General features: G+C 43.7%; 40 protein-coding genes (1 of these 40 cut by a window edge). 20 read left to right on the top strand and 20 right to left on the bottom strand.

The features are described from left to right. Positions 1-138 precede the first annotated feature (138 nt). The gene (locus tag H6F42_RS11510; protein ID WP_190399489.1) at positions 139-324 is read right to left on the bottom strand and encodes a hypothetical protein; all 186 of its coding nucleotides are present in this window, start codon (positions 322-324) and stop codon (positions 139-141) included. Between the two features lie 280 nt (positions 325-604). Between H6F42_RS11510 and rpsP the strand changes: the two genes are divergently transcribed. The 3 genes from rpsP to H6F42_RS11495 all read left to right on the top strand — a co-directional run bounded on the left by rpsP (position 605) and on the right by H6F42_RS11495 (position 2,675). Beyond that, positions 605-853, top strand: a complete 249-nt coding sequence (gene rpsP, locus H6F42_RS11505; RefSeq protein ID WP_190399488.1) for a 30S ribosomal protein S16 — start codon at positions 605-607, stop codon at positions 851-853. An 80-nt stretch (positions 854-933) separates the two neighbouring features. Beyond that, positions 934-1,305 carry a KH domain-containing protein gene (locus H6F42_RS11500; protein WP_190399487.1) on the top strand — a complete coding sequence of 124 codons (372 nt, stop codon included), beginning with the start codon at positions 934-936 and terminating at the stop codon, positions 1,303-1,305. A 110-nt stretch (positions 1,306-1,415) separates the two neighbouring features. Then, positions 1,416-2,675, top strand: coding sequence for a competence/damage-inducible protein A (locus H6F42_RS11495; RefSeq protein ID WP_190399486.1), 1,260 nt, complete (start codon positions 1,416-1,418; stop codon positions 2,673-2,675). A gap of 294 nt (positions 2,676-2,969) precedes the next feature. Here the strand turns inward: H6F42_RS11495 and H6F42_RS11490 are convergent, their stop codons facing one another. Together H6F42_RS11490 and H6F42_RS11485 are read right to left on the bottom strand one after the other, a co-directional pair. Beyond that, positions 2,970-3,464, bottom strand: a complete 495-nt coding sequence (locus tag H6F42_RS11490; protein ID WP_190399485.1) for an HNH endonuclease — start codon at positions 3,462-3,464, stop codon at positions 2,970-2,972. A 104-nt stretch (positions 3,465-3,568) separates the two neighbouring features. Continuing rightward, on the bottom strand, positions 3,569-4,357 hold the full coding sequence (locus H6F42_RS11485; protein WP_190399484.1) for a metal ABC transporter permease: 789 nt from the start codon (positions 4,355-4,357) through the stop codon (positions 3,569-3,571). A gap of 454 nt (positions 4,358-4,811) precedes the next feature. Between H6F42_RS11485 and H6F42_RS11480 the strand changes: the two genes are divergently transcribed. After that, positions 4,812-6,161 carry an amino acid ABC transporter substrate-binding protein gene (locus H6F42_RS11480; RefSeq protein ID WP_190399483.1) on the top strand — a complete coding sequence of 450 codons (1,350 nt, stop codon included), beginning with the start codon at positions 4,812-4,814 and terminating at the stop codon, positions 6,159-6,161. A 127-nt stretch (positions 6,162-6,288) separates the two neighbouring features. After that, entirely contained in the window at positions 6,289-7,200 is a 912-nt protein-coding gene (locus tag H6F42_RS11475) for a prohibitin family protein (RefSeq protein WP_190399482.1), read from the top strand. Between the two features lie 69 nt (positions 7,201-7,269). On the opposite strand, the gene H6F42_RS11470 is transcribed toward H6F42_RS11475, so the two are convergent. From H6F42_RS11470 to H6F42_RS11450, 5 genes are all read right to left on the bottom strand, one after another. Further along, on the bottom strand, positions 7,270-8,238 hold the full coding sequence (locus H6F42_RS11470) for an aspartate carbamoyltransferase catalytic subunit (protein WP_190399481.1): 969 nt from the start codon (positions 8,236-8,238) through the stop codon (positions 7,270-7,272). 276 nt (positions 8,239-8,514) lie between these two features. Then, positions 8,515-10,287 carry an ABC transporter ATP-binding protein gene (locus H6F42_RS11465; protein ID WP_190399480.1) on the bottom strand — a complete coding sequence of 591 codons (1,773 nt, stop codon included), beginning with the start codon at positions 10,285-10,287 and terminating at the stop codon, positions 8,515-8,517. 94 nt (positions 10,288-10,381) lie between these two features. Continuing rightward, on the bottom strand, positions 10,382-12,010 hold the full coding sequence (locus tag H6F42_RS11460) for an NAD(P)/FAD-dependent oxidoreductase (protein ID WP_190399479.1): 1,629 nt from the start codon (positions 12,008-12,010) through the stop codon (positions 10,382-10,384). 210 nt (positions 12,011-12,220) lie between these two features. Then, positions 12,221-14,971: a type I DNA topoisomerase gene (gene topA / locus H6F42_RS11455; RefSeq protein WP_190399478.1), complete on the bottom strand. Its 2,751-nt coding sequence runs from the start codon at positions 14,969-14,971 to the stop codon at positions 12,221-12,223. Positions 14,972-15,163: 192 nt separating this feature from the next. Then, on the bottom strand, positions 15,164-15,622 hold the full coding sequence (locus H6F42_RS11450; RefSeq protein WP_190399477.1) for a hypothetical protein: 459 nt from the start codon (positions 15,620-15,622) through the stop codon (positions 15,164-15,166). Positions 15,623-15,692: 70 nt separating this feature from the next. Between H6F42_RS11450 and H6F42_RS11445 the strand changes: the two genes are divergently transcribed. Next, positions 15,693-16,829, top strand: coding sequence for a glycosyltransferase family 4 protein (locus H6F42_RS11445; protein WP_190399476.1), 1,137 nt, complete (start codon positions 15,693-15,695; stop codon positions 16,827-16,829). 128 nt (positions 16,830-16,957) lie between these two features. Continuing rightward, on the top strand, positions 16,958-17,398 hold the full coding sequence (locus tag H6F42_RS11440) for a SufE family protein (RefSeq protein WP_190399475.1): 441 nt from the start codon (positions 16,958-16,960) through the stop codon (positions 17,396-17,398). 35 nt (positions 17,399-17,433) lie between these two features. Here the strand turns inward: H6F42_RS11440 and H6F42_RS11435 are convergent, their stop codons facing one another. The 11 genes from H6F42_RS11435 to H6F42_RS11385 all read right to left on the bottom strand — a co-directional run bounded on the left by H6F42_RS11435 (position 17,434) and on the right by H6F42_RS11385 (position 23,667). Further along, entirely contained in the window at positions 17,434-18,540 is a 1,107-nt protein-coding gene (locus H6F42_RS11435) for an iron-containing alcohol dehydrogenase family protein (protein ID WP_190399474.1), read from the bottom strand. Positions 18,541-18,727: 187 nt separating this feature from the next. Next, positions 18,728-18,991 carry a type II toxin-antitoxin system RelE/ParE family toxin gene (locus H6F42_RS11430; protein WP_190399473.1) on the bottom strand — a complete coding sequence of 88 codons (264 nt, stop codon included), beginning with the start codon at positions 18,989-18,991 and terminating at the stop codon, positions 18,728-18,730. After that, the gene (locus H6F42_RS11425) at positions 18,984-19,295 is read right to left on the bottom strand and encodes a hypothetical protein (protein WP_190399472.1); all 312 of its coding nucleotides are present in this window, start codon (positions 19,293-19,295) and stop codon (positions 18,984-18,986) included. Before H6F42_RS11425 ends, H6F42_RS11430 begins: the two co-directional genes overlap by 8 nt. Positions 19,296-19,435: 140 nt before the next feature. Continuing rightward, positions 19,436-19,705, bottom strand: coding sequence for a type II toxin-antitoxin system RelE/ParE family toxin (locus H6F42_RS11420; RefSeq protein ID WP_190399471.1), 270 nt, complete (start codon positions 19,703-19,705; stop codon positions 19,436-19,438). After that, positions 19,698-19,946: a type II toxin-antitoxin system Phd/YefM family antitoxin gene (locus H6F42_RS11415; RefSeq protein WP_190399470.1), complete on the bottom strand. Its 249-nt coding sequence runs from the start codon at positions 19,944-19,946 to the stop codon at positions 19,698-19,700. The genes H6F42_RS11420 and H6F42_RS11415 overlap by 8 nt, the downstream gene beginning before the upstream one ends. A 175-nt stretch (positions 19,947-20,121) precedes the next feature. Next, on the bottom strand, positions 20,122-20,376 hold the full coding sequence (locus H6F42_RS11410) for a hypothetical protein (protein WP_190399469.1): 255 nt from the start codon (positions 20,374-20,376) through the stop codon (positions 20,122-20,124). Further along, positions 20,373-20,573 (bottom strand): hypothetical protein, encoded by a 201-nt coding sequence (locus H6F42_RS11405; RefSeq protein ID WP_190399468.1) that lies wholly within the window; start codon positions 20,571-20,573, stop codon positions 20,373-20,375. The genes H6F42_RS11410 and H6F42_RS11405 overlap by 4 nt, the downstream gene beginning before the upstream one ends. Positions 20,574-20,673: 100 nt before the next feature. Next, complete coding sequence (locus H6F42_RS11400; protein WP_190399467.1) at positions 20,674-21,015, bottom strand: XisI protein; 342 nt, start codon at positions 21,013-21,015, stop codon at positions 20,674-20,676. After that, positions 21,003-21,422, bottom strand: a complete 420-nt coding sequence (locus H6F42_RS11395; protein WP_190399511.1) for a XisH family protein — start codon at positions 21,420-21,422, stop codon at positions 21,003-21,005. Before H6F42_RS11395 ends, H6F42_RS11400 begins: the two co-directional genes overlap by 13 nt. Positions 21,423-21,516: 94 nt before the next feature. After that, the gene (locus tag H6F42_RS11390) at positions 21,517-23,232 is read right to left on the bottom strand and encodes a DUF4268 domain-containing protein (RefSeq protein ID WP_190399466.1); all 1,716 of its coding nucleotides are present in this window, start codon (positions 23,230-23,232) and stop codon (positions 21,517-21,519) included. Between the two features lie 216 nt (positions 23,233-23,448). Next, positions 23,449-23,667 carry a DUF433 domain-containing protein gene (locus H6F42_RS11385; RefSeq protein WP_190399465.1) on the bottom strand — a complete coding sequence of 73 codons (219 nt, stop codon included), beginning with the start codon at positions 23,665-23,667 and terminating at the stop codon, positions 23,449-23,451. Positions 23,668-23,982: 315 nt separating this feature from the next. Here H6F42_RS11385 and H6F42_RS11380 point away from each other — a divergent pair, with 315 nt between their 5' ends. The 13 genes from H6F42_RS11380 to H6F42_RS11320 all read left to right on the top strand — a co-directional run bounded on the left by H6F42_RS11380 (position 23,983) and on the right by H6F42_RS11320 (position 48,136). Next, positions 23,983-24,486 (top strand): N-acetyltransferase, encoded by a 504-nt coding sequence (locus H6F42_RS11380; protein WP_190399464.1) that lies wholly within the window; start codon positions 23,983-23,985, stop codon positions 24,484-24,486. A 339-nt stretch (positions 24,487-24,825) separates the two neighbouring features. Beyond that, on the top strand, positions 24,826-25,530 hold the full coding sequence (locus tag H6F42_RS11375; protein ID WP_190399463.1) for a hypothetical protein: 705 nt from the start codon (positions 24,826-24,828) through the stop codon (positions 25,528-25,530). Between the two features lie 242 nt (positions 25,531-25,772). Next, on the top strand, positions 25,773-27,608 hold the full coding sequence (locus H6F42_RS11370) for an NAD(P)H-quinone oxidoreductase subunit F (RefSeq protein ID WP_190399462.1): 1,836 nt from the start codon (positions 25,773-25,775) through the stop codon (positions 27,606-27,608). 47 nt (positions 27,609-27,655) lie between these two features. Next, positions 27,656-29,194 carry an NADH-quinone oxidoreductase subunit M gene (locus H6F42_RS11365; RefSeq protein WP_190399461.1) on the top strand — a complete coding sequence of 513 codons (1,539 nt, stop codon included), beginning with the start codon at positions 27,656-27,658 and terminating at the stop codon, positions 29,192-29,194. Positions 29,195-29,280: 86 nt separating this feature from the next. Beyond that, positions 29,281-30,597, top strand: a complete 1,317-nt coding sequence (locus tag H6F42_RS11360; protein ID WP_190399460.1) for a CO2 hydration protein — start codon at positions 29,281-29,283, stop codon at positions 30,595-30,597. 86 nt (positions 30,598-30,683) lie between these two features. Then, entirely contained in the window at positions 30,684-31,139 is a 456-nt protein-coding gene (locus H6F42_RS11355; RefSeq protein ID WP_190399459.1) for a fasciclin domain-containing protein, read from the top strand. Positions 31,140-31,207: 68 nt separating this feature from the next. Continuing rightward, a complete protein-coding gene (locus H6F42_RS11350; protein WP_190399458.1) occupies positions 31,208-31,819 on the top strand; it encodes a hypothetical protein in 612 nt (203 codons plus the stop codon). Between the two features lie 141 nt (positions 31,820-31,960). Further along, positions 31,961-41,332, top strand: a complete 9,372-nt coding sequence (hpsA, locus tag H6F42_RS11345; protein ID WP_190399457.1) for a hormogonium polysaccharide biosynthesis protein HpsA — start codon at positions 31,961-31,963, stop codon at positions 41,330-41,332. 113 nt (positions 41,333-41,445) lie between these two features. Next, the gene (locus H6F42_RS11340) at positions 41,446-42,210 is read left to right on the top strand and encodes a hypothetical protein (RefSeq protein WP_190399456.1); all 765 of its coding nucleotides are present in this window, start codon (positions 41,446-41,448) and stop codon (positions 42,208-42,210) included. A 21-nt stretch (positions 42,211-42,231) separates the two neighbouring features. After that, positions 42,232-43,812 (top strand): hypothetical protein, encoded by a 1,581-nt coding sequence (locus H6F42_RS11335; protein ID WP_190399455.1) that lies wholly within the window; start codon positions 42,232-42,234, stop codon positions 43,810-43,812. A 106-nt stretch (positions 43,813-43,918) separates the two neighbouring features. Next, positions 43,919-44,521: a type II secretion system protein gene (locus tag H6F42_RS11330; RefSeq protein ID WP_190399454.1), complete on the top strand. Its 603-nt coding sequence runs from the start codon at positions 43,919-43,921 to the stop codon at positions 44,519-44,521. 339 nt (positions 44,522-44,860) lie between these two features. Next, positions 44,861-47,758: an isoleucine--tRNA ligase gene (gene ileS, locus H6F42_RS11325; protein ID WP_190399453.1), complete on the top strand. Its 2,898-nt coding sequence runs from the start codon at positions 44,861-44,863 to the stop codon at positions 47,756-47,758. Between the two features lie 168 nt (positions 47,759-47,926). Then, a complete protein-coding gene (locus H6F42_RS11320) occupies positions 47,927-48,136 on the top strand; it encodes a chlorophyll a/b-binding protein (RefSeq protein ID WP_169363248.1) in 210 nt (69 codons plus the stop codon). Positions 48,137-48,325: 189 nt separating this feature from the next. Here the strand turns inward: H6F42_RS11320 and H6F42_RS11315 are convergent, their stop codons facing one another. After that, positions 48,326-48,373: the 3' end of a MarR family transcriptional regulator gene (locus H6F42_RS11315; protein WP_190399452.1), read on the bottom strand. It continues 396 nt past the right edge of the window; only the last 48 of its 444 coding nucleotides appear in the window; its start codon lies off the right edge, out of view; the stop codon is at positions 48,326-48,328.

Raw genomic sequence — 48,373 nt, 5'->3', positions numbered from 1 at the left:
AATTTGGTAAAAAATTTTGGTCTTCGTTATCCACAGGCGTATCGTCAGAATCGGGTAATTCGTCACTGGTGGGCAGATGTTTGAGATCGATTTGTAGCATTAGCTAACCCCAAATGTGTCCTAGCTATCTGGTGGGTATTATAGGCGATCGCTTGTTGCCAACTGTGTAACCATATCTTCTCTAATTCCAGCTTCGATAAGTGTATTAACTAGGACACTGGTTTCTAAAGAAGTATAGGAGCCAAAATATTCAAAATTTCGACAGAGCTGATGCCATCGCGATCGCTCTTTGATTAGACAGTTAACAGAAGTACATTTACTCAAACACAGCTTGAGTATCCGAACGAATATTTCGATATCGCTTTGATAAAGTGCGTAAATTCTGCTTGTACTAAAGCGACAAATCAATTTGCCCTAAAGGAATATCATTCAGCATCGATTTCGCCCCACATTTTTTAAGTAATTATTTTAAGTAATTATACTTATTAGCGCTTTTGCCAAAAATCAAAAATCAAATACTTTTCAGACCGATTCTCATAATGCTATGCTAATAATTCTGCTAAAATATTGAACCGAATCACGCAGAAATTAGAGCCATAAACCCATGATGAAGTTGAGATTAAAGCGATTTGGCAAAAAGTTTGAAGCCAGCTATCGCATCGTTGCCGTAAATAGCACCAGCCGTCGCGATGGTCGTCCCCTCGCTGAACTCGGTTTCTATAACCCACGCACCAAAGAAACCCAATTAGATGTACCTGCGATCGTCGATCGCATCAAAAAAGGTGCTCAACCTACTGATACAGTACGTCGCATCCTCGAAAAAGCTAAGGTATTCGATCTCGTTAGTGCTTAATTTAGTAAAGTAAATCCAGCGTAATTCTCATAATTACCGCCACTAAAATTTGTGCCTAACCGCCGCAATGCCTGACTAAAATGCCTGACTACAACGCCCTAATTAGTTTTTTGCTGAAGCCATTACTGACTCATCCAGATGCCTTGCGGGTAGACTTTGAGTCAAATAGCAAAAGCGATCGCGTCTGGATCAGAGTTGCTTTCGATCCAGAAGATCGAGGGCGAATTTTTGGTAAAGGGGGACGGACGATTCAAGCAGTTCGGACAGTGGTTATGACTGCGGCTCAAGAAGCTGGTCATAGCGCTAGATTTGAAGTTTTTGATCCTACCCCGCATTTGAGTAATGATGATCACCATCATCACAGCTCTGAATATTCAGAGGATCAGCAATCACAGGTTGAGCGTCCTCGAATCAATGTTGAAAAGCCCAAGCGGCGAGAAGTTAATAACTAAAATAAAAGGGGTGCATAGCACCCCTTTTATTTTGTTTAAAACCAAAATACAGTTGCAATACTTTGCGCCGCAACTGTATTTTGGTTTTGGGTATTAGAGAGAATAAGTTTATGAAAGTTGGCACAGAAATTCTTTGCATTGGGACTGAGTTATTGCTGGGCGAGATTCTTAATAGCAATGCCCAATACTTAGCTCAGCAATTAGCCCTATTGGGAGTGCCGCATTTTTATCAAACCGTTGTCGGTGATAATCCCGATCGCATACACCAAGCGCTGGCGATCGCCGCTAGTCGCTCTAACTTAATTATTACTACGGGTGGACTGGGCCCCACCCCAGATGATCTCACCACTGAGGCGATCGCTAATTTCTTTGACGCACCCCTCGAAGAGCGTCCTGAAATCTGGGAACGGATTCAGCAGATGGCCGCGCAAACGGGGCGTACATTGACCGCCAACAACCGTAAGCAAGCATTACTACCTAAGGGGGCAGAGATTTTACATAATCCTATAGGCACGGCTCCGGGGATGATCTGGGAGCCACAGCCAAATTTATTGATTTTGACTTTTCCGGGTGTACCCAGTGAGCTTTATCCGATGTGGGAGCAAACTGCATCGCCTTTGCTACAGGCGCGAAATTACGGAAAAGGGACTTTTCATTCCAAAGTTTTATTGTATTGGGGCATAGCCGAGTCCACCCTTGCGACCAAAGTTAATCACCTATTTGATCTCCAAAATCCGACGGTCGCACCCTACGCCAACTATGGTCAGGCGCGTCTCAGGATCACCGCTAGAGCCAATAGTCAAGAGGAGGCGATCGCCTTAATTGCCCCCGTCGAAGCGGAGATCCGTGAGCTTACTGGCGAATTTTGCTACGGCACAGATGATGACACCCTCGCCTCGGTTGCAGGGCAACTTTTGCAAGAACGCGGACAAACCCTTGCGGTTGCCGAATCCTGCACGGGCGGATGGCTAGGTGAAACCCTCACCGAAATATCAGGTAGCTCTAGTTATTTCCTTGGTGGTGTGATTAGCTATAGCAATGAGGTCAAGATTGATTTACTAAATGTCGATCGCCCAGTCCTTGAACAACATGGCGCAGTTAGTGCGATCGTTGCCGAACAGATGGCTAGGGGGATCAAGACAAAACTTAAATCAGACTGGGCTATTAGCATTACAGGGATCGCGGGGCCCGCAGGTGGCACTGAAACAAAACCCGTCGGCTTAGTGTATGTGGGGATCGCCGATCCTGAAGGCAAAGTTGAGGCGATCGAGTTGCGTTTTAGTCCGTCTAGAGGAAGAAATTGGATTAGAAAGGCAACTGTAAGCTCAGCTTTAGATTTGTTTAGAAAAAGATTTGTTATGATTGGGTAAATAAACCTAGATGATGATAGGGAGCCAAGCATAGTGAAAGCGATCAAGAAAGCTCTGAAAGAGATCGGCGAAATTCTAAATCGCGTTTTGGAATCCCTTTTGGGACAAAGTCAGCCACAACCTGAGTTAATTCCTATACCAGTAAGAAATAACTCTCGTCGCAACCATCGCTATTAAGTTTATAAGACTCGCAATGCGAGTCTTATATTTTGAAGAGGGAATAGGCAATTACAAAACTCGGGCTACCCAGTTGCGTTAACTAAAAAGAATTGGCTCACTAAGAGCCAATTCTTTTTAGTTAATAATGTATTTTTGCCATTCATCGTGGTTGCCCGATCGCAGATATTTGGTTACTTCAAAATGCAAACCACTATGGGGGCGACGGGGTTGTTTGCGGAGAGGCATTCCTGCTTCTTTGGGAGTACGGTTGCCTTTTTTGACGTTGCATCGCACACAGGCGGTAATAATATTGTCCCAACTATCACCACCACCACGCGATCGCGGCAACACATGATCGAGGGTTAGGTCATCTCCCGTATGCCCACAGTACTGACAGGAATGGACATCTCGGTGCAGAATATTTCGGCGGGTGAGGGGAATCTCTTTGTAGGGAATACTTATATATTGCAGCATTCGGATGACGCTGGGTAATGGCATTCCCGGATAGATCATTTTGCCATTATGTTCGATTTGTTCGGCTTTACCTTTTAAGACCAACACAATAGCTCGCTGCCAATTTGTAATGTTCAGCGGCTCATACGATGCGTTTAGTACAAGGACTTTTGCCATTAATATCCAACGAACCTCAAACAGATGCTAGCACAGCTATCTAAAAATCATCCATAAAAAACCAAAAGAGTTGACATAAGTTACTAACTTTTTGGGTGAGCTTCTTATTTGCGAGTTAATAAGCCTTGACTAGGACTAAAGACAAGGGTTAGGAGAAATAAAAGGAGAACTGAAACCACGATCGCGGGCCCTGAGGGCAAATTTAAGTAGTAACTAGCATATAGCCCGATCGCACTGGCGAAAACGCCCAATCCTGCCCCTACGAAGATCATGTGATGTAGTTCCTTGACTAATAAATAGGCAGTAATTGCGGGTCCCACTAACAGAGATACCACTAAGACTACGCCCATCGTTTGCATACTGGCGATGATGGTCAGTGTCACACCTGCCATTAATCCTAAGTAAATTAAATTCACAGGTAGTCCTAACGCTTGTGCGCCTGTGCGATCAAAGGTGTAAAACAGGAGGTGTTTATAAAACATGGCGATCGCCGTTAAGACAATTCCTGTAATTACCGCCGCACGAATTGTATCGGTTGCCGAAACGCTGAGAATATCGCCAAATAAGAATCCATGCAGATCAATCTTGATTTTGAGTAGAGAAATTAATAAAATCCCGATCGCGAAGAAACTCGAAGAAGTAAGCGCCATCGCGGCATCCACTTTAACGCGAGTCTGCGATCGCAACCATGCGATTAAAAAGGCACTACCCAGCCCTGAAATAAAGGCTCCAATCCCAACATCAATTTTATAAAAAAAAGCGATCGCCATCCCTGGCATCACCGTATGGGTCATCACATCCCCTAGCAAAGCCATACGCTGCACGATCAAAAAGCAACCGATCGCGGGACAAACGATTCCTGCTAAACCACCTGCAATCAAGGCATTTCGCATAAATTCCAACGCGAGGGGTTCAGTAAGCCATTGCCAAAGGGGAATTTGGGCTAGCGGGGCTAAGAGTGGCGGTAGTACTTGGGTAGATATCAAAGCTAGTTATTAACTTAGTTATTAATTAAAGGTGTGGCATTATCAAAAAATGACTTCTACTATCGAAGATATCGCACTTTCCAATTTAACAAACCGATAAAACCTTTAAAAGTCTTGCAAAGCAAAGCTTTTAAAGGTTTTATCGGTTTGGATTTGAACGCAAAGCGCTGTAATACCCAATAAAGAAAGGGCTACGCCCCTTCTTTATTTAAAAAACCTTACTGGGTTTGATTTTTAAATCACAATTTTTAAATCACAAAAGTGTTGGCATACTTTCGTGATTTGGTATAACTTGATGGAATCAAGGTAAGCTGCAAACAACCTACTTATAATATCGATCGCGCTAGAAATTATTAAATACATGAGCTTAACGCCCAAGCATTTATTCTATTCATTCAAATCTGACCCAGAAATTTATCCTCGCAAGCTAGGCAAAAGGACACCCATGAGGCAATGGTGCTTTTTTCTTAGCCTGACTGTTGCGTTGTTATCGGGATGTCAGGACAAACCAGCACCCGCTCCTACGGTCACCGCACCCCCTACTCCTACCTCTGCGATCGCCCCAACCAAAGAACCTGAAAGTATTTTAGAGAGGGTGAAAGCTCGCGGAAAATTGATTTGCGGGGTTAATGGCAAGTTACTAGGATTTAGCTATGTAGACGAAAAAGGCACATGGAGTGGGCTGGATGTGGACTATTGCCGAGCGATCGCTGCCGCAGTCTTGGGGGATGCCAAGGCGATCGAGTTTAAGCCTTTGCTTGCCAAGGATCGCTTTACGGCTCTACAAACGGGGGAAGTTGATATTTTGCTACGCAATACTACCCGCACCTTGAGCCGTGATGTTACGCCGAATATCTCCTTTGCGCCTACTACTTTTTTTGATGGACAGGGAATCATGTTAAGGATTGGAGCTAAACCCACGGCTTCTCCTTCCCCCAATAGTTCTCCTAATAATTCACCCCCTAGTTCCCCCAGTTCTTCACCATCAGCTAGTCCTTCGCCATCGGCTTCTCCTCCTAACCCTACCAGCTCTAACGATCCATCCAAGTCCGACAGCAAAGACAAAGATGCGAAATCTGATAAGCAAGCCTCTAAATCCAATGACGAATTGGCGATCGCCCTAAAGGACTTAGCTAACAAAAAGATTTGTGTGGAAACAGGAATTAATGCCTCTAATTTGGAGGCAGCTTTTAAGGAAGCAAATGTAGAAATTGAGCCAATCATTCTGCTCGATCTTGATGGCGTTTTGAATGCCTATGCCAAGGGAGAATGTGAGGGCGTATCTTCGGAAAAATCACAGCTAGCCGCATGGCGCAGTAAACTCCCCCGTCCTGCTGATCACAAAATTTTAGATGTGAGTTTTTCTAAAGAACCCCTTAGCCCAGCGATCATTGGCAATGACGATCGCTGGCGGGATGTGATTTCTTGGGTGATTTATGCCACTTTTTATGCTGAAGAATTGGGAATTGGTACAGACAATTATGCAGTCTTTAAAGATACGAAAAATCCTGAAGTATCAAGATTTTTAGGTACATCAGATTCCTTGGGAATTGAGTTGGGGCTTGCGCCCGACTGGACTACGCAGATCCTCAAGCAAGTCGGTAATTACGGCGATATTTATAGTCGCAATCTAGCTCCCCTCGATATTCCTCGTGGCTTAAATCGTCCGTGGAAACAAGGTGGCTTGCTCTATGCAATGCCCTTTAGATAAAAATCAAGGTGTCGCAAAGCGACACCTTGATTTTGGTAGCTTATTGTAATTTCGGTTTAAACACAGCTTAACTTTTATGCAGTAAACTTTAGTAATAATTAAGGTTTAATTACAGGAAATACATAGAATGTCGTTTATCGTTTCGACGATCGCTTCATTAGTCTCGATATTGGTATTTTTTAACAGTAACCGCCTTGTTGATAATCGTATCGCTCAAATAACCATCAAAGCGATCGCAGGACTAATTGCCTTAGTTGCGTCCCTTAATGCAATTAGTCGCTTATTAGTAGTAATTCCTGCGGGGAGTGTGGGCGTAGAAGATTTTCAGGGTAAAGTCAGCGAGCGAACTTTACCTGCGGGAATTCATGGTATTAATCCATTTGCGGATGTAATCCAGTTCTCAACTCGACTACGTGATGTTAAAGAAGAAATTGCGGCTACATCTAAAGAAGGCTTAGCACTAGGCATAGATATTAGCGTTCAGTATCGCCTCGATCCTGCTAAGGCAGCGAGTGTCTATACCAATATCGGGCTAGAAGAAAGAGAAATCGTCATCTCTAGATTTCGCTCAATCTCACGGGAAATTGTGGCGGGCTATCCTGCGGAAGCTGTGTATGCCACCAAGCGCGAAGAGATTAGCCTCAAGCTTGCCGACAAGCTTCGATCGCAACTTGCGCCCCTTGGCTTTATTGTCGATGAAGCTCTGTTGCGGAATGTGAAAGTACCTGAGACTTTGCAGGCGGCAATTCAGCAAAGATTAAAGTCTGAGCAAGAAAATCTCCAAATGAAATTTGTGCTTGAGAAAGAAACTCAAGAAGCGGAGCGCAAGCGGATTGAGGCAAAAGGTGCGGCTGATGCCCAGAAGATATTAGCGGAGGGTTTAACTCCTGCGGTTTTACAATTACGGGCGATCGAGGCAACCGAGAAGTTATCTCTATCGCCTAATTCCAAAATCGTAATTTTGGGCAGTGGTCAAAATACCCCCTTGATTCTGCCGCTAGATCGCGATGCGGCTAAAGCAGTCGCGCCAGCTAACTAAAAACAAATCAAGAAATTTTTTAAATGAGTTGCTTTGCAACTCATTTAAAAAATTTCTTTGGTTTCAGACTTAAATTGCTGTTCCTAATAAATAAAGCAAACTCATCCTAATGGCAACCCCATTAGTTACCTGTTTGTCAATCAAGCTTAGCCGTGGATCATCCATTAAATCAGAGCTAATTTCGACACCACGATTAACGGGGCCGGGATGCAAAACTTGGACATTGGGCGCGCATTTAGCAAGGCGATCGCGCGTAATTCCATACTTGGCATGATATTCGCGCAAACTAGGGATTAAAAATTGTCCCATCCTTTCCATTTGCAAACGCAAGGTCATCACAAAATCGGCATCCTCAAGGGCGGGTTCGAGGGAATAATGGATTTTTGCACCATATTCAGCAAATTCTGGTGGTAGCAATGTGGGGGGAGCCGCAAGATGAACTTCTGCACCATTGGTTAATAAACTCCAAAGATTCGATCGCGCTACACGGGAATGCAAAATATCACCCACGATCGCAATTTTTTTGCCCTTCAGATCCTTCGCCGCAGGGGCTTTAGGATTGAGATGCATACAAAGCGTTAACAGGTCTAGCAGGGCTTGGGAGGGATGCTCATGCTTGCCATCGCCAGCATTGAGAATCGCGACTTTACCACTGAGGGCATCCATATCTTTGGCGATCGCCAGAGGCACACCTGCCGATTGATGGCGAATCACCATAATGTCTGTTCCCATTGCCAAAAAGGTTCTCGCCGTATCGAGAATGGTTTCGCCTTTGGAAAGAGAAGAAGTGCCGGGAGCAAAATTGAGCGTATCCGCCGATAAACGCTTGGCGGCAAGCTCAAAACTATTGCGAGTACGGGTCGAAGATTCAAAAAACAAATTAGCGACAACTTTGCTCTGCAAGGTTGGGACTTTTTTGTTGCGGCGAGATAGAACTTCTAAAAAGCTAACGGCAGTCTGGACGACCGTTTCATAATCGTTTGGCGTAAAGTCCGCAAGCGAGATGACATGCTTGCGCTGCCAAGTAATTTCAGTCATGGGGCTTTGGTGCTAGGAGATAAAAAATACACCAATCGGTGCAGGTGCAACCATATCGCTTGGCAGGAAAGCACGGGAGCTAACTAGAACAAGTGTGAATAAAAAGATTGCAAAAATGATAATTGGGGCGATGTACTGACGAAAGAAAGGCACGGCGTTAGGCGTGTAGATGACATTTTCATTATACAGCGCTTTGCGATGAGAATTAGAAACCTTGCTAAGCAAGCCCCCCAGAGATCTTCAAAAAGTGTTGCCTCGCAACACTTTTTGAAAATCCTAAGTCTCGTGAGTTTGACCTGTTTGCAGATTCCAGAGTCCTGTATAAATTCCGTTTAGGGCTACTAATTGATCATGGTTACCTGTCTCTACGACTTTGCCACTTTCCATGACATAAATGCGATCAGCATTGCGAATGGTGGAAAGTCGATGGGCGATCGCGATCGTGGTGCGATTTTTCGTAATGCGCTCGAGGGATTTTTGAATCGCGGCTTCTGTCTCATTATCCACTGCGGAAGTTGCCTCATCAAGAATCAAAATTGGCGGATTCCGCAACACCGCACGGGCGATCGCAATCCTTTGTCTTTGACCACCAGACAACTTTTGACCCCGCTCACCCACAATCGTATCGTAGCCATCAGGAAGAGATTGAATGAATTCATGGGCTTCGGCGATTTGGGCGGCTTCCACGATTTGCTCGGCAGTAGCATCAAAGGAGCCGTAGGCAATATTTTCTAATACGGAGCCATGAAATAGGAAAACATCCTGACTTACCCAACCAATTACCGAACGTAGCGATCGCAATTCTAAATCCCGAATCTCAATGCCATCTAGAAAAATATTTCCTGACTGAATTTCATACAATCGCAATAGAAGCTTAACTAAAGTGCTTTTTCCTGAACCCGTCGCGCCTACGATCGCCGTAGTCTTATTAGCAGCAATTTCTAAGGAAAGATTTTCGACAATCGGAAATTTAAGGTTATAACCAAAGGTTACGGCTTTTAGTTGGATTTCTCCCTGTGCCGATGCTGGCAGAACTTTGGAACCTGAATGAATAGCGATCGGGGTATCCAATAAATCGAGAATGCGATTAGTGGAAGCCATCGCCCTTTGGTATTGATCGAGGGTTTCTCCCAAGCGGGTCAGGGGCCAGAGCAAGCGCTGAATTAAATAGACCATGACGGAATAGTTGCCAACGGATAGCCTTTGGGCTTGCACTTCCAATCCTCCGTAATACAAAATCGCAATAAAACCGATAAAAATCAAAATCCGAATTAACGGAACGAAGGCAGCACTATAGGCGATCGCATGGCGATTACTTTGGCGATAGCGATTACTTTCTTTTTCAATGCGCTTTCTCTCATAATCTTCCGTCACAAAAGCCTTAATGGTGGTAATTCCGCCGATATTATTGGAGAGTTGACCATTGAGTAAACCCACTTTCTCGCGTACTTCCGCATAGCGAGGCGCGAGAAATTTTTGAAACCAAACAGAACCCCACAAAATAAAGGGCATCGGCGATAGGGCTAACCAAGCCACATTTGGCGTAATTGCAAAGAAAGCTCCACCGATTAATAGAACCGTTGCCGTTACCTGAATTACTTCATTGGCTCCCCCATCCAAAAAGCGTTCCAATTGATTAACATCATCACTCAAAATCGACATCAATCCGCCCGAACTGCGCTCTTCAAAAAAAGCAAGTTCTAATTCTTGCAAATGTTGATAGGTGTCAAGGCGCAAGTCATGCTGTACAGTCTGGGCGAGGTTGCGCCATTGCAGCGCATAGGCATATTCAAAAATGGATTCCAATCCCCAAATCACGCCACTGATCGCTGATAAAACAAATAACTGCGCTGGTAATCCCTGCACTCCCAAGGGATTAGCCCAAAAGTTCTCTTTTTGGAGTACAAGGTCGATCGCTGCACCGATCAGTACTGGCGGCGCAAGGTCAAAGAATTTATTGAGAATTGAGCAGGTAGTAGCCGTCCAAATCTGAGAGCGATAATTACGGGCATATCGAGTTAGGCGGATAAAGGGATGGACATTAGACATTAGTGACAATATTTTTTTTGTAAATTTTTAAGCTTCACGCGGCTATGCATCAGTTTATCTCAATCACCCTAATTTAGGGCTTACCCAATTTGGGCTAGCTAAGTAAACTCAAAGCAACTGCCTCTGCTACCTTAACTCCATCAATTCCTGCCGATAAAATGCCGCCAGCATAGCCCGCCCCCTCTCCCGCAGGGAATAAACCTTCGATGTTGAGACTTTGGTATTTATCATTGCGCTTAATTCTAATCGGCGAAGAAGTGCGCGTTTCCACGCCCGTTAGCATCGCCTCATCCATCGCAAAACCTTTGATCTGTCTATTAAAAGCAGGAATTGCTTCGCGAATAGCGGCGATCGCATAGTCAGGCAAACTAGAGCTAAGATCGCCCAAATGCACCCCCGGAGTATAAGAAGGATGGACTTTTCCTAAGTTTTGGGAAGGTCGATTCGCCAGAAAATCACCAACTAATTGGGCGGGAGCTTCGTAAGTACCTCCCCCCAATTCAAAGGCGCGAGATTCTAAACGACGCTGCAAATCAAGCCCTGCAAGGGGATGTTCTGGATAATCAATTTCAGGAGTAATCCCCACAACAATGCCGCTATTCGCATTCCTTTCATTGCGCGAATATTGACTCATGCCATTAGTTACCACCCTTCTTTCTTCAGAAGTCGCCGCCACCACTAATCCCCCCGGACACATACAGAAGCTATAAACGGAACGTCCATTTTGGCAATGGTGAACTAGCTTATAATCGGCGGCTCCCAATAACTTATGCCCTGCATAATCACCAAATCTAGCGCGATCGATTAATGTTTGAGGATGTTCAATCCTAAAGCCAATGGAAAAGGGCTTTGCTTCGATATAGACACCGCGATCGTAGAGCATTTGGAAGGTGTCACGGGCGCTATGTCCAACGGCGAGGACGATGTGATTGCTGGCAATATATTCGCCATTAGCAAGGGTTAATCCCCTGACTTTGCCTTCATGAATATCAATATCTTCTACGCGACTTTGAAAGCGAATTTCGCCACCAAGGGCTTCAATTCTTGCTCGAAAGTTCTGGACAATGCCCACTAGCTTAAATGTGCCAATATGCGGTTTATTAATATAAAAAATTTCAGGCGAGGCTCCCGCATTCACAAACTCCGTAAGCACTTTCCGCCCATAGTGTTGGGGATCTTTGACTTGGCTATACAGCTTTCCATCGGAAAAAGTACCAGCCCCACCTTCGCCAAATTGAGCGTTAGATTCTGGATTAAAGGCGGCTCTTTTTTTCCAGAAGTTGAAAGTGTCTACAGTGCGATCGCGCACTGGTTTACCGCGTTCCAAAATTAAGGGACGAAAGCCCATCTGCGCTAACATTAGCCCTGCAAACATCCCTGCGGGCCCCATGCCAATCACGATAGGACGCTGGGCGGAATTGTTGGCAAGGCGATCGCTAAAATCCTCGGGTGCTTTGGCAACATAGCGATAGCTCATGTCGGGTGTGAGCATGACATGGGGATCTTTGCTAAAGCGATCGCGTAGTTTCTGTTCTTGAGTAGTTTCGACATCGAGAATATAAACAAAGGCAATCTCTCCTTTTCTACGGGCATCGTGACTACGCTTAAAAATGGAATAGCTAATCAGTTCTGCGGGTTCAATTTGGAGTTTCTTGAGAATTGCCAATTTGAGAGCATCATCAGGATGATCAAGTGGAAGTTTAATTTCAGTTAGCCGTAACATACTCAGAACAACTCATTTTTATTTATTCGTCTTAGGTTTAAGCTTTGCCCATAATTACAGCGCTTTGCGCTTAAACCCAAACCAAGAGATTTTTTGAAAGTGTTGCTTCGCAACACTTTCAAAAAATCTCTTGTGGTTCGTTGAATCGGGAATTGCTGTAAGAGTTGTGCGGCAAGCCGCACAACTCTTAATTATTAGCTGAAATTGAGACTACTTTTGAGATGCTACGGTTTTGGAAGTGGTGGTCTTCTTCGTCGTGGCTTTAGCGGTTGTCGATTTCGCCGCCGTTTTAGTAGTCGTAGACTTGGTAGCAGCTTTAGTAGCAGTTTTTTTAGTCGTTGCCTTGGTCGTTGTCTTGGTGGTCTTGCTGTCGCTAGTCGATGATTTACCTCGCTTCGCGCCTGTCTTACTAGTCTTTGACTTAGCCGCTAGCATGGCGATCGCCTCGGCTACGGTCAAAGTATCAACGGATTGTTCCTTAGTGAGGGATACGTTTATTTTGCCATGCTTGACATAGGCTCCGTACTTGCCATCGAGGATTTCGATCGCCTCGTCATCGTCGGGATGCTTACCGAGAGATTTCAAAACTTTAGCGGCGGCGGCTCCGCGTAGGGTCTTGGGCTGAGCAAGGAGGTCTAAGGCTCGCTCAAAGGTAATCGTATAGGGATCATCCGTGGATTTTAGCGATCGGTTATCGTCCTTATCACCATTGCCCTTGGTATGGCAGACATAGGGACCAAAACGCCCCGTATTCACAAAGACGCGATTGCCAGTGTCGGGATGTGCGCCCAAGGTACGGGGCAGAGCCAAGAGCTTCACCGCCACATCGAGGGTGACTTGCTCAGGCTGCATTCCCTTGGGCAAAGAGGCGCGTTTGGGTTTGGGGACTGCCTCCGTTGCCTGACCTAACTGCACGTAGGGACCGTACTGCCCCATCATCATGAAGATTGGCTCCTTCGAGTCAGGATGAATTCCCACCTGATCGGGTCCCTCTAGCTTTTGTTTGAGCAGTTGTTCGATTTTTTCGGGGACGAGATCGGCGGGCGTAAGGTTTTGGGGTATCGAGGAATTAACCGTGCGATCGCCTTCACCGACTTGGATATAAGCGCCAAACTTGCCAATCTTTACCTTGACATCGTCATCTAGCCCTTCTAGATGGACGGTTCGGGCTGCTTCGCCATCAATGAGGCTATCGCGAGACTTGACCTGTCCACTCAGTCCCTTTTCGCCTGAATAGAAACTCTTGAGATAGGGTAACCATTGGACACTGCCCGTGGAAATGTCGTCAAGGGTTTGCTCCATTTTGGAAGTGAAGCTGGGATCAACCAAATTTGGAAAATGATCCTCTAATAAAGTGGTAACGGCAAAAGCGATAAAGCTGGGGATCAAGGCATTATTCACTAGTTCCACATAGCCGCGATCGCAAATAGTGCCGATGATACTGGCGTAGGTACTGGGGCGACCAATGCCTTCACTTTCCAACATTTTGACCAGAGCCGCCTCCGTATATCGCGCAGGGGGTTGGGTCTCATGTCCCACCGTATTTAACTCGCGGCAGACGGGATGATCCCCCAGCTTTAGGGGAGGTAAAGTAATTTCCTTTTCCTCTAGGGCTGCATCGGGATCATCGGAGCCTTCCACATAGGCGCGGAAAAACCCTGCAAAGTCAATACGCTTACCCGAAGCTCGGAATAGAGCCTCTTCGACCGTTAGCTGCACGCTGAGCATCGTTAATTGCGCGTCCGCCATTTGTGATGCAACGGTGCGCTTCCAAATCAGGTCATAAAGCGCTAATTCGCGACCCGACAAGCCAGTTTCCTGTGGCGTGCGGAAAGTTTCCCCCGCAGGACGGATCGCTTCGTGGGCTTCCTGTGCACCCTTGGACTTGGTGACGTACTGGCGCGGCTCTTTGCTGAGGAAGTTGCTGCCATACATCGTGGTGACACATTGACGCGCCGCCGAGATCGCCTGTTGGGACAGATGCACGGAATCAGTACGCATATAGGTAATATAGCCCTGCTCATAGAGAGCCTGAGCCACTCGCATCGAGTCCCTAGCCGACAGGCGCAATTTACGGTTAGCCTCCTGTTGCATCGTGGAGGTGGTAAAGGGTGGGGAGGGCTTGCGGGTGGTGGGGCGCTCATCAAGGTTGCTGACTGACCAAACTTTGCCATTTAACTTTTGTTGCAAAGCGATCGCCGCCGCCTCATCAAGCAGCAAAACCTTGCGACCTTTAGCAATTTTACCTGTCGCCTCATCAAAGTCCTTGCCCGTCGCCACATTCACGCCGCCGACGGAGACTAGCTGCACAGGAAATTCCTGCTTTGGTGCATAGAGATTGGCTTTCAAATCCCAATAGCTACCTGATTTAAAGGCGCGGCGCTCCCGTTCGCGATTGACGATTAGACGCACGGCTACAGATTGCACCCGTCCCGCCGATAGACCCCAAGCAATTTTTTTCCACAGCAAAGGCGAAAGGGTATAACCGACAAGGCGATCAAGGATGCGGCGCGTTTCTTGGGCATGGACTAGGCGATCGTCAATCTGGCGACAGTTTTTCAGCGCTCCTTTAATTGCCTCTGAGGTAATTTCATGGAAGACCATCCGCTTGATGGGGACTTTTGGCTGCAATATTTGCAATAGATGCCAAGAAATACTTTCACCTTCGCGGTCTTCGTCAGTTGCCAGAATTAATTCTTTTACACCTTTGAGAGCTGCCTTGAGTTCACGGACAATCTTTTTTTTATCGTCTGGCACGATATAAAGTGGCTCAAAGTCTGCATCCACATTTACGCCCAGCTTGGCCCATTCTTGCGACTTTAGCTCCGCAGGAATGTCACTAGCTGATTGTGGCAAATCGCGCACATGCCCCATCGACGCCTCTACACGATAATCGGAAGGCAAAAAATTCCGAATAGTGCGGGCTTTTGTGGGCGATTCGACAATGACAAGAGTAGACATATTAGCCTGCAAGGTTCGCGATAATCAAAAAAGACTGGAAGGCAAATTAGCAAAACTCAAGCTTTACTAAATACCTTCTTAACCTATATACAATGTTTATGCAGAAATTAGCTATTTTTAGTTAGACGGTAATTACATTAATCTAATTATGTAAATTTATAGTTGCCATTTCGACTAACTAATGCATCGTCCCTAAAGACTGCCTCGATATTTGGACAAATTTGCCAAATTTTCTAGACTTTTATTCCCAGAATATAACTTACCATCAATTTCCCATGTGGGGTAAGCACGTACTTTTTTGCTACGGCATAGCTCAGTTTGAGGGTTAACGCCTCTAGGATCACATTCGACGACCTGTAGCTGACGCACCGCCTCTTTGCCAAAGCGTTGTTTTTGGTTGTGGCAATGGGGACACCAATAAGCCGTATATAATTTTGCGCCTTTTTTTGTTAAATATTTGGCGAGTTCGATCGCTTTAGAATCAGATGTGGTCGTTACGGTTGGTGCTGCGTCCTGAGCGATCGCTGCTTCCGTAAAATCAGGAAAGTTAGGTGAAAAATTAGCCGACAATTTCAATGGTGCTAAGCCAGTCAGGCTAGCGCACATTAGCCCAAAGGAGGCGAGAGTCGCAGAGGTGAGGTGAAACTTCATGGAGTAAGCGGATTCAACGTTGCTATTGTAACCATAATTATTCTGTGAATTATTGGGACTTAACGAAAAGATGAAATCTGTACGGATAGCGATCGTCCATGAATGGTTTGTGAACTATGCAGGTTCGGAGCGCGTGATTGAGCAAATCTTAAATTTATTTCCCCATGCTGATTTGTTTGCGGTGGTAGATTTTTTAGGCGATCGCCAACGAGGATTTATCCAAAATAAATCAGTTACGACGACATTTATCCAAAAATTACCCTTTGCCAAAAAGAAATTTCGACAATATTTACCCCTGATGCCCCTAGCGATCGAGCAGCTAGATTTATCCGCCTATGACCTGATTATTTCGAGTTCCCATGCGGTGGCTAAGGGCGTACTCACCGCACCCCATCAATTACATATTTCCTATGTGCATTCTCCGATTCGCTATGCATGGGACTTGCAGCACCAATACCTCAAGGAATCAAATTTAGAACATGGTATTAAAAGCTGGATTGCTCGCTGGATTTTGCATCAAATCAGGATGTGGGATATCCGCACCGCCAATGGAGTAGATTTATTTATTGCTAATTCGCAATTCATTGCAAGGCGTATCCAGAAGGTATATCGGCGAGAGGCGAAAGTAATTTATCCACCAGTGGATTTACAAAATTATGCCCTCTGTGAACATAAACAAGATTTCTATCTCACGGCTTCGCGCTTAGTTCCCTATAAACGCATTGATCTAATTGTGGAAGCATTTTCGCAAATGGGCGATCGCCAATTAATTGTGATTGGCGATGGGGAACAAATGCCAAAAATCCAAGCTAAGGCGGGTCGAAATATCAAGTTTTTGGGATATCGCGAACCAGAGGAATTGCGGGGATATATGCAGAATGCGAAGGCGTTTGTTTTTGCTGCGGAGGAAGATTTTGGGATTACGCCAGTAGAAGCCCAAGCTTGCGGCACGCCTGTAATTGCCTATGGTCGTGGTGGCGTATGTGAGTCGGTAATTGGCTTAGACAAAGAGTTCCCGACTGGTGTATTTTTTCCTCAGCAAACTGCGATGAGCATTGTAGAAGCCGTCAAAGAGTTTGAGAAAAATTGCGATCGCATTTTGCCGATCCACTGTCGTAAGAATGCTATGCGCTTCTCAACGGAACGCTTTCAGCAGGAGTTTCTAGATTTTGTTAAGCAATCTTTTGAGCAAGCTAAAACCCTGTGATCTAGCCTCGCCAAATATTATTTCAATAGGCGATCACCCACAAGATGCGAGCAGATCCTTTAAACTGGAATAGCTCTAAGATTTTCTGTCTAAATCTTGAAAATAATCTCCAAATATTTCCAAAGCTAATGTCAAGCCCGACCCATTTACCTGAAGCCATCGATCGCATTGTCCAGCGATTTCAGAGGCTCTCCGATCCGAAGCTACGTTATGAGCAACTAATTTTGTACGGGAAGAAACTCGAAGCGTTTCCCGAAACCCTCAAAACCCCTGAAAACAGAGTACAGGGCTGTGTATCACAGGTATATGTGGTAGCGAAACTAGATACCAACGAGCGAGTTGTATTTGCAGGCGACTCGGATGCGTTGATTAGTAAAGGGTTTGTTGGTTTGCTATCGATCTGTATGGGCGGCTTAACCCAAAAGGAAGTTGAATTGCTCACGCCTGAATTTATTAAAGATACAGGTTTAGTCGCTAGCCTCACGCCATCTCGCGCCAATGGCTTTTATAACGTCTTCAAAAAAATGCAACAACAAGCGATCGAAATCGAATTACCCAGTGTTCGCTAAGCAACTAAAAAGCCTCGCTTCGCGAGGCTTTTTAGTTAAACGGTGGCGGCAATGGGACTAGTTGTGGAAACCATCGCCGCCAGAACTTGACTGGGGGAAACGGTGAAGGGTAAGCGGTGAATATCGGAATTTGGCTGACAGGCGATCGCCGCAATATGTTCTAATTCGGCGAGGGTGACTTGACTTAAGCCAAGATCGGCAAGATTTGTCGGTAAGCCAATCTCTTGATAAAACTTCAGCAATTGATGACGCGACGAGGCGGCGAGTTGATTGCCTTGAAATTCCTCTAAGCGGAGTTGCACCAAAATGCCATAGGCAACCTTTTCGCCATGTAATGTCCCGTGGGTTTGATGCAGATGAGTTAAAGCATTGTGAACCGCATGAGCCGCCACCGTGCGACAATTTGCGCCCCCGATACCACCGATCGCCCCCGCCAGACAGACCGACGCATCGACTACTTCGCGCCATGCTTGACTTTTAGGATTGGCGATCGCCTCAGCAGACTTTTGGAACAAAATATCACGCAGGATTCTTGCCTCTTGCACCGCCGCAATTACCATTGTTTTCTCGCTATTGCCACTGCTGACAGAGGACTCATACCACTTCGCGATCGCGTCGCCAATTCCTGACACAAGAGTGCGTTTAGGAGCCGTCGCAATTACGTCATAGTCCACAAACATCATGTCAGGACAGCGATCGAGGGTCACGTCATAGTCAAAGGCTCCCTGAGCATCATAGACATTGCTAAGGGCAGTCCATGCCGCACAGGTTGCGCCAGTGGTCGGCACGGTAACAATAGGTAACTGACATTGATGGGCGATTAATTTCGCCGTATCAAGGACTTTGCCGCCACCGACACCCACAATTACATGAGGATTTTCTTGCTGCACAAGACGACGCAACATGGCTAAATTTTCATCGCTACAATCAGCGATCGCTGGTGCATGGATAATTTCGCGATCGCTATTATGAAAATAGCTAGCTGTGACTTGATTGGCGGTTTCCCCAGCAATGACTAGAGCTTTATTCCCATAGCATGACAAATATTTCGGGAGTTGCGCTAAAATCCCGTTTCCCCGTAAAAGTTGGGCTGGTGCGATCGACAAGATCGGTAATGCTTCCACCGTAAGTGTGTCTGACATCAGGTTAAGACATGGTAAACATAATTCTTATTCTATCCTTTTGCCTTGGAATCTGCCAATTTTATAGCAGGGTATAAACTATTTTTGTAGGGATTCCTTTCACATTCTGTAAGAGCGTATTTGAGAAGTTTTCCTATCCCATAACCCGCGATCGCCTCTCAAAAAAAATCAACCAAATAGCTACCCGCTATATCTCATAAGCCTTACTACGGTGAGCAATCGCCACAACAAACACTTGCACTATTTTATCTTCGACTGAATAAATAATCCTATAATCGCCAATGCGATAGCGATAGAAATTTAAATATTCTCCCTTGAGCGATTTGATATTAGGGTGCGATCTCGGATCTTGTTCTAATTGTTGTAAGCATTTAGCAATCTTTTTCGCTAAAGCTTTATCTGCTTTAGCATAAACTTTCTGCGCATCAGGATGCAGTAAAATTTCATACATCAGAACGCACTGTTTTCCAATTTACATACTGACTTTTAGGAGTTGTTTGATTCTGTTTAATACGCTCTAATAGCCCTGAAATTGATAACAGCTCTTGAGTTGCGGCTTCGCTTTCGGCATTTGCCAAGAATGCTGCAAAATCTGCCACTACTTTCAATCTTTCTGGAGATAGGTGTTTAATTGATTCACTCAGTTGATTGTGTATTTCCGCTACTGGTATTGATTCACTCAGTTGATTGTGTATTTCCGCTACTGGTATCGTAGAGGACTTATCAATAACAGATCTATCGTTAAATGTGTTCATTTTGATTGCTAGAGCTACCTTAAGTATCTACAGTTTAGCATTTAGGAAAATAGAATCACTAATTGCTATCAAAAAGCGATCGCTCATCCATACCAAAAACAGCGATCACTCCATAGATGGGGTTATTTATCTCATAAATTCTATATCATTCTTTTTAGTTGTTTGTAGACTTCATCATCGTTCCGTTTATCAATTAATAAGATTTCTAGGGTTTGTTCTTCCACATAATAAACAATCCTATATTCACCAATATCGGCTCTGTGATAGGGATAACCTTTTAACCTTAGAGAATCTTGAGGATAAGGATTTGAGAGCAATTCGGTAATTTTGGTTGCGACTTGTTTGGCGTGCTTGTCTGGCAGTTTTTTTAAGCGTTTAGCAGCTTGTCGAGACAAGTTAATCTTAAGCATTTAAAATCTCTGATAATAAAGCCTCACTTTCTGGAATGCCTATAAAGCCTTCTTGTCTGGCTTGCTCTGCTTTTAGAGCCAAAAATTGATTTTCTAAATCTAAAAATCTTTCAAATTCTTCAATCGACATCATAATGGCAACACTACGCCCTTTTTTGGCTATTTGCACTGGTTCTCTACGAGCTAGGTCTAATAGTTCGCCAAAGCGGTTTTTAGCTTCCGATGCACCTAACGTTTTCATGGTAAAAGCCCCTAACATTGTTGTTAGCTATTATAACCATGTTAGCTATTTTAGCTATTATGGCTCTTTTTTGAAAATCAACTAAACAGCGATCGCCTATCCATCCCCCTAAACAGCGATCGCCCCTCAAAAAAAATCAACCAACCAGCGATCGCCTATCCATTGCCCAAAATCACTATTTCAATAATTTGTCATATTCAGCATGAGTACCTATCCAAATCCAGAGATAGCCTTCTTCAATTTGGGTAGCGATCACTCGATAATTAGAGCCAACTCTTACTGACCATACTTTACCAACTTTCTTAAACTGTAAGGATGGATGAGAAGGGTTGTCTTTGAGCAGTAGAAAATTTTTGTCGGCAAGGTCACGAATGTCGATAGGCAGATATTCATAACAGTTCCAAAAGCTAGATGCTGTTTTATGGTTCACAGATCAATTGCTTCTCCTGCTTGATGTTCAGCAAGTGCAGCATTGATTAAGAAGTCAAGTTTGCCAGAGTTAGAATCTGATTCAAGTTTTTTGTCCCAATTGGCTTGATCGAATTCAATAAACCATTCACGTAATTTTGCAAATGAGTCATAGTCAAGATCGGCGATCTGCTTTTCTAGTAGCTCTATTTTAGTCATAGGTTTTCGTGTTTACTTGCTATATATTAACAAGTTACTCACCTATCCGTTCTCAAAAAACAGTGATCGCCACTCTAAAAAACAAACAAACCAGCAATCTCTAGGCTACAGCAAACTCCGTTAACTTCCGAGTCTCAGGATCATGAAAAGCCAAAACAATATCACACTTAGGAATACCTTGCGCTAACAACTCATTAGCAATACCATCTTCAGTCCAATCATCCTCGATATAAACTTTCTCATTTTTAATACTAATATGAACATGAGTATTATTGATTCTCTTCTGATTAACCCAGTCTATCGACATCCATAGATAATGATCATGGACTTCATCAAAAATCAAGCAAGTTTGATATTTTTTTCTAGACGAGCGATTGGCAAGATGATCATGCTCAGTTAATATATTTTTAATGATTTGACGATAATTAGTTAACTTGTCCATTGCACTATCTCTTCCTTTTCTATATTTACAACAAGTAAAGCAAGTTGATTTAATTTGACTAGAACTTGAATTGATTTCCTTTGAAAGAAGGTGTTATAAACTTCATCTTTAATAGCTAAATAAATCTCCTCATATTCATCTTGTAATAGTCGGATTAGATCACGATAAATTATATACTGCCCTAAAGCTAACTCAAAATCCTTAACCAATGAAAGACTGATAAAGCTTTTAATTTCAATAATAATTTTACGTTGCCTTTGGGTTTCTGAAATAAATTTTTCCACAGCTAAGTCTGGATAAAGTTCAAGATCTTCATATTCCAGAGGGTAAGGATCACCTGTAATTGTCCAACCATCCTTAACTAAAGCATTTTTGATAGCTTGATGGTAAAGATCTTTTGCCATAATTTTTTATGTTTAGTTACTATGTATTAACAAATTGATCGCTTATTCATCCTCACAAACAGCAACTATCTCTCACCTTTTGCGAAATTAAGTTCTATCATTCATCATATTGATCAGTAAGTATTTGATTAAATTTAATAATTGAATCTATTGCCCATTCTTTTAGAGCTTCTAATTTTTCTGAATTACATTTAATAAATATTTTGGGTTTATAACATAATGATATTCTTGATGGATTTCCGTAGTCAATCCGTTCCCACATCATGGATTCATTTTCTGATATGCAACTCTGTTCTATTATTTGTCTTTTGTCATGAAGGTGGTCATATATTTTTTTGTTTTGCTCAGGACTATTTTTATCAATAAACAACTCTATTCTAAAACTTTCGTGGTGTTCATTAAATGAATAAGTTAAATTTCCGATGGGTTTTTTGTTTGTAGGAAAGGTTGTTACCGTTACATAACGACGACCATCTTGATAAGGAAACTTAACTCGGAATGGTGTTTCTTGTTCACTTAACTTTGACAGAAGTGATTGAAAAAACTCAGCATATTCGATTGCGTAAGGCTTGCGAACAAAAGTAACGGTTTCTTTTACTAGATTGACGTATAAAATATACCATCCTTTTTGAGTCCAAGGTTGAGACTCATTATTTGACCACCACGAACGATCTGCCCTTGCTCCTTGTGGAAGTTTAACCTCAATTAATTTTTCTATATGTTGAAAACTATAACTAATTTGATCGTTTTCACTTTGTTCTAATTTATCAACTAATAAGCTGTAGCGATTCTGAAGATTGTCCATTTTTTCTTCTACATTAACAATTTTACTTTCAGAGACTAGTTCTTCAGTCTGGAGTATATTGTTATCATTATCTTCTATAGTTTCTATAGTCTGATTGTCATGACTACTATAATAATCCAACATATTTTTAGGATTGGATGGATGATGCGCTAACCAATCCGAACAATAACGTAATTTTTTATAATCTTCTATGCCAATTTCTCTCCTAAAATGAAAAAAATCATTTCTTATTTCTCGTACAGTTACTAATAGCTTTTTAATAGCTTCTATTCCCAAATAATTAAAAGTCGTTGTACAATAATCAGCATTATCTTTAGATAGTAGTATTTCAATATAATCATTTAATGATAAATCATCTAACGATTTGCTTCGAGGATGACCAAAGTGTTTTTTGAAAACTTCATTGAGCAAATCATGGTATTCTTTATTGCTTTGATTTACTTGTATATTACTACTTTTATTAAAGTGCATTATTGCTTTATCAAGTTTGTTAAAATTCTGTTTGTTAACTATTCCGTCAATTTTTTCAGCTAAGTCCAATTCATCAATAGCACATCTAATATGTTCTTTCAAGGATGATTCAATATTATGAATAAGCAAAATGTTTTCAGCACGTTTGTAATAAAATCCTAGTAAATCATCTGTAGTTATTATTCCTATGGGTCTTTGTTTGTCCTTATTATCCAAAACAACTAAAAAACTATACTTTTGCACCTTATCAATTACATCAGATAAATCGTCCTCAGTTTTACAAGTTTCTTTGCATTTTTCTGTTGCATGAGATACTCTTATGCTATCAATATCTACATTGAATGTCTGTATAGCATTTAAAATTGAATGATGAGAAATTATTCCCATTAGTTTTTTGTCATCATCAACAACAGGAAGTTGGCTGTAATTGTTTTCTAGCATTTTTGATAGTGCATTTTTTGCCAGTTCATCATATTTAACTGTTATCAAAGATAATTCTTGGCGACTTTCTCTTAAATCTTGAACTGTAATAGCCATTGCAAAACTCCTTTAAATATCACTATCAATGTGTTAACAAATTAGGATAGGTCTTTAAGACCTATCCTAATAAATATACTAAACCAAAATCGGTAGTGTTTCACATTTGTTGGGGAGAAAATAACAGGCATATGCTATAAAAAATGCTGGTATGGGTTTGCCATTTTTATCAATTACCTAGTTCAACAAATATGACACACTACCAGAACCCTCATATTACGCCGCCACACTCAAAAAGCTCTTTCCTAACTCTTCTAAAAAATAAATAACCTGTTCTCTAGTTACAGTTGGAAAACCATCCAAAAAATCATCAATCGATTCGCCTGCCTTGAGATAATCTAAAAGGGTCTGCACAGGAACCCTAGTACTTACAAATACAGTCGTACCACCCATAACATCGGCAGATCTACTGATAAACTTCGAGTCTCTAAACATAAATTTGTGATATTTAGATATATTCGATATTCTAACAACTATCGATAGGCGATCGCCATACTCATAAACCTGTCAGCTATCAAGCGGTTTTATCTATGAAATGAATAGGCGATCGCCACATTCATAAACCTATCAAAATGAAATGTAACGCACTTTATCTAGTTAATGCTAAATGTTTGAGTGCGTTACGATACGCTAACGAATCCTACTTGAAGCCCAAAACTTGACTTTAAGCCTATATCCCCTATATTCAGATTAGACAGAAATTTTCTGTCTAATCCATAGTTAGCTGCCTAAAAATGGAGAGTAGCACAGGTGATTGAAACTTCAACTAGTAGGGATTACGAGGCGATCGCTGATTTGAATGTTGTAGCCTATACAGAATTCGCATCATATCTTCCATCAGGGGCTTGGGAAACCATGCAGAAGAACCTGCGAAACATTAAAGAAAGAGCAGAGGTGGCAGAGTTCATAATTTATCGTTCTGGTAACGACATCATCGGCTCTGTTGCTTATTGTCCTGCGGGTAAAGGAGATCCAGCAATTTTTAAACCCGATATAGCTTCGATCCTCTTGTTAGCGGTTCACCCTCAGCATCGAGGTAGGGGTATTGCTAAAGCCTTAACTCTAGAGTGCATTGCTAAGGCAAAAAATGATAAGGCAAGCTCCATTGGACTTTTCACAAGTGAACTGATGCAGTCTGCACAACGCCTCTATCAAAGCTTGGGGTTTCAGCAAGAGTCCGAGTTGCCCAAGCGCCACAATATTAGATACTTCCGATTTATTCTTCCATTAGCTTCTGATGGAGTCATTAGCTAACACCTGTTTGGAAGGAATCCTAGGCGATCGGCGATCGCATAGACTTCGTTAATGAAATGTAACTCACTTTATCTAAATACTAATGTTACGTGGAACCCTCACCCCCCCAGCCCCCTCTCCCATCAAGGGAGAAGGGGAGTAAGACAATTTCTTGTTCCCCTCTCCCCTTTTGGGAGAGGGGCTAGGGGTGAGGGTCTTGGAAACTTCCACGTAACATCAGTAAATCCTAAATGTTTGAGTGCGTTAAGCTACGCTAATTCACCTCATTATGGAACCAAAAGCTTCTTCGATCAGTCATAACATTAAAGTAGAACTCTATTGGCATCTTCAGAGGCATTTATGAGCGCTAAACGTCCAGCCAAGTTAGCAATTGTATCGTCGATAAGTATGGTACTAAGCCTAGCTATCACATCCCTAATCGCTAATCCTAGCGATGCGTCTTCCCGTTACCGATCGCAATTTTCGACTCAAATTGATAACTCCCAAAAACAGGTGCGGCGAGATCAAGTTGCACAAGTATTTCGCTCTACCTATAATTTGCCTGTTGGTCAGGCGATCGCTACAAAAATCAATCGCCAAGATACGCTTTACATTGCTAAGGGTGAAACGGTTAATGCGAGTCTCTTAGTTGCTCAAGATATCGCTACTCAAAATGGTGTGGTTTTAATTCCTGCGGGGGCAGTGGTCGAGGGGCAGTTTGTGCCAGTGGAGGGTGGTTCTAAGTTTGTCGCCCAAAAGTTTACCAGTCGGGGGGCAACGGTGAGACTGCAAGCGGAGTCGGCTTTGATTAATGACATGAAAGATCCTCGCGAAACCAATGCAGGTTCTATTTTGACGGATGCGGGTATTGGTGGAGCCGCAGGGGCGGTGCTTGGCGGTGTTTTACGCGGTAATGTACAGATTCTGGATGTGCTGGGTGGTGCGGCGGCGGCGGCGGTGATTGGGAATGTGACTGCGCCACAGGTGACGGTGATTGAGCCGAGCGCTGTAATTAATATAGTTACTCAGCAAACAATTTCCTTTGCCGTTCGGGACGATTACTAAAAAAAGGGAGTGCAAAGCACTCCTTTTTTATTTAATAAAGAGTTCGCCAAGAAAATCTGCTATGCAGATTTTCTTGGCGAACTCTTTATAGGGTGGGTTAATCCTCACAAATATTGTGATCTTGTAAAAATCTATAGTAACCATAGATTAAAAACGATGATTAGAACTATTTTCATTTAGAGACATCTTTGCAATAATCATAGAAAATTAATTATGGTTTTTCATAAGTAAATAGAGTTTATATGATAAATAACTGGCTGGACACGATCTGGCTGATCCCTTGCTATTCTCTGGCAGGAGCGATGCTATCGATCATCTGGTTTCCTAGTATTACCCGTAAAACAGGCCCTAGACCAGCAGGCTACATCAATATTTTGATGACCTTTATCTCCTTGATTCATGCGATCGCGGCTTTGACCGTAGCTTGGGGACAGCCAGCACGGGAGTTATCTTTTCCTTGGTTAGCGGTCGGTGGTCTCAACTTCACCCTTGACTTACAAATTAACCCACTTACCGTCGGTGCGATCGTGGTCATTGCTGCGATTAACCTGCTCGCTCAGATTTATGCAGTGGGCTATATGGAAATGGATTGGGGCTGGGGTAGATTCTTTGCACTTTTAGCCCTATTTGAAGCTGGTTTATGCGCTTTGGTCTTGTGCGATTCCCTCTTCTTTAGCTATGTCATTCTTGAGGTTCTGACCCTCGGCACTTATCTTTTAGTGGGTATTTGGTACAACCAATCCCTTGTAGTCACAGGGGCGAGAGACGCTTTTCTCACCAAGCGAGTTGGCGACTTATTCCTATTAATGGGTGTAGTTGGCTTGCTACCCCTTACAGGAACTTGGAATTTTAGCGAACTTGCTGTATGGGCAAATAATGCAGAAGTTAATCCTACGGCGATCACCTTGGTGACCTTAGCCTTGATCGTTGGACCAATGGGCAAATGCGCTCAGTTTCCTTTGCATCTCTGGTTAGACGAAGCGATGGAGGGACCCTTGCCTAGTACAGTTTTGCGTAATTCCGTAGTGGTGGCAACAGGTGCTTGGGTACTGATCAAGCTCTATCCCCTGCTGGCTTTGTCGGATATTGCCCAACAGGTAGTAATTGCCATCGGTGCAGCGACCGCTTTAGGAACCACCCTTATTTCCATTGGTCAAATTGATGTCAAGCGATCGCTGTCCTATCTCACCAGTGCCTATATGGGACTGATCTTTATTGCCGTGGGTGTGGGTGAAATCCAAGGCGCTTATCTGTTGATTTTGGCTCATGCCCTAGCGATCGCTCTGTTATTGATGGCAGTCGGTAGCATTATTTCTAATAACATTAGCCAAGACCTCACCTTACTAGGCGGGCTATGGAAGCGTCGTCCTATTTCGGGATTGTGCTTTTTAGTTGGGATGGCGGGATTGGTTGCCTTGCCGCCTTTTGGTGGATTCTGGGCGATGGTCGATTTTATTACCTACCTCTGGGAAAATCATCCCGCCCTAGCACAACTTCTACTCGTAATTAATGGCTTGATGGCTTTCAGTGTGATGCGAGTATTTGGTCTAATTTGGGGTGGTAAGCCTAAGCAGATGACCGAACGCTCCGTAGAACCACTATGGCTGATTGTCATGCCGATGACCATCCTTGCGGGTTTAGTTCTACATACGCCCCAGTTGCTCAACCTGTTTGGACTGATCGAAGATTGGTCAATATTACTCAGCACCGATGCCCTCCTACTTTCCGCTTCTAGTCTATTAGGACTAAGTGCAGGCGCTTATCTGTATCTGAATAATCAGGTTGCCAAACCCATTCAACTACCTTGGATGGGAATGCAGAGCTTCTTTGCCAATGACTTTTATACACCGAAGCTCTACAAAGTCACGATTGTGGGCTTAGTGGATAATATCTCGAAAGGGATGTACTGGTTCGATCGCTTCTTTGTCGATGGCGTTGGCAACTTCTTTGGACTAGCAACTCTATTTAGTGGTCAAAACTTGCGATATAGCACCTTTGGTCAGCTTCAACTCTATACCCTGACAATCATTGTCGGTATTGGCATTTTGTTGCTTTTGCTATTCAATCGCACCCTTTAAATTTGAAATTTAAATTTGGACTTCCTAAACTCTAATTGGATATACCTATGCTTAGTGCCTTAATCTGGTTGCCCGTTATTGGAGCTTTGGCGATCGCCTTGCTACCAAAAACTCTCGCAAACAAAGGATCAGCGATCGTTACGTCAGCAATCCTGATTCTTGATTTTCTGCTGTTGCGTCAATTTGACATCGGCAATTCCGCATTTCAATTATCCGAAAATTTACCTTGGCTAGAAAACCTTGGTTTGAACTATAGCCTTGGGGTAGATGGTCTATCCCTACCTCTAGTGGTTCTCAATGGCTTGATCACTTGGTTAGTAATTTGTTTTTGTGAAAAACAGATTACTGAACGCAAGCAACTCTTCGATGTCTTAATGCTGCTCATCCATGCAGGTATCAGTGGCGCAATTCTCTCCACTAATACCCTCTTATTTGTCCTTTTTTACGAATTAGAACTAATTCCCCTCTATTTGGTAATTGCAGTTTGGGGAGGAGCGCAACGCAGTTATGCGGCGATGAAATTCCTCATCTTTACCGCGATTTCGGGGATTTTAATCTTAGTTGGCTTCCTTGCTTTAGGCTGGCTGACCGCAAATCCCACTCCTGTATTTGACTACTCCGCCCTTCGTGAAATTTCTTTGCCTATAGAAGTCCAACTGACTCTATTGTTGGTTTTACTCCTTGGCTTCACGATTAAAGCGCCCTTTGTGCCTTTCCATACTTGGTTGCCCGATGCCTATGTCGAATCCACTACCCCTACAGTGATGATGCTCGGCGGGATTGTCGCGAAGCTAGGAACCTATGGACTTTTCCGCTTCTGTGTGGGACTGTTTCCCGATGCATGGACACTGATCTCTCCCTATGTGGCAATTTGGGCGGGACTTGGCGTACTTTACGGATCAATGACCGCGATCGCCCAAAAGGACATCAAGCGCATGGTCGCCTATAGCTCCATTGGACATATGAGCTATATTTTGCTAGCGGCGGCGGCGGCTACACCCTTAAGCCTCGTTGGAGGCATCGGTCAAATGGTCAGTCACGGGCTTGTGCTTGCGCTCCTATTCTATTTAGTAGGTGTGATCGAAGAAAAGGTTGGCACAAGAGATCTCGATGTCTTGAATGGCTTACTTAATCCTTTGCGGGGCTTACCAACTACGGCGGCTCTCTTGATCCTTGGTGGAATGGCAAGCGCAGGTATTCCCGGACTCGTGGGCTTCATCGCAGAATTTCTAGTTTTCCAAGGCAGTTTTACCAAATTCCCAATTCCCACAATCCTTTCGATTATTGGGACAGGACTAACGGCTGTTTACTTTGTAATTCTGCTTAATCGGACATGTTTCGGCAAGTTAGACAACAACACAGCCTACTATCCCAAAGTCAGTGGTTGGGAACAGTTGCCAGCGCTAGTTTTAACTGCCCTAATTGTCTTTTTAGGAGTTCAGCCCGTCTGGTTAATTAAATGGAGTGAAAAAGCATCTATCCAAATCGCCGATCGCATTCCTGCTGAAACCGTTTTAGCTAAGCAAAATCTCCAATCCTTGAACTACGAAAAAGTTTCTCTAGCCTTTAGTCGAGAACCTGAGTAAACAAGGGGCTTAAGCCCCTTTATCTCAGAGACTTTTCCATAATTCTATAAAAACAAAAATAATAATAAAAACAAGAGAAACAAACTATGCCATCGACCTTAATCGAACCTGCGACCAAATTGCCGCCCTCCACGCATCCCTATGCAGATGTAATCCATCGCCTAGAAGCTGGTGGCTCCATGCTACCTGATACGCCCGAAAACTTGATGCAGATTATCGGACTTTACAAAGCCTATGCAGTGCCGATGGACTTCTACTGGCGGGATCTGCTATACATAGCCGAGCAAGTATTTTTAGAACCTCTCCCTGCTTTTAAGTACTTCCCTACTCAAGAATATTGGGATGTCCCCAATCACTATGCAGGTGATGAAGCCGATCTTCGTATCTGGAGAGGCTATGCCACCGCCCATAAGGAACTCCTAGAGTTTATGGATAAGGGAGAATTAAAGGCGAAAATTCCTAAAATTTTCCATCATCTCTATCACGATCGCATTAACATGGAATTTGCCGAAGAATGTATGCGTGCAATGCTTTGGCATCGTGGCATGGGCGGCGAACTGGAGCCTTACATGGACTCTGAAGAATATCGCCAAAATGCCGATCGCGCCATCAAAGCTTTCTTCAAAAATAATCCCGTGATGTTGGGACTTTATAAGCTTTTTCCTGAGATGTTTTTAGAGCAGTGTCGTCAATCGACCATGACTTCCGTATTAGGACTATTTTGGGAAGTCATGGCTCCTGTCTTCTTTGAAATGTCTGATATTTATGATGAAGGCGGCTTTAAGGGTGTACCCGATGCTATGGACTTCTTAGTAAATGGGATCTTTGCGATCGCGGGTCGTCCAATTTATCATCGTGTCAATATTGGCGGCGAATGGTTGGATATTGTGCCGAAATCTAAGGGCTTTACTTGGCTATACGAAGCCGCTTTTCCCTATGTCGAAGCGGTCTTTTATCGCACATCTCCCTTCCGTGGTACAAAGTCCTACAATGCTCAAGCCCATGAAGTTCCCACTGATCAAAATGATTTCCACTTCGGGATTTTATATGCGGACAAATTCCCCGTTGGTTCCGCAGGGATTCCGCCAACTTTACTGCATCAAGATATGTACCATTTCTTGCCGCAATACTTGATCGACTATTACAAGCAATTCTGTCGTGGCGAAGATGACATGTTGATTCAATTAGCCGTCAGTTTTCAGCGATCGATGTATAACGTCACCTCGGCAGTAATTCAGGCAGGACGTGCTGCTCTGCTCTATCCCTTAGATGATCCTAATCCGAAGCATCTGTTAGCAAATCGTCACTATTTCGAGGGTCAGCTAAATCGTTTCTGCAATCCCAAATATGGCATGGACAAGGCTGCTAAACTCGCCATGATTCAAAGCCAAGATTATCGTTAGATTACCGAATATATGAACAAGGGGCTTAAGCCCCTTGTTCATATATTCTTATTCATAAAAAATTATTTAATTCCCTAAAAAATTCTATGCCTACAATTGTTGATATTGCTGTTAATAACGAAGGATTCTCTACCTTAGTTACAGCCGTAACTGCGGCAAGTCTGGTAGAAGCCTTGCAAAGCCCTGGTCCTTTTACCGTCTTTGCGCCCAATGATCCTGCCTTCGCGAAACTCCCTGCTGGCACAATTACCACCCTAGTTCAGAATATTCCCCAACTCTCTCGCATTCTCACTTACCATGTCGTAGCGGGAAAATATAAAAGAGAAGATTTAATTGGAGTAAAATCTTTAACTTCTCTAGAAGGTTCGCAAATCGATCTGGATATTTCCGATGAAGCCTTTGAAGCTAATAATGCCACGGTTATTGCCGCCGACATTGAAGCAGACAATGGCATTATCCATGTAATTGATACAGTCATGTTGATGCGACCCCATTGGGTGTACCCGATTTTAGAATCAGGACAGGTTGGTATTAAAGCTTAAAAAAAGCACGCCCTAGGCGTGCTTTTTTTAAGCTTTAATTACTTATGTAATGTACTCGGTGGTAATTTATGGCGCTCAAAATTGGCAAATTAGAGCTTGGCTATCGGTTGCTCATCTCCCTTACTGGGATTGCGATCGCCTATGGGTGGTTAGGTGCGTATTTATGCTCATTACTACGCTATGGCAATTACCTTAACTCAGGGCTAATCTTTGGCTTAGCCGTAGGTGCGGCTGTGGCGATCCCTGCGAGTTTGGGCGGCTTGTTAGCCGCGATCGCCGCCATTGCTATTGTCTATTGGAAAGCTCAGCTTACGGCGAGTATCATTACTGCGATCGCCTGTTTAATAATATATGTAATAGGTTTTCAGGATGTACGCTACGAGCCTGAAACCGACAAAAAACTCAGTATTCTCGAAATTATTGCCACCCTAATTACTATTACTTTTACCGCCATCGTCTCTTTCCTAGTTTTGCAACCCCCTTCTAGCTGGCTAACCTATGCTGCCATTGGCGCGATCGCAGGGTCAATTACCTTAGTGGGTAAGCAACTTCTCTACACTGACCTACCAAAAAAAACGATCTGGGGACTTTTGGGCATAGTTGCATTTAGCAGTTTAGCGATCGGGCTAGCAGTGAGAGCCATCCTGTACCTCGTCACCCGCCCCACTGAATTGTTCTAGCTACTAAATTAGGGGATGCAGCACGAAGCGCCACATCCCCTAATTTAGTTATGGCGACGGCTATAAAATTAAATTCCTTAATTTTGTCGTTAATTTTGGGTCTGTCTTGGGTAGTATATTGCAGTCAGGTTGGTAAAAGTTATGTCTGATTCCAAGCAAAGCCGTAAAATTAATCGCTTTTTTGCCGAATTTATCGCCAAGTTAAGAAAATGGCTAAATGCGATCGGTAGTCCTATTCGCATTAGTCGGCGTTTTGTACGGCAATTATTAGGAGCTTCACGGGGGCAACGCAAAGCGATCGGCAAAGCAGCAGGCTTTGTACTACCAACCGTTACCTTAGTGACTCTCGTGGTCACCTTGCTCGTAGTGACAACCGTAGCCAGATCCTCAGAGAGGGCTAAAACTGCGGCAAATGCTCGTGTAGAGCAGGTCTTTAGAAGCGCCGCAACTCCCGTAGTCGATCGCGCCCGTTCCAAAATTGATGCATTATTAAATGACGGTAAATTAGGTCGCGCCACACCACCTGAAATTACCTTAGACAGCGTTATCACCAACGATACTGGTAAATATACTTTCCCTGATGAGACTCGTTTACAAATTGTTTACGATTTTCGCGATCCTACTTCTACCACTTCAAAGCCTGATAATAAAATTAATACCAGTGACTCTAAAATCGAAAATAGAGAATATGTGTCGAGTGCTTGGAAGTTTCCAGTAGATACAGATAATAATGGTCTATTTGATTCCTATGGCATTTATAGTATTCTCTTCCGTGCACGCCCTCCATCTATCCTTGATCGCCCGATTGTGCCCATTGAATCTCGTACTCTACCGATGGATGAAACGACGCTTTCGGGAGCATGTGTATCTACTGGAGGTGTCTCGAATATTGCGGGGGATGGTGGATGGACTCTATCTAGTGATAATCGTTTAAAGAAAGCATTTTTTGTCTATGCCGTAACTGTCCCTATTACAGATACCGCTAGCTATCCGACCAATGCTAGTAATAACCAATTAGACAAATATGAACTATACAAAGGTGTAACTTCTATTAGTGCGATTGAGTTACAACAAGACCGTGCTCGTTCTCCTCAAAACAACAATGCTGTATTTTTTGAAGGAGATACAGAACTGGTAAACATTGCCACTTTTCGACTCAATGGTAGGGTCTATAGTGCTGGTAACTTAATGGTTGGGGCAGGAAAGAATAGATCTCTAAATATTGGTAGCCCGATAACTTTCTATCAAGTTAGTAGCTCGGGGGGATCTATAGATTCTCCTCCTGGAAAGACCTCCGACTCTCGATTGTTTGGTTCTTGTTATTACTTAAAAAAGAATAGTGAAATTGTAGTTGCTGGTAATGTTGTAGAAGGCGATGCAGTTGCTGATAACACAAGTTTGCTCTCAGAAGACTCTGACTCCTTTGATCTGAATAATTTGTCTAATGCAAGTAATCTAACCGCAGCCGTTGTCAAAGTACATTTGTTCCAAGGTGCAGGTTCTCCACCTGATACAGTCACGGGCGGGACAAAACTCATCACCGATTCGGCGATTCGGGCTAACTCTACGGTAAGTGTTGATAGTACCGTGGCTAAGAATAAGAGTTCTGATTTAGCCCTCAATGATTTTGAATATAACCGTCGCATTGGCGTACTTGTTGAGGCTGCGATCGCCCGTAGTACGGTCACGATTCCGAGCACAATTACCGCAACTTTTAACACCAGTAATCTTGCCTACAGTCCCTCCAGTAACAGTGATCCTCTGTCTGTTCAACAGGATCTTGTCAAGCGGATTCAAGAAGAAGCTCTCTCTCAAGCAGAGGTCAATACTGCTAGACGGGCTGCCTTTACTGCCTACTTTGGCGAAAGAGTTCGTAAGGTCTCATTCCGTGATGTTGCTTTTGGAGCCAATCCGAGCCTACCTACAACCTTACTTACGCCAATTCCAGTCCCTGGTCAACCCTCCGACTTATCCCCAATTGTCGAATGGACTTTGCCAAACTATGATAATGATAACTTTGGGAAATCAGTAGGAAGTTTTAGCCTGACTACAGGAGCAGGGTTTGATGGCAAAGGGGGGCTTAAAGATACTATTACTACTAATGTCGGCAGTACGACTACCAGCGTAAATGGCATCACTCTCTTAACTACTGGTTCATCTACCAATAGAACCTTAAATCTATCGGCAGTCGATCCTGATATTGTTGCAACTGATAATGAAATTCTCTTAGGAGATCGCGTACTGGTTGGTAATAGTTTTCCCGCGAAATGGTTGAGATTTAATGCCAGCAATAACCGATTAGAATTTGTTAGTGGAACATCGCGAAATCGAATTTCCACTGACCCTTCAGCTTTAGTATTTTGGAACGATAAAACTACTCCTGCTAATCCGAGTACAGTTGAACGGTATCGTTTCAGTCAATCTACGCCATTGAGTAATTTAGGCGTTACTGATCGCGGTGGATTCTGGGAAATTGCTGCTGCTGCCTATTCTACTTCCGCCGCCGATCCTTTTACCGCAGGCGCTAACGTTTCTACACTTTCGCCTAGGTCGGGAGGTTTACGTGTCGTCACCAATGCTGGTATTTACAGCCGCCGCTCAGCCGATACATTCTTGCCTAACTTCCGCACAGGTATTTCTGACAATATCTCCACTACTGGTTTTGATGAATCAAGTGCGCCTCTGTGGAATGGAGAACCCATTGATAATCCCATTACTTCTATCGATGAGACAAACTTTGCCGCACCAAGTGACAATACCAGTGACGATCGCGGTAAAGCTTCGCGCAACTATATCGTCTGGCAAGACTCCATGCCCATGACTAGTGGCAACTCGCTCGACACTCGCAAAGGCGACCTGCAAATGCGAGCCTCGGCAATTTATCACTACAAATACGATGCTTACAACGCGATTACAACCCCTACTGATTACCAAGTCCCGATCGCCTGTGTAAGTAGCTATTACGACCCATCAACTCCCGCCACAGCCAAGAATTCAACCACTTTCACAAAACCAGATAATACAACATACACCTTACCTTGGAACACTGCCGCAGGTGGGCGATCTAATAACGGGATTGTGTATCAAGTTGGCTTAACTGCTAAGAATCTGACTACTTCTAATTTTTCAGGTAAATATAGTACATCTACAGGGCTATTCACTATCTCTGATGACACTGCGAGAAACCCTAGGAGTAGTGCTACTTATGAAAATAGGCTTCTCTACCAAGCCAATCTCATGTTCCCCAATGGTAGATTTGCCAATGAGTCTCTCCGTAATGTATTAATTAAACTTAGTGCTACCCCCAACGCCAATCTAACCTTACCTCAACAGTCTACCCTCGATTCCAACCTGTGTGCCTTGCAAATCCTTGATGGAACTATCAATGTTGCCAATAGTTCTTCTACCTCTGCAACCATCACCGTAGCTACCCCCGCAGGTGTTACTGTTACAGGCGTAACCTCGGCACAAATCCCTCACGGAGCTTTTAGAGAGAGTGCTTTCCTTGATGGTAGAGAAGTTAAATCCCTTAATCGCAATGAGTCTTTATTTGAAGCTGGTGTTGGCAACAATACGCGGGGTACAACTGCTGCTACTAATGGTTTACCCGTCGTCACTAAAAATCGAGGTGACATCTATGATCTAGAGCTAGAGCAACGCCAGCCTCTTGAAATTCGTGCTACGGACATTGATATGGATCGTCTGCGCGGCTCTCAGATTAAGGGCGGCAATAATCCCGGTATTGCTACTGATTATCTACTGCCCTACAGCAGCATTGTTTATGCAACCCGCGAAGATGCTTTAGCCGATCTGAGCTACTACAACCAGATTGTTGAAGTTCCTGATCCTGCACCTCTTGCACCTCCAAACCAGAAAATTTATGTATGTACCTCCTCCAGCAGTACTAATACTGGGCTTGCTATTGGCTTTCCTTGCTCAACTAGCGATCAAGTTCTTCAAAACCTTAGCTCTACAGATTTTCTCCTTGATGCTACTCGAAAACCTAGTGCCATTCGTCTAGTTAATGGTATCCGACTATGGCGTAGTGCTTTAAATACGCTCACATCAACCCAAGCTAATACAATTGATGGTTCTGTCGCTTTTTCTGATACTAATTACGCTAATACGGCTTATAAATGGACAGAAGAAACTAAAGGAGAGAAGGGTTTAACGCTTGTTTCTAACTTGCCTGTATATGTTAGAGCGCAATATGCTCCTGGTGTTGCCTTTACATCTACTCCCACTAACGAAACTAACCCCACTATCCCTGGATTTAACAAACATACCAAACAGGAATTTACACTACTTCTCAAAGAAGATACTGCTGATATTAATGGTATATGGAGTAATTTCTATAAACGTCACGCTGACAATGGACCTAATGACAAGCTTGATGGAAATTTTGCCTGTCGTCCTGCTCAGACAACAGGTTGTGTAACTGGCGATCAATGGCGACCTACAACAGTTTTGGCGGATGCGGTAACTGTTCTATCTGCTAATTTTAGAGATGGCTATCGCACCGATGGTGACTATGATATTCGCAATAACTCTAATACTTCTACTAGCATTAACTGGCAATCTCAGCTTAATCCGACTTTGCCAGATCTGTTTGATGCGACTAAGCGAGAACCAAGAAAAGACAGTAGTTATGTATTGGAGCGCCGTCGCTTTGGCTTCTTAAATAATAACTTTGTCACTAGTAGTCCTTGGCTCAACCGTCTCAACTCGGATGGACAAACAGGTACTACCTCTAATACTTGGCCAGCCGCTACTAATAGTACGATTCCTGTTAATGGTAATCTTGCTAGCTACAATGCGAATGGTGTAACACCAATTCAGCGTCGGATTAGCTTTAGTGAATATGGGATGGAACTCTGTAGCAAGATTCCTGCGAGTGAATGTACTTTCTCGGATTGGGTTAAGGCTGGTGCTGGTACAACTACTTTACCTGAATTAACTACAGGGCTTACTGGTACTACTCCTATAGGCGCTCCTCGTTATATTTCACCTGATAATTCTCGATTTGCACGTCGCCTATCCTTCTTGAGATTTGATGATATCTACAAAGATGGTAATCAGCAGCTTATTTTTGCCGCTAGTTGCGCTAATCCAACTTCTAATATTGCTGCTGTGGTATATCCTATTGCTTTAGGTGTAGAACAAGGCAACGATGCTACTACTGGCTTCACCTATCCCCATGTATTTGGCAATTTAAACACTCCTTTTGATTTGTCGAATACTAGCGATAATAGAGGTAATAATACTAATAGCAGTTTCGGTACAGTTCCCTGCCCCGAAAGAGGAGTCACAATTGAAATAACGGGTGACAATGATACCGCAGAGGGTCGCCGTCGTGACTTCAATGGTCTGGCATCTCCCGGAGTCGCTTCTCTTGGTAGTTTGGAGACTCTGCTTAGTTCTTCTAATATCTTACCCACACCTGAAACTGCTTGGGTGGCAACGGGAGCAGGGGCTGGCAATAACAATGGTGCAACTGCTGTTGTCATTCCTGCTACTGGCTTTGTTACTAACAGTAACGATAATAATAGTGGTCAAGCGATCGCGGGTGAAAGGAATCGCAGTACAAACAATGCTGTGTATAGAAGATTTAACTTTGATCTCAGGCTTAACAACAGAGCGCTCCTAGGCACTAATGATGTCGTCAGGGTAAAAGTAACCCTATCTCCTCGGACTGACACAGGTGCTTTTGCAGGTAAAGTGGGTGATGAGTTCTCCCGTATTGATGGTACAACCTCCTCATTTACCTTTACCTCTACGTCTGGTGGTGTTCTCACTTCTACTTCTTCTACCGCTAGCTTTAGTGATGGAGAGTCGGTAATTTTATCGACTACAGGGACATTACCTACAGGCTTAGAGACAAGTACAACCTACTACATTAAAAAACTATCGGGTTCAACCATAGAACTCTACACCACCCCAGATTTAGCTAATGCTAATAAGGTTATCCCAACTTCTACAGGTTCAGGAACGCAGACAGTTTCGGCAATTCCCTCTGACTTTTTGAGTGGAATTTACAATGGTGGGGCTAATCCCATCACGTTGACGACTAAAAATGGATTGCAGACCGCGATCGCGAGGGGTTCTCTCTACCCAAGACTAGGTGTAGGAGCAGTTAGCGCCCAAACCGTTGATCCTGAGGATTCTACCTGTCCTACATCTCCTAATAACTTATATTGCACTGTAGTTTCATGGAAAGGCTCTTCTGATACTACTGGTACTAATGGTGACCCTGACACAAAAATTCTTTCGGTCTTGGTTGTTCGCGATAGTTTTTCTGAAAGCGCAGATGAAGAGTTCCGATTGAGCTTGGATAATATTAAAGGACCCTCTAATGCTAGTTATATAGCTGGTACTCCCGGAAATAATGGTACTGGTGGAACTAACGGTTCCATCCGTCGTGGACGCATTCGTACTGACAATCAGACTACCGCTTGTCTCGTATCATTCAACTTTACGAATAACGATGACAACGCCACCTCTCCTTGTACTACGCCTACCCCCACACCTACTCCTACACCTACAACTACACCTACCCCCACACCTTCACCTTCGCCCACACCTATACAAGGCGGTGGGGAAGGTTCCTTATTCTCTCCAGTATTTGCAAAACTTCAGACCACCTCTTCAGTAATGCCTTTCTCGATGATGGCTCCTGCTGCGGCTTATCCTTTCCCCCATGCTTCAGGTGATATTTTCTTCCGTCCATTTAATCCACCGTCTAACACAGAAAGCTCAGGTACAAATGGCGGACGTTATGTATGGGGTGACGATATTAATGGAAATCAGAGCTTAGACTCCCCTACGGAAAGAACGGACATCTTCCCCAATATTCCGCCTCGTCCTGCCGCAGGTGGTGAAATTCCGATGTTGCCTGGTAACTTCACCAGACCAATTAGTAACTCCGATGATCCTGCGGCTGATACCACCAAGCAAATGACAAGAACTAGACCAACTAGGGTGAGTAGGACGTTATGGTATCGCACATCTGCTTCGAGTAATGACTTCCCAGGAGAGACTGTATCTGTTCGTCATCAAAGTGATAGAAACTTATTTATTAATAATCTTAGCTTCCCCTTCATTGGTGCTGGTGATACAGGAACCTTGAGAGCCAATCTCAATAGCAAGGGTTCGTTGATTTTACCGCCGACTCCTTGTATGGATTTGACGACTGGTCGGGTAGACGATCGCTGTATTTCTAAAAAATATACCTTTGGCAATGCCTTTGCCGATGGCGAATCGAATGCCAGCGTCCCAACTTTGCTCAATCTCAACCTTCCTTACAATCCTCATTACCCTTCAGACAATACCGCTCTAGCAGGTGCAGGATCAGGCTTTGGGGTACAGAGTACAACGGAACCCGCGACTAGCTTTGTCGTTTGTGGTGGTACGGGCAGAACCAGAAAGTATCAAGCGATCGAGCGATCGGTTCTTGGTAAAACTGATATTTCAGGTGGTAGTTGCGCTCAGGGCGATGGAACTCCCGGTCGAGCAATTCGTAATTTTGTAGGTAGGATAGCCACAACGACAACCACAGCTACTGGTAGTCAAAAAAAGGATACAGTCTCCTTATCAGGTGGTAGTGGCTTACTAAGTCTCAACCTCTTACCTGGAAATGCTGCTTTTGTAGGATTGCAGCCCGACTTTACCAAAAAAGCCGATGGCACTGGCACGAGGGATCTAGGTACAGGGACATCTCCTAATACTAGTACGATTGATTTATCGTTGAGAGCAATTAATACTTTTGCCGACAATAGAGTCCACGTATTTAACCTCAATAATATTGGCATCCTTGATGGTGGCACTCGCGAATTGACAGGCAAGATTACCTTTAGAGCTAATTGTGTTAATCCTGACTCAACAGCCGCAGAAAGCACATGTACAGCAACAAGTTTAAGACGTGGCCCTAGTCCTGTATTTATATTGAGAGGAGATTTCCAAGAAAGTATTAACTTTAAGGGCTTGCAAGTTAGTTTAGATGGAGTCGATCCCAATAACATCTTCTGGGTATCATCGCGCACTCAAAGTCGATTAGATATTAAGACCAGTAGCGGTAAGTTCCTACTCGTTCCCGGGAATGGTAAAGATCCCCGAATAGCTTACGGTCAGCGTCTTATTTTTTCTAATAAGACTAATCCAGTTCCCGCTCCCTTAAGCGCGAATACTACTTATTACGTTCTTTACAATAACGGCAGCAATGGGAATTCTTCTAGGTTTGGAGTTTCGTTATTAAAGCCACCTCAACCTGAAGTTGACTGTTCACCACCCACCCCTGCTAGTGGTTGTCCTGCTGAGATTACGAATATCACAGGCGGTCAAGATTTTGCACTAGCAGCAGAGCCTAGTTTTATTTTTGAGGGTTCTCAAGGTAATCCTAATATTCTGACTGGCAACTTCTTCGGTAATACTAGCGATGCTACCAGTACGCCATCAGAAGACAATACTTCGGTAATGCAAGTAAGAAATAAGTTTTCTTCGTTTAGAGGCGTGCGTTTCCTTGGTCTATGGGGCGATGCTGCAAAGATCAATAATGAAACTCTCTTTGTGGCGATGACCTCGGTTGATCAGCCTGATCTGCTGCCCGTATTGCAGATTAATGTACCTAAAGCCACTGATGCCTCCGAAGATATTTCTCAGCCTGCTCCTCCCTCAGTTTTTGGAGGGATTAATGGTAACCCAGCGATCGATGATTCTACGGCTCGATGGACAATTCGCCCCGTTAGAACTGAAGTAAATGTCTACTTTGTAGCAGGTACGACACCTTCTAGAAATGGAGTTCCCTATAAGACTTCAAGCACGATTTGGGTTGATGGTTCTGGTAGTGCTAGCGACACTCCTATATCCACTGGTGAAACAGGTGGTGGACTAGCAAACTTTATCCGCTTACTAGAAAACTGGGATGACGTTCCTCTGAAGATTTCTGGTGGTTTTATTCAAAATACCAAGAGCAAATTTGCCACAGCTCCCTACTCACCGACAGCACCTATTAACTACGGCACATCAGCGGTTGCCGACTCGCTGACCGTATTCTTAAATCCTGCGATTCCAGCTACGTCTGGACAATCTAACGGTCGCAATGTTAGTGGATTTAACCTGCAATATATGTCTGTAACTGTTAATCGTCTTCCCTATTACTCACCACCAATTCGTTTGTGGGGATTTGATGTGGGCTTGTTAACGCAGCAACCCGACTTATTTGCAGAGCGCTTTGCGTCACCGATCGCTGGGGCTAATGAATACTTCCGAGAAGTTAATGCTGATGACCCTTGGATTACAACCCTGCTCTGTGCTTTGGAACCAAGTGATCCGACGGCTACTAATGCTAGCACTGCGTTGATTAATCCCACCCTGAGGCAAAGTTTAGGTACAGAACCTACCAACTATGTAAGACGTGCTTTGCGTGGTGGTGACCTGCGTAGTGATTGTAAAAAGACTATCTATGGTGGTGATGGCACTACTACTAGCAACACGGTTCCTAGCTCTATTTATCAGTAAATAAATTTATGATTTGCTTTACCAAAGGTAAAGCAAATCATAAATTTATTCATTTTTTACTATCCTTTTTACCTTGACGATGGTGGGTTATGTTAGATCTAAATTGCAAAGCTATGGACTATCAACCAACAAAGATTCAAATGTTTCTATCTACCTATCTTGCCCATCTCTTTAAGATAAGAAGGTCTAGCAATTTGAGTGCTGATGATACTGGCTTTTCGCTACTAGAAGCATTAGTTGGTGTAGCAGTTGTGAGCATTGTGATCGTGGCGATCGCGCCGATGGTTGCGCTCTCGACCTCTGCCAGGATCAATGCTAGGCGAGTAGATCAAGCCACTCAAGCTGCAAGATCATATATCGACGCAGTGAGAGGCGGCGGCATTAATGCAGGGGTTTTCCCAAATATCATTGTTGCCAGTGCTCCCAATGCTCAGTTTCAATATACCTTTGAGTCGATCAATCCACCAATTACGACAAATATTTCTGCTAGTACTACCAGTTGCGCTCAGGTGACCCAAGCAGTCTTTGGGGTTGCCACAGTCAAGGGAGCCTGTGTGGATACAAATGGTAATGGCTTTAATGTAGGCGATCCCCAAGATCTATTTGTGCAACCCATGAGAAGTGGTCCCACACAATCAGATCCTAATTTTAGCGATCTCAATAATCGTGGCTTTTGGTTTGCCGTGAGGGTATATCGCTCCGATGCTTTGACTAATGGGCTAACTTTAAAAACTGGGAATGAGCCTGAATGCGTAAGAAATAAACTAGCTTTTGCAAATACCACTTCGAGGCTTTGTCCATTAGTGACAATGCGAGCTCAGATATTACCCACTATTAATAATAATCTCGAGAGTATTAAGCAAGGCATTGGGAATTAATTATATGAGGATATCAGGATCATGAAAAATCTGTTTTCCCGACTACTAGGGTTACGATTACCTAAATTACTTATGCCCAAGGTATTGAGACAAGTTTTTAGGCGATCGCCCAAAACCTATCGCCGTCAAGGTTTAGCCTTTGGTTTTACCTTGCTGGAGTTATTAATTGCCTCCTTAATTGCGGCAGCTTTAGTAACAACGCTACTAGGTTTCTTAGTGGGTGTATTAGATAGCGATCGGAAGGAAACCGCCAAATCAAATGCTCAAGAGGAACTCCAAGCTGCCATTAACTACATCGCTGATGATCTGCAAGAAGCTATTTACATTTATGGATCTGAAGGTATCTATGGAACTGATGAAACTGGAAGTGCTGCTAACAAAACCGCTAAGGATGGTATTTTTCGGCAATTACCCCATGCTCAACAGGGTACAACAAACAATGAAAACGAATGTTTTCGTTCTACTGAAACCGCTACTACCTGTACTCCCATCTTAGTCTTTTGGAAGCGCTATACCTATGATCCTCTATCTACAGGAACCTATAGCAAGCCTTCAGTTTCTCCATCAACGGAGCTTATTGGCTGTATGCCTTATATAGATATTGCCGCTCAGACTTCGCCTGTAGTACCCGCTCAACCATTGCTGACAAATTGCAAATCCACATCAACAGCTACTAATCCATATCTTACGCCCTATGGCGGTAACCGATATGTTTATTCCTTGGTTGCCTACTACCTCAAAAACGATACAAGTCTAGTTAGTAATACTTGGTCAAAAACAGCACGAATTTTGCGGTGGGAACTAAAAGATGGATATACATGGTTTTGTGGTGCTGGTGGAACTATTAGCGATGCTAGCAAGTGTCCAACAGACAAAGCAACAACCAGACGACCTAATGCCACTTCTCCTTTTATAATTTCTAGTACTGTCACCGTTCCGCCTGTGCCACCAAGCACGACTTCCAGCACAACTAATATCTTTCTAACAGATACTACTAATTACTTCATCAGTCCAGACCCCGGATTTAACCGCATTGACTTTGCAGGAGCGGGTACTCTAACTTCTCTCGCGAAAATATGGCAGCAGTTTGACAACTATAATTTTACTCAAAGTCCTTTTGTGACTTTAGTGGATTTTATGGATGATACTGCCTACACGGCGGCTCAGGGTGGTAACAGTACTGCTGCTGGCACTGGTTCAACTGCTGTTGCCTCAGCAGGTATCAGCATTCCCGTAGGTAAAAACGTTGCTGCAAATACTATTACTGGTGTAACTTCTCCTTCTAATCCTGATTGTGACGATGCATCCGTTGGAGTAGGTAATAGTAATCCTGCATCCTCAACTACTACTTCTGGGGTCATTACTCAAAGAATTCCACCAGATTTTGCGAGTCCTACGGTTAATCCTTCACGTTTAAGTAGCTTTTATGCCTGCGTTGCTCCTGAGAGAACAAGCGTTAGGATTTTCTTGCGTGGCAATGCCCTTGCACGTTTATCAATTCCTTTTAACGATCGCCAGCCTAAGCAAAGTAATATCTCATTTTTTCCTACTGCCGATGTAAGGAGTTTTGGTCGAAGCAGTGTTGGTATTAAGTCCAATTAATTTTAAGGTGAATAAAATGTCTATTTATAACTTTTGTTGTTTACCTTTAAGAATACTTAGTAAATCCCTGAACCGTTTGGTTCTGATGGTGGCTCATAGTTTCTCTATGAAGCGCAAATCTAAATTTGTATATGCATCTAGAACCTCTGGCGATCGCTATACCAATCGAGGATTTACTTTAATCGAAGTCCTTGTCGTGATGATTATCATTGGTATATTGAGTGCGATCGTGGCCCCTTCGTGGGTTAGTTTTGTAGACAATCAACGCCTTAATTCTTCTCAAACAAAAATCTTTGCGGCCATTAAGGCGGCTCAATCCGATGCCAAGGTTCGTCAAACAAGTGACTCCCAAACCGTTACTAACAGCAAGCGATCGCGCATTACCTTTACATCTTCCGCTTCAACTTTTTCCGCGTCATCAGATGCAACCTTACGTCTAGACAATGTCCGCACCGATTCTGGAGTAGAACAAAGCTTAGAAAAAGGCATCACTATTGCATCGGTGATCGACAATACTTCTCCTAATGCTCAGCTTAGCCCAGTAACTATTGAATTTGATTCCCGTGGATTTATCTATAAATCTTCTCAAGTTCCCATTTGCATTAACTTATCGACAACTAATACAACAGGTAGAAAAAGAACAAGTTGGATCAAAATCCAAACTTTGCTTGGGGCTTTGTCAACAGGTAAAGACACTGCCTGTAGTTAAGTTATACCAAAACTAAAAATAGCGTAGCCATTTTTAGTTTTTAAAACTCTTACTAGATTTGTTATAAAACCAGAAATGAGCTAACTCTTTTCTTGTGTAGCAAAGTTTTGCTTAGGACATAAAACCCAAAAAGCGAGTTGCGGCGCGAAGCGCCGCAACTCGCTTTTTGGGTTTTGGTTTGTACTAGCTAACTCTTGCTTTGTTATAGATATGGTCTATTTCATTGCTTGCTTGACGTTCGGACTCTTGGGCTTGTCCCAGATAAATAAATGACTGTACAGCCAATCCTGTTGCATAATGGGTGGTAAACCTTAACAAAATTTGACCTAATTTAGAACCATGACCTCTGCTCCTAAAGCCAAATCAAAGAATCTCGCGAGTCCTGACGAATTAAGCGAATATAAGGACACCGTTAACTTGCCGCAAACTGACTTTTCGATGCGGGCAAATGCAATTATTCGTGAGCCAGAGATTCAAAAGTTTTGGGCAGAGCAGGGCATTTACGAAGAATTAAGCGCTAATAATAAAGGTGATATTTTTACCCTCCATGATGGTCCCCCATACGCCAATGGGACACTGCACATGGGTCATGCCTTGGGCAAATCGTTGAAAGATATTATTAATCGCTATCAACTTTTGCGGGGACGCAAAGCTCGCTATGTCCTAGGTTGGGACTGTCATGGCTTGCCAATTGAGCTTAAGGTTTTGCAAAATATCAAAGCTGAAGAACGGGTTAATCTTACGCCTTTACAGTTGCGACAAAGAGCAAAGGAATTTGCACTGCAAACTATTGAAGAACAGGCGGGAGTCTTTAAGCGCTTGGGGGTGTGGGGTGATTACGAAAACGCCTACTATACGCTCAAGCCTGAGTATGAAGCAGCGCAGATTGGCGTATTCGCGAAGATGGCTTTGAAAGGCTATATTTACCGTGGTTTGAAACCTGTCTACTGGTCGCCCAGTTCCCATACGGCGCTGGCGGAAGCGGAATTGGAATATCCTGAAAATCATATTTCGCGTAGTATCTATGTGGCTTTCCCTATCACCCAATCTAGCGAGAAGTTAAAAGCGATATTTGAGGCGATCGCCTCCCCTGATAATCTCCATGCTGTAATTTGGACAACTACCCCTTGGACGATCCCTGCCAACTTGGGTATTAGCGCCAATCCTCATCTCAGCTATAGCATCGTTGCTGCTGGTGACAAGAACTATATCGTCGCCACAGAGTTGGTTGAGAAGCTAGCCGCCACCTTTGAGCAAGCTTTGGAAGTTAAATATACTTTTAAAGGCGATGTGTTGGAAGGAACAATCGCTAAACATCCTATTAGCGATCGCCCTAGTCCAATTGTGCTAGGCGATCATGTTACCGCCGAATCAGGTACAGGCTTAGTCCACACGGCTCCTAATCATGGTCAAGATGACTTTGTAGTAGGCAGAAAATATCAGCTGGGCATGATCTCCATTGTCGATGATCGCGGCATTTTTAATGAAGATGCTGGGGAAGAATTAGCAGGTTTGAGCGTTCTCAAAGAAGGTAATGCCAAAGTTGTGGAAATCTTGACCGCGAATGGAACTCTGATTAAAGAAGAAGCCTATAACCATAAATATCCCTACGATTGGCGTACTAAAAAGCCTGTGATTGTTCGCGCCACTGAGCAATGGTTTGCCTCTGTGGATGGTTTCCGCGAGGAATCTTTAAAGTCCATTAAAGAAGTTAATTGGATTCCTGCGGTTGGCGAGAATCGGATTACCTCAATGGTACAAGAGCGATCAGACTGGTGTATTTCTCGGCAGCGCACTTGGGGTGTACCGATTCCCGTCTTTTATGACGAAGAAACTAATGAGCCTCTACTCACCGAAGAAACCGTTACCCATATTCAAGCACTAATTTGTGAATATGGCTCCGATGTTTGGTGGGAAAAGGAAGTAGAAGATTTGCTTCCTGAAACCTATAAAAATAACGGTCGTAAGTATCGCAAAGGTACGGATACGATGGATGTCTGGTTTGACTCGGGTTCTTCATGGGCGGCCGTACTTGGTGGTGAGAGCCATGATTCTAAGCTAGTTCCCTACGAACTAAACTATCCTGCGGACATTTATCTAGAAGGCTCCGATCAACATCGTGGCTGGTTCCAATCGTCCCTCTTGACCAGCGTGGCAACCAATGGCTACGCACCTTACAAGACGGTGCTAACTCATGGCTTTTTGCTAGATGAGAAGGGTCAGAAAATGAGTAAATCCCTTGGCAATATTGTCAATCCGATGGTGGTGATCAATGGCGGTAAAGACCAAAAGAAAGAACCGCCATACGGTGCTGATGTGATCCGTCTCTGGGCGGCAAGTGTGGACTATAGCAGTGATGTTCCTGTCGGCAAGACGATTTTGGCGCAAATGTCCGATGTGTCGCGCAAGATTCGCAATACGGCAAGATTCTTGCTCAGCAATCTCTTTGATTTTCAACCTGCTGAACATTTAGTGCCCTATGCCGATCTCACCGAAAGCGATCGCTATATCCTGCATCGTCTCTCCGAAGTCACCAAAGACATCACCGAAGCCTACGACAAGTTCCAATTCTCGCGATTCTTTCAAGCCATCCAAAACTTCTGCACAGTCGATTTATCTAACTTCTATTTGGATATTGCCAAGGATCGCCTCTATATCAGTGCGCCCGATATGCCCCGTCGCCGCAGTTGCCAGACTGTATTGATGTATTGCCTAGAGGCAATTGCCAAGGCGATCGCCCCTGTTTTAAGCCACACCGCCGAGGATATCTGGCAATACCTACCCTATCCTGCACCGACTAAGTCTGTTTTCCAATCAGGTTGGTTCACTGTGCATTCTGAATGGCACAAGCCCGAACTTGCCACCAAATGGGAATATCTTCGCGAAGTGCGATCGGAAGTAAATAAGGTTCTCGAAGCAGCCAGAACTGGCAAACTGATCGGCGCTCCCTTAGAAGCCAAAGTTTTGCTATCTGTATCAGACGCAACTCAAAAGGATTATCTAAATTCTCTCGGTGCAGAACTACGTTATCTGTTCATCGTCTCTCAAGCTGAGATTGTAGAAGAGTTACCTGTTACTGACTTCACGGGTGAAACCGACAACCTTAAGATTGCAGTTGTCAAAGCTGATGGCGATAAATGTCCCCGTTGCTGGAACTACTCTACGCATATCGGTGAGTCTACCGAGCATCCGCATGTATGCGATCGCTGCGTCAGCGCATTAGCAGGTAATTTCTAAATCTCTTCACATCACAAAGGGTAGGCTTGGCAATGTCAAGCCCACCCTTTGTGCATACCTCTTTGTATAGGTGCGGCTAACCTATCATCCATGCCCTTAGCTAGATTAATATCTCGAAACATTTTGTTATATTTATTTACATAAGGAACTAACACAGAGGTTAAAGCAATGGCTAACAGTTACAGAGTTGATGAAAGAGGCGTTCTCAACAACTTCGCAGTTGAACCAAAGATGTATGTCGAAGAAAGCGACAAAGCTGGTTTTACACCTTATGCAGAATTACTAAACGGTCGCCTTGCCATGATCGGTTTCGTCTCTCTCCTTATTCTTGAAGTATCTACGGGGCATGGGTTGATTTGGTGGTTAGGGAATCTATAAGACTTGCCTGTTACCAATCAAAGTGTTTAAGACAAAGTAAAAACGATTATTTATCCCCGCCTTTTGGTGGGGATTTTTTATGCAAACCAGAAGACGAGTTGCGGCGCTTCGCGCCGCAACTCGTCTTCTGGTTTGTGTCCTAGCAAGAATGGCAACAGCTCTAACACGCTTAAACTGAGAAGCAGGAAATTAGCTCAATAGCCGATCGCATATTTGCTGTAAAGTTTTCGCCTCATC

Origin of the sequence: Pseudanabaena sp. FACHB-1998 (genome assembly GCF_014696355.1) — a bacterium.
Taxonomy (GTDB): domain Bacteria; phylum Cyanobacteriota; class Cyanobacteriia; order Pseudanabaenales; family Pseudanabaenaceae; genus Pseudanabaena.
This window is presented reverse-complemented; position numbering and strand designations above follow the sequence as displayed.

Excerpts from the sequence above, each read along its gene's own strand:
- H6F42_RS11450 (WP_190399477.1), bottom strand. The coding sequence starts at position 15,622 with ATGAAGTTTCACCTCACCTCTGCGACTCTCGCCTCCTTTGGGCTAATG.
- H6F42_RS11475 (WP_190399482.1), top strand. The coding sequence starts at position 6,289 with ATGTCGTTTATCGTTTCGACGATCGCTTCATTAGTCTCGATATTGGTA.
- H6F42_RS11435 (WP_190399474.1), bottom strand. The coding sequence starts at position 18,540 with ATGTCAGACACACTTACGGTGGAAGCATTACCGATCTTGTCGATCGCA.
- H6F42_RS11390 (WP_190399466.1), bottom strand. The coding sequence starts at position 23,232 with ATGGCTATTACAGTTCAAGATTTAAGAGAAAGTCGCCAAGAATTATCT.
- ileS (WP_190399453.1), top strand. The coding sequence starts at position 44,861 with ATGACCTCTGCTCCTAAAGCCAAATCAAAGAATCTCGCGAGTCCTGAC.
- H6F42_RS11445 (WP_190399476.1), top strand. The coding sequence starts at position 15,693 with ATGAAATCTGTACGGATAGCGATCGTCCATGAATGGTTTGTGAACTAT.
- H6F42_RS11480 (WP_190399483.1), top strand. The coding sequence starts at position 4,812 with ATGAGCTTAACGCCCAAGCATTTATTCTATTCATTCAAATCTGACCCA.
- H6F42_RS11490 (WP_190399485.1), bottom strand. The coding sequence starts at position 3,464 with ATGGCAAAAGTCCTTGTACTAAACGCATCGTATGAGCCGCTGAACATT.
- H6F42_RS11485 (WP_190399484.1), bottom strand. The coding sequence starts at position 4,357 with ATGCGAAATGCCTTGATTGCAGGTGGTTTAGCAGGAATCGTTTGTCCC.
- H6F42_RS11465 (WP_190399480.1), bottom strand. The coding sequence starts at position 10,287 with ATGTCTAATGTCCATCCCTTTATCCGCCTAACTCGATATGCCCGTAAT.
- H6F42_RS11495 (WP_190399486.1), top strand. The coding sequence starts at position 1,416 with ATGAAAGTTGGCACAGAAATTCTTTGCATTGGGACTGAGTTATTGCTG.
- H6F42_RS11415 (WP_190399470.1), bottom strand. The coding sequence starts at position 19,946 with ATGAAAACGTTAGGTGCATCGGAAGCTAAAAACCGCTTTGGCGAACTA.
- H6F42_RS11350 (WP_190399458.1), top strand. The coding sequence starts at position 31,208 with ATGGCGCTCAAAATTGGCAAATTAGAGCTTGGCTATCGGTTGCTCATC.
- hpsA (WP_190399457.1), top strand. The coding sequence starts at position 31,961 with ATGTCTGATTCCAAGCAAAGCCGTAAAATTAATCGCTTTTTTGCCGAA.
- H6F42_RS11500 (WP_190399487.1), top strand. The coding sequence starts at position 934 with ATGCCTGACTACAACGCCCTAATTAGTTTTTTGCTGAAGCCATTACTG.
- H6F42_RS11375 (WP_190399463.1), top strand. The coding sequence starts at position 24,826 with ATGAGCGCTAAACGTCCAGCCAAGTTAGCAATTGTATCGTCGATAAGT.
- H6F42_RS11335 (WP_190399455.1), top strand. The coding sequence starts at position 42,232 with ATGAAAAATCTGTTTTCCCGACTACTAGGGTTACGATTACCTAAATTA.
- H6F42_RS11420 (WP_190399471.1), bottom strand. The coding sequence starts at position 19,705 with ATGCTTAAGATTAACTTGTCTCGACAAGCTGCTAAACGCTTAAAAAAA.
- H6F42_RS11365 (WP_190399461.1), top strand. The coding sequence starts at position 27,656 with ATGCTTAGTGCCTTAATCTGGTTGCCCGTTATTGGAGCTTTGGCGATC.
- H6F42_RS11405 (WP_190399468.1), bottom strand. The coding sequence starts at position 20,573 with ATGACTAAAATAGAGCTACTAGAAAAGCAGATCGCCGATCTTGACTAT.
- H6F42_RS11440 (WP_190399475.1), top strand. The coding sequence starts at position 16,958 with ATGTCAAGCCCGACCCATTTACCTGAAGCCATCGATCGCATTGTCCAG.
- H6F42_RS11430 (WP_190399473.1), bottom strand. The coding sequence starts at position 18,991 with ATGTATGAAATTTTACTGCATCCTGATGCGCAGAAAGTTTATGCTAAA.
- H6F42_RS11340 (WP_190399456.1), top strand. The coding sequence starts at position 41,446 with ATGGACTATCAACCAACAAAGATTCAAATGTTTCTATCTACCTATCTT.
- H6F42_RS11355 (WP_190399459.1), top strand. The coding sequence starts at position 30,684 with ATGCCTACAATTGTTGATATTGCTGTTAATAACGAAGGATTCTCTACC.
- H6F42_RS11330 (WP_190399454.1), top strand. The coding sequence starts at position 43,919 with ATGAAGCGCAAATCTAAATTTGTATATGCATCTAGAACCTCTGGCGAT.
- H6F42_RS11400 (WP_190399467.1), bottom strand. The coding sequence starts at position 21,015 with ATGGACAAGTTAACTAATTATCGTCAAATCATTAAAAATATATTAACT.
- H6F42_RS11470 (WP_190399481.1), bottom strand. The coding sequence starts at position 8,238 with ATGACTGAAATTACTTGGCAGCGCAAGCATGTCATCTCGCTTGCGGAC.
- H6F42_RS11460 (WP_190399479.1), bottom strand. The coding sequence starts at position 12,010 with ATGTTACGGCTAACTGAAATTAAACTTCCACTTGATCATCCTGATGAT.
- rpsP (WP_190399488.1), top strand. The coding sequence starts at position 605 with ATGATGAAGTTGAGATTAAAGCGATTTGGCAAAAAGTTTGAAGCCAGC.
- H6F42_RS11370 (WP_190399462.1), top strand. The coding sequence starts at position 25,773 with ATGATAAATAACTGGCTGGACACGATCTGGCTGATCCCTTGCTATTCT.
- H6F42_RS11425 (WP_190399472.1), bottom strand. The coding sequence starts at position 19,295 with ATGAACACATTTAACGATAGATCTGTTATTGATAAGTCCTCTACGATA.
- H6F42_RS11320 (WP_169363248.1), top strand. The coding sequence starts at position 47,927 with ATGGCTAACAGTTACAGAGTTGATGAAAGAGGCGTTCTCAACAACTTC.
- H6F42_RS11385 (WP_190399465.1), bottom strand. The coding sequence starts at position 23,667 with ATGTTTAGAGACTCGAAGTTTATCAGTAGATCTGCCGATGTTATGGGT.
- topA (WP_190399478.1), bottom strand. The coding sequence starts at position 14,971 with ATGTCTACTCTTGTCATTGTCGAATCGCCCACAAAAGCCCGCACTATT.
- H6F42_RS11360 (WP_190399460.1), top strand. The coding sequence starts at position 29,281 with ATGCCATCGACCTTAATCGAACCTGCGACCAAATTGCCGCCCTCCACG.